This window comes from Polaromonas sp. P1_E11 (assembly GCF_056405995.1).
The window spans coordinates 1,130,615-1,187,365 of sequence record NZ_JBFUBA010000002.1; the positions used below are offsets into that span (position 1 = coordinate 1,130,615).

Annotated in this window: 53 protein-coding genes (2 of these 53 only partly in view); 17 read left to right on the forward strand and 36 right to left on the reverse strand. The window is 62.1% G+C overall.

Annotated elements, in window-relative coordinates; genetic code table 11:
• The 5 genes from AC1D11_RS12850 to cadR form a co-directional block, all read right to left on the reverse strand.
• Positions 1-300: the start of an acyl-CoA dehydrogenase family protein gene (locus AC1D11_RS12850; RefSeq protein WP_477648964.1), read on the reverse strand. 879 nt of this gene lie to the left of the window's left edge; 300 of the gene's 1,179 nt are visible here — the first part of the coding sequence; its start codon is at positions 298-300; the stop codon falls past the left edge of the window.
• Positions 301-332: 32 nt separating this feature from the next.
• Positions 333-1,991, reverse strand: coding sequence for an acyl-CoA carboxylase subunit beta (locus AC1D11_RS12855; RefSeq protein ID WP_477648963.1), 1,659 nt, complete (start codon positions 1,989-1,991; stop codon positions 333-335).
• A complete protein-coding gene (locus tag AC1D11_RS12860) occupies positions 1,988-2,872 on the reverse strand; it encodes an SDR family oxidoreductase (RefSeq protein ID WP_477648962.1) in 885 nt (294 codons plus the stop codon). Before AC1D11_RS12860 ends, AC1D11_RS12855 begins: the two co-directional genes overlap by 4 nt.
• Positions 2,869-3,597 (reverse strand): TetR/AcrR family transcriptional regulator, encoded by a 729-nt coding sequence (locus tag AC1D11_RS12865; RefSeq protein ID WP_457281155.1) that lies wholly within the window; start codon positions 3,595-3,597, stop codon positions 2,869-2,871. Before AC1D11_RS12865 ends, AC1D11_RS12860 begins: the two co-directional genes overlap by 4 nt.
• Positions 3,598-3,669: 72 nt before the next feature.
• Positions 3,670-4,203 carry a Cd(II)/Pb(II)-responsive transcriptional regulator gene (gene cadR, locus AC1D11_RS12870; protein ID WP_477648961.1) on the reverse strand — a complete coding sequence of 178 codons (534 nt, stop codon included), beginning with the start codon at positions 4,201-4,203 and terminating at the stop codon, positions 3,670-3,672.
• A gap of 92 nt (positions 4,204-4,295) precedes the next feature.
• Here cadR and AC1D11_RS12875 point away from each other — a divergent pair, with 92 nt between their 5' ends.
• On the forward strand, positions 4,296-6,554 hold the full coding sequence (locus AC1D11_RS12875; RefSeq protein WP_477648960.1) for a heavy metal translocating P-type ATPase: 2,259 nt from the start codon (positions 4,296-4,298) through the stop codon (positions 6,552-6,554).
• A gap of 135 nt (positions 6,555-6,689) precedes the next feature.
• Here AC1D11_RS12875 and AC1D11_RS12880 read toward each other — a convergent pair whose 3' ends face one another.
• The 7 genes from AC1D11_RS12880 to AC1D11_RS12910 form a co-directional block, all read right to left on the reverse strand.
• Positions 6,690-7,757, reverse strand: a complete 1,068-nt coding sequence (locus tag AC1D11_RS12880; RefSeq protein WP_477648959.1) for an ABC transporter substrate-binding protein — start codon at positions 7,755-7,757, stop codon at positions 6,690-6,692.
• Positions 7,758-7,821: 64 nt separating this feature from the next.
• Positions 7,822-8,976: an NAD(P)/FAD-dependent oxidoreductase gene (locus AC1D11_RS12885; RefSeq protein ID WP_477648958.1), complete on the reverse strand. Its 1,155-nt coding sequence runs from the start codon at positions 8,974-8,976 to the stop codon at positions 7,822-7,824.
• Complete coding sequence (locus AC1D11_RS12890) at positions 8,976-10,358, reverse strand: FAD/NAD(P)-dependent oxidoreductase (protein WP_477648957.1); 1,383 nt, start codon at positions 10,356-10,358, stop codon at positions 8,976-8,978. The genes AC1D11_RS12885 and AC1D11_RS12890 overlap by 1 nt, the downstream gene beginning before the upstream one ends.
• Entirely contained in the window at positions 10,355-10,687 is a 333-nt protein-coding gene (locus AC1D11_RS12895) for a (2Fe-2S)-binding protein (RefSeq protein ID WP_477648956.1), read from the reverse strand. Before AC1D11_RS12895 ends, AC1D11_RS12890 begins: the two co-directional genes overlap by 4 nt.
• On the reverse strand, positions 10,684-11,478 hold the full coding sequence (locus AC1D11_RS12900; RefSeq protein ID WP_477648955.1) for an ABC transporter permease: 795 nt from the start codon (positions 11,476-11,478) through the stop codon (positions 10,684-10,686). Before AC1D11_RS12900 ends, AC1D11_RS12895 begins: the two co-directional genes overlap by 4 nt.
• A gap of 10 nt (positions 11,479-11,488) precedes the next feature.
• A complete protein-coding gene (locus AC1D11_RS12905; protein WP_477648954.1) occupies positions 11,489-12,379 on the reverse strand; it encodes an ABC transporter permease in 891 nt (296 codons plus the stop codon).
• Positions 12,376-13,446: an ABC transporter ATP-binding protein gene (locus AC1D11_RS12910; protein WP_477648953.1), complete on the reverse strand. Its 1,071-nt coding sequence runs from the start codon at positions 13,444-13,446 to the stop codon at positions 12,376-12,378. The genes AC1D11_RS12905 and AC1D11_RS12910 overlap by 4 nt, the downstream gene beginning before the upstream one ends.
• Positions 13,447-13,654: 208 nt before the next feature.
• Between AC1D11_RS12910 and AC1D11_RS12915 the strand changes: the two genes are divergently transcribed.
• Entirely contained in the window at positions 13,655-14,476 is an 822-nt protein-coding gene (locus tag AC1D11_RS12915; RefSeq protein ID WP_477648952.1) for an IclR family transcriptional regulator, read from the forward strand.
• A 4-nt stretch (positions 14,477-14,480) separates the two neighbouring features.
• Here the strand turns inward: AC1D11_RS12915 and AC1D11_RS12920 are convergent, their stop codons facing one another.
• The gene (locus AC1D11_RS12920; RefSeq protein ID WP_477648951.1) at positions 14,481-15,383 is read right to left on the reverse strand and encodes a LysR family transcriptional regulator; all 903 of its coding nucleotides are present in this window, start codon (positions 15,381-15,383) and stop codon (positions 14,481-14,483) included.
• Between the two features lie 100 nt (positions 15,384-15,483).
• Here AC1D11_RS12920 and AC1D11_RS12925 point away from each other — a divergent pair, with 100 nt between their 5' ends.
• From AC1D11_RS12925 to amaB, 3 genes are read left to right on the forward strand one after another with little or no spacing between them, the layout of a single operon-like run.
• Positions 15,484-16,512 (forward strand): 2-oxoadipate dioxygenase/decarboxylase family protein, encoded by a 1,029-nt coding sequence (locus AC1D11_RS12925; RefSeq protein ID WP_477648950.1) that lies wholly within the window; start codon positions 15,484-15,486, stop codon positions 16,510-16,512.
• Positions 16,509-17,753 carry an aminotransferase-like domain-containing protein gene (locus tag AC1D11_RS12930; protein WP_477648949.1) on the forward strand — a complete coding sequence of 415 codons (1,245 nt, stop codon included), beginning with the start codon at positions 16,509-16,511 and terminating at the stop codon, positions 17,751-17,753. Before AC1D11_RS12925 ends, AC1D11_RS12930 begins: the two co-directional genes overlap by 4 nt.
• Positions 17,750-19,261 (forward strand): L-piperidine-6-carboxylate dehydrogenase, encoded by a 1,512-nt coding sequence (amaB, locus tag AC1D11_RS12935; protein ID WP_477648948.1) that lies wholly within the window; start codon positions 17,750-17,752, stop codon positions 19,259-19,261. Before AC1D11_RS12930 ends, amaB begins: the two co-directional genes overlap by 4 nt.
• 52 nt (positions 19,262-19,313) lie before the next feature.
• Here amaB and AC1D11_RS12940 read toward each other — a convergent pair whose 3' ends face one another.
• From AC1D11_RS12940 to AC1D11_RS13005, 14 genes are all read right to left on the reverse strand, one after another.
• Entirely contained in the window at positions 19,314-20,111 is a 798-nt protein-coding gene (locus AC1D11_RS12940) for an enoyl-CoA hydratase (protein WP_477648947.1), read from the reverse strand.
• 57 nt (positions 20,112-20,168) lie between these two features.
• Positions 20,169-20,993 (reverse strand): acyl-CoA thioesterase, encoded by an 825-nt coding sequence (locus AC1D11_RS12945; protein ID WP_477648946.1) that lies wholly within the window; start codon positions 20,991-20,993, stop codon positions 20,169-20,171.
• 28 nt (positions 20,994-21,021) lie between these two features.
• Positions 21,022-21,900 carry an alpha/beta hydrolase family protein gene (locus AC1D11_RS12950; RefSeq protein ID WP_457281172.1) on the reverse strand — a complete coding sequence of 293 codons (879 nt, stop codon included), beginning with the start codon at positions 21,898-21,900 and terminating at the stop codon, positions 21,022-21,024.
• Positions 21,901-21,943: 43 nt separating this feature from the next.
• Positions 21,944-22,801 (reverse strand): alpha/beta hydrolase family protein, encoded by an 858-nt coding sequence (locus tag AC1D11_RS12955; RefSeq protein ID WP_477648945.1) that lies wholly within the window; start codon positions 22,799-22,801, stop codon positions 21,944-21,946.
• A 90-nt stretch (positions 22,802-22,891) separates the two neighbouring features.
• The gene (locus AC1D11_RS12960) at positions 22,892-24,091 is read right to left on the reverse strand and encodes an acetyl-CoA C-acyltransferase (protein WP_477648944.1); all 1,200 of its coding nucleotides are present in this window, start codon (positions 24,089-24,091) and stop codon (positions 22,892-22,894) included.
• 23 nt (positions 24,092-24,114) lie between these two features.
• Complete coding sequence (locus AC1D11_RS12965) at positions 24,115-24,621, reverse strand: DUF4442 domain-containing protein (RefSeq protein WP_477648943.1); 507 nt, start codon at positions 24,619-24,621, stop codon at positions 24,115-24,117.
• 112 nt (positions 24,622-24,733) lie between these two features.
• Positions 24,734-27,148, reverse strand: a complete 2,415-nt coding sequence (locus AC1D11_RS12970) for a 3-hydroxyacyl-CoA dehydrogenase/enoyl-CoA hydratase family protein (RefSeq protein ID WP_477651235.1) — start codon at positions 27,146-27,148, stop codon at positions 24,734-24,736.
• Between the two features lie 2 nt (positions 27,149-27,150).
• Positions 27,151-28,035: an alpha/beta hydrolase family protein gene (locus AC1D11_RS12975; RefSeq protein WP_477648941.1), complete on the reverse strand. Its 885-nt coding sequence runs from the start codon at positions 28,033-28,035 to the stop codon at positions 27,151-27,153.
• A 23-nt stretch (positions 28,036-28,058) separates the two neighbouring features.
• Positions 28,059-28,493 (reverse strand): DUF2147 domain-containing protein, encoded by a 435-nt coding sequence (locus AC1D11_RS12980; protein WP_477648940.1) that lies wholly within the window; start codon positions 28,491-28,493, stop codon positions 28,059-28,061.
• Between the two features lie 29 nt (positions 28,494-28,522).
• The gene (locus AC1D11_RS12985) at positions 28,523-30,319 is read right to left on the reverse strand and encodes an acyl-CoA dehydrogenase C-terminal domain-containing protein (RefSeq protein WP_477648939.1); all 1,797 of its coding nucleotides are present in this window, start codon (positions 30,317-30,319) and stop codon (positions 28,523-28,525) included.
• A 16-nt stretch (positions 30,320-30,335) separates the two neighbouring features.
• Entirely contained in the window at positions 30,336-31,055 is a 720-nt protein-coding gene (locus AC1D11_RS12990) for a TetR/AcrR family transcriptional regulator (RefSeq protein ID WP_477648938.1), read from the reverse strand.
• Positions 31,056-31,368: 313 nt separating this feature from the next.
• Positions 31,369-32,217 (reverse strand): fumarylacetoacetate hydrolase family protein, encoded by an 849-nt coding sequence (locus AC1D11_RS12995; protein WP_477648937.1) that lies wholly within the window; start codon positions 32,215-32,217, stop codon positions 31,369-31,371.
• A gap of 23 nt (positions 32,218-32,240) precedes the next feature.
• A complete protein-coding gene (locus AC1D11_RS13000) occupies positions 32,241-32,987 on the reverse strand; it encodes an SDR family NAD(P)-dependent oxidoreductase (RefSeq protein ID WP_477648936.1) in 747 nt (248 codons plus the stop codon).
• A complete protein-coding gene (locus tag AC1D11_RS13005) occupies positions 32,984-33,718 on the reverse strand; it encodes an SDR family oxidoreductase (protein ID WP_477648935.1) in 735 nt (244 codons plus the stop codon). Before AC1D11_RS13005 ends, AC1D11_RS13000 begins: the two co-directional genes overlap by 4 nt.
• 122 nt (positions 33,719-33,840) lie before the next feature.
• On the opposite strand from AC1D11_RS13005, the gene AC1D11_RS13010 reads away from it, so the two are divergent.
• The 10 genes from AC1D11_RS13010 (at position 33,841) to manD (ending at position 44,935) form a co-directional block, all read left to right on the forward strand.
• The gene (locus tag AC1D11_RS13010) at positions 33,841-34,590 is read left to right on the forward strand and encodes a FadR/GntR family transcriptional regulator (protein WP_477648934.1); all 750 of its coding nucleotides are present in this window, start codon (positions 33,841-33,843) and stop codon (positions 34,588-34,590) included.
• A gap of 73 nt (positions 34,591-34,663) precedes the next feature.
• Complete coding sequence (locus AC1D11_RS13015) at positions 34,664-35,629, forward strand: Bug family tripartite tricarboxylate transporter substrate binding protein (RefSeq protein WP_477648933.1); 966 nt, start codon at positions 34,664-34,666, stop codon at positions 35,627-35,629.
• 86 nt (positions 35,630-35,715) lie between these two features.
• The gene (locus AC1D11_RS13020) at positions 35,716-36,714 is read left to right on the forward strand and encodes a sialic acid TRAP transporter substrate-binding protein SiaP (protein WP_477648932.1); all 999 of its coding nucleotides are present in this window, start codon (positions 35,716-35,718) and stop codon (positions 36,712-36,714) included.
• Positions 36,715-36,791: 77 nt separating this feature from the next.
• Positions 36,792-37,367, forward strand: coding sequence for a TRAP transporter small permease (locus tag AC1D11_RS13025; RefSeq protein ID WP_477648931.1), 576 nt, complete (start codon positions 36,792-36,794; stop codon positions 37,365-37,367).
• A complete protein-coding gene (locus AC1D11_RS13030) occupies positions 37,368-38,762 on the forward strand; it encodes a TRAP transporter large permease (RefSeq protein WP_477648930.1) in 1,395 nt (464 codons plus the stop codon).
• A 114-nt stretch (positions 38,763-38,876) separates the two neighbouring features.
• Positions 38,877-40,403, forward strand: a complete 1,527-nt coding sequence (locus AC1D11_RS13035; RefSeq protein WP_477648929.1) for a UxaA family hydrolase — start codon at positions 38,877-38,879, stop codon at positions 40,401-40,403.
• A gap of 11 nt (positions 40,404-40,414) precedes the next feature.
• The gene (locus AC1D11_RS13040; RefSeq protein WP_477648928.1) at positions 40,415-41,476 is read left to right on the forward strand and encodes a malate/lactate/ureidoglycolate dehydrogenase; all 1,062 of its coding nucleotides are present in this window, start codon (positions 40,415-40,417) and stop codon (positions 41,474-41,476) included.
• Positions 41,477-41,563: 87 nt separating this feature from the next.
• Positions 41,564-42,310 (forward strand): SDR family NAD(P)-dependent oxidoreductase, encoded by a 747-nt coding sequence (locus tag AC1D11_RS13045; protein ID WP_477648927.1) that lies wholly within the window; start codon positions 41,564-41,566, stop codon positions 42,308-42,310.
• Positions 42,311-42,317: 7 nt separating this feature from the next.
• On the forward strand, positions 42,318-43,718 hold the full coding sequence (locus tag AC1D11_RS13050; RefSeq protein ID WP_477648926.1) for a mannitol dehydrogenase family protein: 1,401 nt from the start codon (positions 42,318-42,320) through the stop codon (positions 43,716-43,718).
• A gap of 5 nt (positions 43,719-43,723) precedes the next feature.
• Positions 43,724-44,935, forward strand: a complete 1,212-nt coding sequence (manD, locus tag AC1D11_RS13055) for a D-mannonate dehydratase ManD (RefSeq protein WP_457281192.1) — start codon at positions 43,724-43,726, stop codon at positions 44,933-44,935.
• Positions 44,936-45,069: 134 nt separating this feature from the next.
• Here manD and slmA read toward each other — a convergent pair whose 3' ends face one another.
• The 6 genes from slmA to AC1D11_RS13085 all read right to left on the reverse strand — a co-directional run bounded on the left by slmA (position 45,070) and on the right by AC1D11_RS13085 (position 51,631).
• The gene (gene slmA / locus AC1D11_RS13060) at positions 45,070-45,714 is read right to left on the reverse strand and encodes a nucleoid occlusion factor SlmA (protein ID WP_477648925.1); all 645 of its coding nucleotides are present in this window, start codon (positions 45,712-45,714) and stop codon (positions 45,070-45,072) included.
• Between the two features lie 162 nt (positions 45,715-45,876).
• Entirely contained in the window at positions 45,877-47,334 is a 1,458-nt protein-coding gene (locus AC1D11_RS13065) for an ATP-binding protein (RefSeq protein ID WP_477648967.1), read from the reverse strand.
• Between the two features lie 107 nt (positions 47,335-47,441).
• Positions 47,442-48,146: a response regulator gene (locus AC1D11_RS13070; protein ID WP_457281194.1), complete on the reverse strand. Its 705-nt coding sequence runs from the start codon at positions 48,144-48,146 to the stop codon at positions 47,442-47,444.
• A 119-nt stretch (positions 48,147-48,265) separates the two neighbouring features.
• A complete protein-coding gene (gene argB, locus AC1D11_RS13075) occupies positions 48,266-49,177 on the reverse strand; it encodes an acetylglutamate kinase (RefSeq protein WP_477648924.1) in 912 nt (303 codons plus the stop codon).
• Positions 49,178-49,271: 94 nt separating this feature from the next.
• On the reverse strand, positions 49,272-50,366 hold the full coding sequence (locus tag AC1D11_RS13080) for a glycosyltransferase family 4 protein (RefSeq protein WP_477648923.1): 1,095 nt from the start codon (positions 50,364-50,366) through the stop codon (positions 49,272-49,274).
• Between the two features lie 116 nt (positions 50,367-50,482).
• On the reverse strand, positions 50,483-51,631 hold the full coding sequence (locus AC1D11_RS13085) for a glycosyltransferase family 4 protein (RefSeq protein ID WP_477648922.1): 1,149 nt from the start codon (positions 51,629-51,631) through the stop codon (positions 50,483-50,485).
• Between the two features lie 159 nt (positions 51,632-51,790).
• Between AC1D11_RS13085 and AC1D11_RS13090 the strand changes: the two genes are divergently transcribed.
• Positions 51,791-52,741, forward strand: coding sequence for a glycosyltransferase family 2 protein (locus AC1D11_RS13090; protein WP_477648921.1), 951 nt, complete (start codon positions 51,791-51,793; stop codon positions 52,739-52,741).
• 100 nt (positions 52,742-52,841) lie between these two features.
• Positions 52,842-53,723, forward strand: a complete 882-nt coding sequence (locus AC1D11_RS13095) for a class I SAM-dependent methyltransferase (protein WP_477651233.1) — start codon at positions 52,842-52,844, stop codon at positions 53,721-53,723.
• A 55-nt stretch (positions 53,724-53,778) separates the two neighbouring features.
• Here AC1D11_RS13095 and AC1D11_RS13100 read toward each other — a convergent pair whose 3' ends face one another.
• The 3 genes from AC1D11_RS13100 to AC1D11_RS13110 form a co-directional block, all read right to left on the reverse strand.
• Complete coding sequence (locus AC1D11_RS13100) at positions 53,779-55,512, reverse strand: hypothetical protein (RefSeq protein WP_477651450.1); 1,734 nt, start codon at positions 55,510-55,512, stop codon at positions 53,779-53,781.
• A 104-nt stretch (positions 55,513-55,616) separates the two neighbouring features.
• On the reverse strand, positions 55,617-56,612 hold the full coding sequence (locus AC1D11_RS13105; protein ID WP_477651451.1) for a hypothetical protein: 996 nt from the start codon (positions 56,610-56,612) through the stop codon (positions 55,617-55,619).
• A 102-nt stretch (positions 56,613-56,714) separates the two neighbouring features.
• Positions 56,715-56,751, reverse strand: the final stretch of a protein-coding gene (locus tag AC1D11_RS13110; RefSeq protein WP_477651452.1) for a phytanoyl-CoA dioxygenase family protein. Its footprint extends 980 nt past the window's final position; 37 of the gene's 1,017 nt are visible here — the last part of the coding sequence; its start codon lies beyond the right edge, outside the window; it ends in the stop codon at positions 56,715-56,717.

Consider the following 56,751-nt stretch of genomic DNA (forward strand, 5'->3'; position numbering starts at 1 on the left):
GCGCGCCAGTGCTGGCGTGCACATGTCGGTCTGCACGCCAATGGCCATGGGGACGCCGCCGCAATCAATGTGGCCCAGCGCTTCGGCCATGGCCATGGCGTAGGAGTAGTCCAGGCCCGCGCCGCCGTATTCCTCAGACTTGGTCAGGCCCAGCATGCCCAGGTTGCCGAGCTTCTTGAACACTTCATGCGCAGGAAAGATTTCAGCGGCTTCCCATTCATCGACGTGCGGGTTGATCTCGGCGTCAATGAACCGCTTCAGGGTTTTCTGGATTTCAAGGTGTTCGTGTGTGTATTGCATTTCGTTGTCTCCGGTTCTTTTTTGCAGGCGGTCTACATGCGCGCCACGCCAAACTGCATGGGCCTGAGCTGCCGCGCATCGGCCTCGGCGCACATTGCCAGGCACTGTGCCAGCACCGCGCGTGTGTCGCGCGGGTCAATGACGCCGTCGTCCAGCATCAGGCCCGAGGTGTAGAACACATCGGCCTGCGCCTCGAACATGGCGACAATCTTGTCGTACTGGGCTTGCGACTGGGCCGGGTCCGGCGCAATGCCTTTGCGCGCCAGGGCCGCCTCGCCCACGATCTGCATGGTGCGCGCGGCCTGTTCACCGCCCATCACCGCCGTTTTGGCGCCGGGCCAGGTGAAGAGAAAGCGCGGCGCGTAGCCGCGGCCGCACATGCCGTAGTTGCCCGCGCCAAATGAAGCGCCGCACTGGATGGTGATTTGCGGGACGGCGGCATTGGTCACCGCCTGGATCATCTTGGAGCCGTGCTTGATCATGCCGTCCTGCTCGCTCTCCTTGCCCACCATATAGCCGGTGGTGTTCTGCAGGTAGATGAGGGGGTGGCCCAGCTGGCACATCAGCTGGATGAAGTGCGTGGCCTTGTTGGCGCCAGCCACGTCAATCGGGCCATTGTTGCTGATGATGCCGACGGCATGGCCGTCAATCGATGCCTGCACGCACACCGTGGCCGCGCCATAAAGCGCCTTGAAAGGCAGAAAGTCGGAGCCATCCACCAGCCGAGCGATGACCTCGTGCATGTCCAGCGGCTGGCGCAGGTCGCCAGGAACCAGGCCCAGCAGCTCGTCGGGCGGGTAAATCGGCTCACGGAGGAGATCGGTGTTTGCTATTGAATTAGTAGCTGCTTGCGCCCGCCCTGCTTTTCCTGCTGCCCGATTTGACCAAGAAGTACGGGCCACTACCTGGCGCGCCAGCCCCAGCGCATGGCAATCGTCATCGGCCAGATGCTCACCCAGGCCCGACACGGCGGTATGCATTTCGGCGCCGCCCAGTTCCTCCTCGGTGGCGACTTCGCCGGTAGCGGCCATCAACAGTGGCGGGCCGGCAAGGAAAGCGCGGGAGCGCTTGCGCACCATGATGACCACATCGCTCAGGCCCGGCATATAAGCACCGCCCGCCGTGCCCGAACCGTGCTGCACAGTGATGACGGGAATGCCCGCCGCCGACAGCCGCGCCAGGTTGCGAAAGAGGCTGCCGCCGTGCACAAAGCCTTCGACCCGGTAGCGCATGAGGTTGGCGCCCGCACTTTCCACCAGGTGGATAAAGGGCAGCTTGTTTTGCAGCGCAATCTCCTGCATGCGCAGGATCTTTTCCAGCCCCATGGCCTGGACGGCACCGGCTTCTATGCCCGAGTCACTGGCCACCACCATGCAGCGCACGCCGCTCACAAAGCCGATGCCGGCCACCACGCCGCCGCCCGGCACCGACTGAGCTGCATCCTTGTTGTCCTGCAAATAACCCGCGAGGGAACACAGACCCAGCCAGGGCGCGCCGGCATCCAGCAGCAGCGCCACCCGTTCACGCGGCAAGAGCTGGCCACGCTTGTCGAAGGCGGGCCGTGATTTGGCGGAGGCGGCGGCGCTGCACTCTTCCAGCGCGCGCAATGCGGCGATGCGCGACAGCATCGCCTCACGCCGCTGCATGGCTTGGGGCGATTGCGCATTCCACGCGGAATGGAACAGCGTCATGACTGGAAAACCTTGGGGGTCCCCGCCAGGTGAAAACCGTCGAAAGGTTTGATCGCATCGCGCTGCAAAGCCTCGGCATCGGGCCGCTTCATGGGCCAGCCCATGCGCACCTGGGGCCGGGCGCCGTCGACACGCAAGGTGCTGCCGCTGATGAAGTTGGCGGCCTTGCTGAGCAGGAAGACGACGGCCGCCGAGGTTTCACTTTCGGTGCCGAAGCGGCCCAGTGGCACCGTATGGCGCATCTCGCGCAGCATGGGGCCGGCCTCTGGCGGGTAGTGGTCCATGCCGCTGGAGGCGATGTATCCGGGTGCCACCGCGTTCACCCGCACGCCGCTACGGGCCCATTCGGCCGCCGCGGTTTCGGTGAAGCTGACCATGCCGGCGCGCGCGGCGCCGCTGTGGCCCATGCTGGGCATGGAACCCCACATGTCGGCCACGATGTTCACGATGCTGCCGCCTTTTTCCTGCATGGCTTGCAGGTAGCATTCGCGCGCCATCAAAAATCCGCCTGTCAGGTTGGTGTTGATCACGGCCTCCCAGCCTTTGGCGCTGATGGACTCCAGCGGCGTGATGTACTGACCGCCCGCGTTGTTGACAAGCCCATCGATACGGCCCTGTGCCACCACGATGGCGGTGATGGTGGTTTTGACAGCCTCTTCCTGGCGGATGTCACAGGGGTGGAAACTCACGCGCCCGCCTTGCGCCACGATCTCACCGGCCACGCTGTGCAGTTTCTCGATATTCCTGCCTATCAGCACCACATGCGCGCCCAGCGCGGCGAGTTCATGCGCGATGCAGCGGCCAATACCGGAGCCACCGCCTGTGACAACGATGACCTGACCGGCAAAGAGGCCGGGTTGGAACACGGACTGGTAACTCATGCGCGGACCTTTCTTGCCGGGGATTTCGGAGTCTTTTCTCCAATGAACAGCGCCATGGCCGCATCCGCCAGATCGTCCAGTGACGCGTCTTTCTTTGCATCAAACCACTGCACCGACCAGTTGAGTGCCCCAAAGATCAGAAGGCGCGACAGCTTCACCGGCCCCTTGAGTTGCCCTGCCGCGGCCAGCGCCTTCAGCACGGGCTCCCAGACAGCTTCGTAGTCGCTTTGCAGTCTGGCCAGCAGGTTGCGCTGCCGGGCTGTGATCGAACGCGACTCGTAAAGCATCACAGGGATGAAGTCGCTGCCGGGGCCCAGCAAGACGTCAAAGTGATTGCGGATCAGCACGTGCAGCAGCGCTGGCGCCTCAGCGGTAGAGAGCCCCGCCGCCTGCAAGGCCGCGGCCTGGCGCTGAATCGCCGAGCGCATGCCCTCTTCCATCACGGCATGGAGCAGCGCGCCCTTGCTTTTGAAGTGATAGAAGGGCGAGCCGCTGTGCATGCCGACGGCCGCCGCGATGTCGCGCGTGCTGGTGGCGTCAAAGCCTTTTTTCCGGAACAACCGGGCGGCCGCATTGACGAGTTCGACCCGCCGGTTGCCGTCGTCGCGTTCGTCCAGGGTTTTGCGCGGCCGGCCGCGCGGACGCTTTTCAGCGCTGCCGGTTTCGGTTTTCGAAGGGGTATGAGCGCGTGCGGCAGGTCGCGAACGCGCGGCAGGTTTGTCCATAAGGACGGACCTTAGCAAAACCCGATATTTTTAGCAAGCAAGTGCTTTGTAAAAATACCGGGCCGCGTTTCGTCACTTGCGCTCGGCAGCCGCCTTGCCGGTAGCGGGCTTTTGGCGGCCCTCTTCTTTGGCGGGCACACCGACCTGCGGGTGCGCGCCGTGGATATGCGCATGGCCGCGCCCGGCAGGGGTACGGTTCTGGCTTTGCCGCAGTGCAGCTTTTTCCAGGCCGCTGAGGATGCCGCAGTCGCCCCCGGCCTGGCCGCTGGCACACTGATCACGCAAAACCTTGAGGTCTTTTTCCAGTGCCTTGAGTTCGCGGATGCGGGTGGCGACGTGGCTGATGTGCTCGTCCAGCAGGCTGTTGACGTCGTCGCAGCTGCCGGCCGGCGCATCCTTGAAGTTCAGCAATGCGCGAATTTCCGCCAGCGTCATGTCCAGCGACCGGCAGTGGCGTATGAAGGCCAGGCGCTGCACATGGCTTTCGTCATAAATACGGTAATTGGCGTCGGTGCGCGCGGCTTCGGGTAACAGACCCTCACGTTCGTAGTAACGGATGGTTTCCGTCTGGGTCTGCGCGGTTTTGGCCAGTTCTCCGATTTTCATGGCGACTCCTTGAACATCGTCCCAACATTGCTGTAGGGTCACTTCAGCAGCCAGCTTGACTCTAAGGCCGCTACAGGGTTTCCAATTAGGCCATGAAATCTGAAAAAACCCTTGTTTCCGGCGTGGATGCCCCTACCGGCGACTGCTGTGGCGGCGCCCACGCCGCACACGCACCTGTATCCAATGCCGCCGGTGCCGCGGGGCGGATTTTCCGCATCGCCACCATGGATTGCAGCGCCGAAGAGTCTGACATCCGCCGCGCGCTGGAGCCGATCGCCGGTATCCGGTCCCTGGGTTTCCAGCTGGGTGCACGTACGCTACGAATAGACGCCAGCGAAGAGGCCTGTGCGACTGCCCTGGACGCCATCCGCAAGGCCGGGTTTGACCCGCAGCCTGCCCAGACGGGTGCCAACGCGCATGCAGGCGGCCACGACCATGAGGGGCATGGGCACGACCACGGCCATGATGGCGGTTTCGGCGGTTTTGGCAGCGGTGTCACCCGCCTGGCCGCGGCGCTGGTGCTGGCCGTGGGCGCCGAGGCTGTGTCTTTTTTTGCACCCGAGCTGCTGGCCTGGAAAATCGCCGGCATGGCGGTGGCGGCGCTGGCCATTGGCCTGGCCGGCCTGGACACCTATAAAAAGGGCATGGCCGCCCTGCTGCGCGGCAAGCTCAACATCAATGCCCTGATGTCGGTCGCCGTCACCGGTGCTTTCCTGATCGGCCAGTGGCCGGAAGCCGCGATGGTGATGGCGCTCTATGCCATTGCCGAGCTGATCGAAGCCAAAGCCGTGGATCGCGCGCGCAATGCCATCAAGGGCCTGCTGGACATGGCACCAGAGCAGGCCTTGATGCAGGGCGAAGGTGGCGCGTGGGCCAACACGCCGGTGGCCGCCGTGCCGCTGCAGGCCCTGGTGCGCATACGCCCCGGCGAGCGCGTACCGCTGGACGGCCTGGTGACCCAGGGCAGCAGCGCGGTCAACCAGGCGCCCATCACCGGCGAAAGCATTCCGGTCGACAAGGAGCCGGGCGACACCGTCTTTGCTGGCACCATCAACGAAACCGGTGAGATGGAAATCCGCGTCACGGCGGCGGCCGGCAACACCACGCTGGCACGCATCATCCACGCCGTCGAGCAGGCCCAGGGCAGCCGCGCGCCCACGCAACGTTTTGTCGACCGCTTTGCCGCCGTCTACACGCCGGCAGTGTTCGCCATCGCCGTTGCCGTCGCCGTGCTGATGCCGCTGCTGGCGGGCCTGAGCTGGCAAGAGTCGGCATACAAGGCGCTGGTACTGCTGGTGATCGCCTGCCCCTGCGCGCTGGTAATTTCCACGCCAGTCACGGTGGTGAGCGGACTCTCGGCCGCCGCGCGCCGGGGCATCCTGATCAAGGGCGGCACCTACCTCGAGCAGGCGCGCCTGCTCAAAGCCATCGCGCTCGACAAGACCGGTACCCTCACGGAGGGCAAGCCCCGGTTGGTGGATTGGCGCACCTGGGGCAATGCCGACGCAGCGATGGCCGCACAGCTGGCCGCCGGCATGGCCTCACGATCTGATCATCCGGTGTCCAAAGCGATTGCGGCGGGACTGAACACCGATGCCGCCGAGGTACAAGCCTTCAAGGCCCTGCCGGGCCGTGGCGTTGAGGGAACGGCCCAGGGCCAGCGCCTCGTGTTGGGCAATCACCGCCTCATCCATGAGTTGGGCCTGTGCGGTGTGGAACTGGAAACCGAACTCGCCCGGCATGAACAGCAAGGCCGCACTGTGACGCTGCTGGCCGACGGCACGCGCGTGCTGGCCCTGTTCGCAGTGGCAGACACCATCAAGCCAACGTCCCGGCGGGCGATTGCCGACCTGCAGGCCCTGGGCGTCACGCCCGTGATGCTGACCGGTGACAATGCCGCCACCGCGCAAGCCATCGCTTCGCAGGCCGGCATCAGCGACGCGCGCGGCGACCTGCTACCCGAGGCCAAGCTCGAAGCCATCAGGGAAATGCAGCGGCACTACGGCGCCACCGGCATGACAGGCGACGGCATCAACGACGCGCCCGCGCTGGCGCAGGCCGACATCGGCTTCGCCATGGGCGGCGCCGGCGCCGACACAGCCATGGAAGCGGCCGACGTGGTGATCATGAACGACAACCTGGAGCGTGTGGCCGAAACGGTGCGGCTGTCAAAAAGCACGCATGCCATCCTGTGGCAGAACATCAGCCTGGCGCTGGGCATCAAAGGCATCTTCCTGCTGCTGGCCATCTTCGGCACGGCGACGATGTGGATGGCGGTGTTTGCCGACATGGGCGCCAGCCTGCTGGTGGTGGGCAATGGTTTGCGTTTGCTGCGCGGTCGGCGCGACTAGATTGCTATAAATTTAATAGCTGCTTGCGCTCGTCTTTACTGGGCTTGCGGCCCAAAAATCATAAAACCCGAAGTGGCCCGAAAAGCCCGCTTCGGGTTTTAGCACGCGCCTGCGAAAGGTGCAGGCAATGGATGATCAGCGCTCGACCGTCTTGTTCCAGCGCGCATTCCAGGCCGGGCGGTTCTCGTTGATGGCATCCCAGTCCACCGTGGTCGCCGTTTTCATATAAACATTCATCTGGCTTACCAGCGCCGCGGCTTTGCCGCTGGCCTTGGTTTTGGGGTTGGACGGAATCTGGTCGCCAAACTCCAGCGCCGCAGCCTGCGCCTCAGGCGACAGCAGGTACTGCGCCAGTTTGTGGGCCAGCGCGGGTTCGCTGTTCTTCGCGATCACGCATTCACCGACCGTCAGCACGGCAGAGCCTTCCTTGGGTTGCACGTATTCCACGGGCAGGCCTTTTTCCTTGAGCACGCCGACGGCGGTGGGGGTGAGCGGGAACATCGCGGCCTCGCCGGTTTGCACCATTTCAGCGATCTTGGCCGAGCTCGGGATGTACTCGAGCACGTTGGGGCCTATGGTGGTGGGCCAGGCCTTGAAGCCGGGCTCCACGTTCTTGTCATTGCCGCCCTGGATACGGTTGAACAACAGGAAGCCGTGCAGGCCGAAGGTCGACGACGACAGCGACTGGAACACCACCTTGCCCTTGTACTTCGGGTTGGCCATGTCCATCCACGAGGTGGGCGGCGCCCAGCCTTTTTCGGTGAACATCTTCTTGTTGTAGGCAATGCCGGTCATGCCGATGTTGACGCCGGCGGCCATGTCACCCTTGAAGCGTGCCGTGGGAAACAGGTCATTCAGCACAGGGGTGGCCTGCATCTTCTCGCACAGGCCCATGCCGATAGCGCGGTACATGATGCCGTCGTCCAGGAACATCACGTGCATCTGCGGGTTGTCCTTGTTGGCCTGCGCCTTGGCCAGGATATCTGACGAGGTGCCGGGCACGACCACGACCTTGACGTTGTTGGCCTTCTCGAACGCGCCGAAGACGTTCTCGGTGTAGGTTTTTTCCATGGTGCCGCCGTTCATGCCGATGTACAGCGTCTTGGTCTGGGCCATGGCGTTTCCGCCGGCCAGGCCGGCGGCTGCAACAGCAAGCGACACCGCTGTAGCGCGGGCGGTCAGGAATCGTAGGGAGATGTTCATGGAAAGCTCCTGGTGGCGTTGGTGAAGTGAAGGCAGTGAAATCGAGAAGGACTGTGAAAGAGGACTAGACAACGGAGGAAGAAACGAGCCCGGCGGTTGTCGCACGCGAGTTTGCGGAAAAGCGTTCAATCGAAAAAGCGTCAATTGGCGTGGCGCTGCGGCCCTCACACACCAGGTCGGCCAGCACCGCACCCACGCCCGGCCCCAGCTGGAAGCCGCCCCCGGCGAATCCGAATGCATGAATCAGGCCCGGTGTGGTGGCGCTCGGCCCTATCACCGGCTGGCGGTCGGGCAGGTAGCCTTCGGTGCCGCTCCAGGTGCGGATGATGTGCGCGTGTTTCAGCGCCGGCAGCAGCTCGACGGTTTGCTGCATCAGGCCGGACAGGCCGCTGCGCTGTGCGCGGGCACGCTGGTCATCCAGTGCATAACCCCGGCCGCCGCCGATGACGCAGTTGCCGCGCGCCACCTGGCGGGCATAGACACCGCCGCCCTCCACGCCGAGGCTGAGATTCATGAATGCGGGCAGCGGTTCGGTCACCGACATCTCGGGATGGCCGGCCTCCATGGGCACGGGCTCACCGAACTGCGCCGCGAGGGCGCCTGCCCAGGCGCCTGCGCAATTGAGCAGGTGTCTGGCGCGAACCTCCAGCGCATCGCCCGAGCGCAGTACAAACACCGCTCCGTCGCGTGCCACTTCGTCCACCCGGGTCTGTTCGCGTACGTCGGCGCCGAGCTTGCGCGCGGCCATTGCAAAGGCCGGCGACACGAGGCGCGGGTTGGCCTGCCCGTCACCAGGGCACAGCGAGGCGCCTATGGCAGCTTTTCCCAGCCACGGGCAGCGTTCGCGCAAGGCCCGCATGGAGAGCATCTGCAAATCCATGCCGAAGCCCAACGTGCGCTCGCGGTAGCTTTCGAGCGAGACCATGTCGGCTTCGCTGCGCGCGATCTTGAGGTGCCCCGAAGGGAGGTATTCGCCGTCGATGCCGATCAGTTCGGGCAATTGCGTCCACAAGCCCTGCGCGCGCTGCGAAAGCGGCAGCTGGCTGATCGGCCGGCCCTGGCGGCGCACGCCGCCGTAGTTGACACCGCTGGAGCGCGAACCGCACAGGTCACGCTCGAGCAGCACGACCGACAAACCCATACGGCGCAGGAACAGCGCCGCCGACGAGCCCATGATGCCGCCGCCCACAATCGCAACGTCTGCCGTGACGCATTCCATTACACGCCCTCCTGCTTCATCGCCTGGTCGGCCATGGCCGAAAACGGCAGCGGCTTGATGGGCGCCTGCCCGCGCAGCCGGCCGACGCCATCAGGCTGTACCCCGCAGGCCTGTGCAAGGATTTCCGCCGCCGCCACGCTGCAGGTACGACCCTGGCAGCGCCCCATGCCCACCCGCGTCAGCGCCTTGAGGCGGTTTATCTCGCGCGCGCCGGTGTCGGCCACGCACTGGCGCAGCTCACCTGCGGTGATTTCTTCACAGCGGCAGACCACCAGTTCATCAGGGGCGGCTGCAGCCCAACCAGCGGGAAACGGAAAGGCGCGCTCCAGCCCCCGGCGAAAGACCGCCGTACGCGAAAGCTGGTTTTCGAGCGAGGCCGCGCGTGCCACATCGATCCTGTGCCCGGTGTCCGCCAGCAGCGCCAGCGCGGCACGCTCGCCAGCCCATTCCGCGGCATCAGCGCCCATGATGCCGGCACCATCGCCGGCCAGGTAAACACCTGCCACGCTGGAGCGGCCCATGGCGTCGCGCTCGGGCAATGCGCCACGCTGCAGGCTGTCATAGCGAAAACGGCAGCCCAGCAAATCGGCCAGTTGCGTTTCGGGCCGCAGCGCGTAGCCAAAACCCACGCCGTCGCAGGCGATCTCATGCGTTCGGCCGGCCTTGCGCCAGTGCATCGCCTGCACGCGTTCGTCGCCTGTGGCGCGTACCAGTTCTACGCCCTGGTGCACCGCGATGCCATGCATGCGCAACCAGCCCAGGTAATAAAGGCCCTTGGCCAACAGCGCCGGCTGGCGCAGCATGGCGGGCACGGCGGCGGCCTTGCCTGCAAAACTGGCTGTATCAAGCACCGCCGCAACATTGGCGCCGGCCCTGGCGTACTGGCAAGCAATTAAATACAGCAGCGGCCCGGTGCCGGCAAACACCACGCGCGAACCGATCGCGCAGCCCTGGAATTTCAGGGCCACCTGCGCGGCGCCCAGCGTGTAGACGCCAGGCAAAGTCCAGCCGGGAAAAGGCAGGACACGGTCCGCCGCACCGGTGGCAACGATGAGATGGCTGTAGGGCAGCGTGCTCATCAGCCCGTGATGAAGCAAGTCGAGCTTGCCGCCTTCAGCGCTCCAGACCAGGGTGTCGGGGCGGTAATCAACCTTGTCCAGGATGCCGGCCATGGCCTCATGCACCGTTTCGGCGCGCCCGGCATCAAAACCATACAGCGCCTCTTTGGACCGCGAGAAACCCGCGGGCGGCTGGCGGTAGATCTGCCCGCCCCAGCGCGGCGCTTCGTCCACCACCACGGGACGCAGGCCATGCGCCACCAGCGCCTCGGCAGCGCGCACGCCGGCCGGGCCGGCGCCCACAATCACCGCCTGCGTGCTCATACCGGTCCCTCCGCGCCAGTCACCAGCCGCATGCCTTCTTCAATGAAGGTGCTGCAGGCACGCAGGCGCCGGCCCGATTCGGTCGCGACCCAGCAGTCCTGGCAAGCGCCCATCATGCAAAAGCCGGCGCGCGGCTCGCCGCTGAATTCGCTGAAGCGCAACTGCGCGCTGTGCGTCAGCACCGCCGTCAGCACGGTGTCGCCGGCCAGGGCCTTCAGGGCTTGCCCATTGAGCACAAAGTTCACCGGTTTGCGGTTGCCTTCGGCCAGGCGGTGAAGCAGGGCTGCAGGCTTGTGGCTCACCCCGGCAATTTCAATGGTTGATTTCATTTGTGTCCGACCAGGATCTTGTCGAGGCCGTAGATGCGGTCCAGCACCAGCATGGCCACAGCCGTGAGCGCCACCATGAGGGCCGAGACGGCCGCCATCAAGGGGTCTATCGACTCGGTCGCATACATGTACATCCGCACCGGCAAGGTCACGGTGGAGGGCGCGGTGACAAAGATCGACATGGTCACCTCATCGAAGCTGTTGATGAAAGCGAGCAGCCAGCCGCCGGTAACGCCAGGCAGGATCATCGGCAGCGTGACGCGCACAAACACCGTCGCCTGGCTTGCGCCCAGGGAGAGGGCCGCCTGCTCGGCGCTGCGGTCGCTGCCCTCAACCGAGGCCAGCACCAGCCGCAGCACATAGGGCGTGATGATGACCACATGCGCCAGCGCCAGCCAGAAGAAGCTGCCGGTCGCGCCGATCAGCGAGAAGGTGCGCAGCAAGGCCACGCCCAACACCAGATGTGGAATGATGAGCGGCGAGAGGAACAGGCCATTGAGAAAATCACGGCCTGGAAAACTGTGGCGCGCAATCGCCAGCCCGGCCGGCACGGCCAGCAAGGTCGCCAGCGTGGCGGAGATGGACGCCAGCCAGAGGCTGTTCTTGAAGGACTGCACAAAGTCCGAATGCGCAAACACCGCGCGGAACCAGCGCAATGAAAACTCCGTGGTCGGAATGGCCAGCGTGTTGCCGGGCGTGAAGGCGACCACACACACAATGACCAGCGGCGCCAGCATGAAGGTGATGACGAGCGCGTTGAAGAGCAGCGCGAGGGGACCGTTTTTGGACATGGTGCGCTCCTTATCCCAAAGACTTTTTATAAGAGCGCTCAAGGACGCGGTTGTAGCTCAGCATGATGGCCAGGTTGGCCAGCAGTAGCGTGAGCGCAATGGCCGCGCCCAGCGGCCAGTTGAGTTCGTGCAGGTATTCGTCATACACCACCGTCGCCACCATCTTCAAACGCCGCCCGCCCAGCAGGCCGGGAATCGCGAAGGCGCTGGCGGAAAGGCCGAACACGATCAGGCTGCCCGACAGGATGCCCGGAAGCACCTGCGGAAAGATGATGCGGCGCAAGGTGGTGAAGTGCGAGGCCTGCAGCGACAGCGCTGCGTCTTCAACGCCCGGGTCCAGCTTTTGCAGCGAGGTCCACACCGGGATCACCATGAAGGGCAGCATCACATGCACCAGCGCGATGACCACGGCCGCTTCGGTATAGAGGATGCGCATGGACGGCAGGCCCACGGCGCGCATGGCCTGGTTGACCACGCCTTCGGGGCCGAGCAGCATGCTCCACCCAAACGCCCGCACCACCACCGACACCAGCAGCGGTGCCAGCACCACCAGCAACAAAATCGAGCGCCAGGGGCTGCGCATGCGGCTGAGCACATAGGCTTCGGGCGCGCCGACAACGATGCAGATCAGCGTGGTGAGCGCCGAAATCCACAGCGTGCGCCAGAAGATGCCGTGGTAGTAGTCGTCCGTCAGCACGGCGGCGTAATGCGCCAGGGTGAAACTGTTCTTCACGCCGGTGGCGTGGTCAAACACCTGGAACGACAGCACCGCGGTGAGCGCCAGCGGCACCAGCAACAGGCAGGCAAACAGCGTGAAGGCCGGCGCCGACAGCAGCCACGGCGTGCGCGATGCACTGGCCCGGGCCGATGTCATCGGTGCGGCCACGGCCGTGCTGTTCATGCCGGCACCCCTTGCGCGCCGGGCAGCAGGCGCACCTGCTGGGCGGTCCAGTCCAGACCCACGTTGGCGCCTTCTTCGGCGGGCGCTGTGCCGTCATTGGGGCAAACCACTGCAAGGCGGCCGGCGGCGGTCGACACCTGGTAGAGCCACTGGCTGCCAAGGAAGAAGCGCTCGTGCACCGTGCCGCCTATGCGGCCCTGGGCTTCAGGCACCAGGCGGATTTTTTCGGGGCGCAGGCTTAGCACCACGGCATCACCCTCTGAAACACCAGGAGCCTGGACTTCCAGCGGCACATTGCCGCCCACATGCACGGTGGCCCAGGGGCCGGTGGCCATTACGCGGCCTTCGAGCAAATTGGCCTTGCCGACAAAGCTGGAGATAAAGCGTGTCTGCGGATGTTCATACAAGCGGTGCGGTTCGTCGATCTGCGTCACGCGGCCGGCTTCCATCACCACTACGCGGTCGCTGATGGACATCGCTTCGGTCTGGTCGTGCGTGACCATCACGGTGGTGGTGCCGACCTTGCGCTGGATTTGCCGCAGCTCAAACTGCATTTCCTCGCGCAGTTTGGCGTCCAGGTTGGAGAGTGGCTCATCCAGCAGCAGCACGGGCGGCGAGATGACCAACGCACGCGCCAGGGCTACACGCTGGCGCTGGCCGCCCGACAGTTCACGCGGGTAGCGGGTTGCGTGCGCCTCCAGGTGCACCAGCGCCAGCGCGGCCTTCACGCGCTCAGCGCGCTCTTCCTTGGGCACGTGGCGCATCTCCAGGCCGAAACTGACGTTGTCGTACACGCTCATGTGGGGGAAGAGCGCGTAGCTCTGGAACACGATGCCCAGGCCGCGCGAATTGGGTTTGGCGTGGGTGATGTCGCGGCCGTCCAGCGTGACCTGACCCGACGTCACCTCACAAAAGCCTGCAATCATTTGCAAGGTGGTGGTCTTGCCGCAACCCGAAGGGCCGAGCAGCGAGACGAACTCGCCCTTTTCCACCGACAGGTTCATGTCGGCCACAGCGCGGGTGGCGCCATAAGACTTGTTCACATTCGCCAGGGTCAAAAAAGACATGGGGAGCACCTCTGCAACAAGGGGAATGACCAGCGCCGCACAGCAAAACGATGTGCAAAACGATGACACCCTGATGACTTCATGCTATGGCATCGCATAAAAAATCGTCAATAGGTTATTCCGTATAGAGATATCTTTATTTGATTTATTCCGTTGAACGGAATTTATATACACTTAACGCCATACTGATTCCGCCAAGGGAGACGCCATGAAAGACGATGACAATAGCTCCAGCAGCGTGCAGCGCGCCTTTTCCATCATCCGGGCGCTGGCCGCCACGCAGGCCAGGGGCGGGCGCATCACCCACATCGCCAAGGCCACGGGTCTCACCCAAGCCACCACGCACCGCATCCTGCAAAGCCTGGTGGCAGAACGTGTGGTGGAGCAGGAAACCGGCTCAAAGCTGTATCGCCTGAGCATTGATTTTTTTGCACTGGCCGCGCAGGCAGGCAACACCATGGACCTGCGCAGCCTGTGCCGGCCTTCAATGCTGCGGCTGTGTGCCAGCCTGGGCGACACTATCTTTTTGCTGGTGCGCAGCGGCTTTGACGCCGTCTGCCTGGACCGCAGTGAAGGTCCGTTTCCGATTCGCTCTTTCACCGGCGACATCGGCGGGCGCGTGGCGCTGGGCATGGGCCAGGGCGGTCTGGCCATCCTGGCGTTTTTGCCCGAGACAGAGCGTGAAGAAGTGATCCGCTACAACCTGCCGCGTGTGCGCGAGTTCGGCGTGTACGACGAGGTCTATCTGCGCACCGAGATCGAACGCGTGCGCGAACTTGGCTACGCCGGGCGCAACACCAATCTGCTCGATGGTATGGCCGGCGTCGGCGTGCCCGTGCTGGATCGAGAAGGCCGTGCCGTCGCCGCACTCAGCGTAGGCACCATCTCGTCACGCCTGAGCCCCGACCGCCTGCCCACGGTGGTGGAGTTGCTCAAGCGTGAAGCCACCGCCATCAGCGCGCAGATCAATCCGTTTGACAGCACGCTGCGGCGGCCGGCACAGAGCCTGGCGCCCGCCGATAACCCGTGATGTGTCAGGGTTGGGTAGTCTCTGAAGCCTGCTCGCGCAGCCAGCCGCGCAACTGCACCAGCGGTCGCCAGCTGGTTTTCTGTGAAGGCCAGACCAGGTAGTAAGCAAAGTCAGAGCTCAACGAAAGATCAAAGGGCACAGCCAGCGTACCGTCAGCGATATCGTCGGCCACCAGGAAGCGCGGCAGCACCGCCAGCCCCAGCCCGGCCTTCACGGCCTGCGCGATCATGGAAAAGAGCTCGTATTTGGGGCCGGTGCCTGCGCCCTGCGCATCGTCAATGCCGGCCAGCTGAAACCAGTCGCGCCAGGCGTGCGGGCGCGTGCTCTGGTGAATGAGCGTGAACTTCAGGACATCAGCCGGGCGGCGCAGCTGGCGCTTTTTCATGAGCAGCGGGCTGCACACCACCACGCTGTCTTCACCCATCAGGTATTCGGACTCGGTGCCTGGCCAGTCGGGCCGGCCATAGTGGATGGCGGCGTCCAGCCCCGTCAATGAAAAATCAAAAGGCTGCAGGCGCGTGGCCAGGTTCAGCGTCACATGCGGGTGCGCTTTCAAAAAAGACGGCATGCGCGGGATCAGCCACTTGGTGGCAAAGGTGGGCACCACGCCCAGCTCCAGCGTGCCGCCCTCGCCTTTGGACGACACCAGATCCAGCATGGCGGCCTCCAGCGAATCCAGCGCCGGGCTGACCCGCGCCAGCAGCGAACGGCCGGCGTCGGTCAGTTCGAGCTGCCGTGGAAGGCGCAAGAAGAGACTCACATCCAGGTCCTGCTCCAGCCCCAGGATCTGGTGGCTGACCGCGCTCTGGCTCACCGAGAGGTCTTGCGCCGCGAGCGTAAAGCTGCCGCGGTGGGCCGCCGCCTCAAAGGCCAGAAGGGCCTGGGTAGAAGGGATTTTTCGGCGCATTGCATGAATATATCTCATGACTCCATCGAAATACATCATTTGTGCGTGACACCGAAACTACCGAAAATCCGGCTTTCACCCGCCAACACCACGCCTGAAAATGACCCATCTCCAGAAGCTCCTCGCCTGTTGCCTGTCTACAGAAGCCGTCAAAGATATCCATGAGCAGATGTACGTTCACCCGTCGCTGCAGCAAGCCGCCTCGGGCAGCGTCACCCGCGCAGAGCTGGCGCAGGCGCTGAACATGGCGTTGTTCCACGGCCTGGTGCAGCGCGTGCCGGCCGGGCAGGACTACATCGCCAGCGACGTGGTGGCGCAAAAACGCCAGGTGGTGTTTGACCACGGTGCGCTGCGCACTGTGCGCTGGCCCAGTGGTGCCTTGCCTGCAGGTGAGGCTGCTTTCACCCGCATACTGCGCCCGCTGGGTTTTGAGCTGCAGGGCACCTACCCGCTGCCGCGCCTGAAGATGACGGGCCGCGCCTACAGCCACCACGATTTTCCAGAAGACATCGCGCAGTTCTTTGTCTCCGAGCTCCACCCCGAGCAGTTCTCCGCGCCCTTCCAGTCTGCCGTCACGCGTGTGCTGGCCAGCTCGTGCGACCCGCTGGGCCCGCAGGATATGGCGGACCTCGAACAACTCACGCGCGACGGTGCATTGCCGCTGGCGCAGGCGCTGCGCTTGTTGCCGCAACTCTTGCAGTGCTTTGACCGCCAGCACGGCGTGTTTGGCATGGATGACTATGAATTGCTGCTGGCCGAATCCGCCGAGATGGCATGGATTGCCACCGAAGGCAATGCTTTCAACCATGCGACTGACCGCGTGAGTGATGTGGACGCAGTGGCCGAACGCCAGCGCGCGCTGGGCCGGCCCATCAAGGACAAGGTCGAGGTGTCGGCCAGCGGCCGTGTGCGCCAGACCGCCTTCCGTGCCGCGACGGTTCAGCGCGAGTTCATCACCCCGCAAGGCCCCATCACGCGCGACGTGCCCGGCTCATTCTACGAATTCATCACGCGCGATGCACTGACACCCATTGCGGCGAATGAGCCCGTGCAGGTGCCTCGGCTGGACCTGGCCTTTGACGCTGGCAACGCCACCGGCATTTTCGGCATGACGGCCGCACGCGCATGAGTGCTGTGCGCGCACTTTACGCGCAAGCCAGCGGTTCACCCATACGCGCCATGCTGGCGCTGGCCGACCAGGAGGGCATGATTTCTCTGGCAGGCGGGCATCCCGACCCGGCGCTGTTGCCGGCCGACTGGCTGCGTGAATCGCTGCAGGACGTGACCAGCAAACTACAGGGCCGCAGCCTGCAATACGGCGCGACGGAAGGCTTGCCCGAACTGCGCGAAGCCAGCGCCGCCCTTCTCAACCAGCGCGGCCTGACGGCCAAGGCGGCCGAGCTGCTCATCACCACCGGCTCGCAGCAAGCCATTGATTTGCTGGCGCGCGTGCTGATCGATCCGGGCGAAGGCATCGCGGTGGAATCGTTCAACTACCCAGCCGCGTTGCAGGCTTTCCGTTTTGCAGGTGCGCGGCTGATTGAAGTTCCAACAGACGCACACGGCATGGATATCGACCGGCTCGAATCCATCCTGCAGGCCGAACGCCCGCGCGTGTTGTATGTCGTACCAAACTTTGCCAACCCGACCGGCGCCGTGATGCCGTTGGCGCGGCGGCTTCGTCTGCTGGAATTGGCCGCGCAGTACGGCGTGACCCTGATCGAAGACGACCCGTATGGTGAGCTGTGGTTTGGCGAGGCGCCGCCACCTCCGCTCGCACAACTCAACCAGCAGGCCGGCTCGCCCGCCCGGGTCGCCTACATGACCAGCTATTCCAAAGTGGTGGCCCCTGCCCTTCGCCTGGGTGTGTTGCTCGCGCCGGCGGACATCCTGCGCGCGGTGGTGCTGGCCAAGCAGGCGGCCGACGTGCACAGCGGTTCGCTGGAGCAATTGACGCTCGCAGCCATGCTGGGCTCCCATCGCATCACATCGCACCTGGACATGCTGCGCAAAGCCTACGCAGCAAAAGGAACCACGCTGACCGATGCCTTGCGCGCGCACGCCGGCGGGCTGCTCGAATTCGATGCGCCGCAAGGCGGCATGTTTGTCTGGGCACGGTTGCGCAGCGACTTGCCCCTGTTGCCGACACAAGATTGGGTGGACTTCGGGCTTCGGCATCGAGTGCTGGTAGTACCAGGCGCCGCCTTCAGCATCGGCAACGCCGCACAACCCTGGTTGCGTTTGAGTTTTGCCAACCCATCACCGGCCGCGTTGCAACAAGGCGCCGAACGGCTGGGCCGCGGGCTGCAAAGCCTCGCCACCTGCACCGCTTCCGATTTCAGGACAACCCACGAAAGGACTTCCGCATGAGTCACTCCAGCGACGTTTCATCCCTCTTTAAAACCCTGGGCGTCAACGCCGACCTCGGCAGCAAGGCGTCCGCGGCCATCGAAGTGGTCACCCCCATCGACGGCAGCTTCCTGGCGCGCGTAGCCATCCACAGCGCCAACGAAGTCGACAGCGCACTGAACAACGCCCACCAGCGCTTCATCGACTGGCGCAATGTGCCCGCACCCAAACGCGGCGAGCTGGTGCGCGCTTTTGGTGAAACCGTGCGCCGCCACAAGGCCGAGTTGGGCCAGCTGATCTCTCTGGAGACCGGCAAGATCTTGCAGGAAGGCCTGGGCGAGGTGCAGGAAGTCATCGACATCTGCGAGTTCGCCGTGGGCCTTTCGCGCCAGCTCTACGGCCTCACGATTGCCAGCGAGCGTCCCGACCACAAGCTGCTGGAAACCTGGCACCCCGTGGGCGTGGTCGGCATCATTTCGGCCTTTAACTTTCCGATGGCGGTGTTCGCCTGGAACGCGGCGCTGGCACTGGTGTGCGGCAACACGCTGGCCTGGAAGCCCTCGGAGAAAACGCCGCTGTCGGCCATCGGACTCAACGGCCTGCTGCTGCAAACGGCGAAAAACCTGGGCCTGGCGACAGAAGGCCTGAGCGAATTACTGATCGGCGAGCGCGCTACCGGCGAGGCGCTGGTCAAGCACCCGCATGTGAAACTGGTGAGCGCTACCGGCTCCACCGCCATGGGCAAGAACGTGGCCATCGCCTGCGCGGGCCTCTTCAAGCGTTCACTGCTGGAGCTGGGCGGCAACAACGCAGCCATCGTCTGCCCTTCGGCCAACCTGGAACTGGTGGTGCGCGGCGCGGCTTTCGCGGCGGCAGGCACTGCGGGCCAGCGCTGCACCAGCCTGCGCCGCCTGATCGTGCACCGCTCGATCTACCCGGAGCTGGTCAAGCGCCTGGTGGCCGTGTTTGAACGCCTGCCCATCGGCAACCCGCTCAAGGACGGCACGCTGGTTGGCCCGTTGATCGACATCCGCGCGTTTGAGGCCATGCAGTCTGCCCTGGGCGAAGCGAAGAAGCTGGGCGCCACCGTGCATTTCGGCGAACGCCAGCCGGGTGACGGCACGGCCCACTATGTGCGCCCCGCCATCGTGGAGCTGAAAGAGCAGGCCGGCCCCATGCTGCACGAGACCTTCGCGCCGATTCTGTACGTAGTGCCTTATGACAACTTTGACGAAGCCATCGCGCTGAACAATGCCGTGGTGCACGGCCTGTCGTCGGCCGTCTTCACGCAGGATCTGCGCGAAGCCGAACAGTTCACCTCGGCGCGTGGCTCCGACTGCGGCATTGCCAATGTCAACATCGGCACCAGCGGTGCGGAGATCGGTGGCGCCTTTGGTGGCGAGAAAGAAACCGGCGGTGGACGCGAGTCGGGCTCCGATTCGTGGAAGGCCTATATGCGCCGCGCGACCAATACCGTCAACTACGGCAGCAGCTTGCCGCTGGCGCAGGGCATCCGGTTCGATATCTAAAAGCCTATGCGGATCGGTGCTGCTCCTTCCCCTCTGGGGGAAGGAGCAAGATTCAAACCGCCGAAAAATCCGGCTTGCGCTTCTCCATAAAGGCGGAAAAGGCTTCGCGCGCAGCGGGCTCGCCCAGCATGCGGCCAAAGCTCACACCCTCTTCGGCCATCCGCTCGGCCACCACGGTGGCGTTGCCTTTTTTCATGAGGCGCTTGGTTTCCATCAGCGCGCTGAGCGGTTTGGCGACCAGCTTTTGCGCCTGCCGCTGGGCCAGCGCATTGGCTTCGGCGGGCGGCACGATGCGGTTGATGAGGCCGATCTCGAGTGCGGTCTCGGCCGTGAAAGGTTCGCCCAGCAGCAGCGCCTCGGCGGCGCGCGGGTAACCCATGAGCTGCGGCACCAGAAAGCTCGACGCGGCTTCAGGGCACAGGCCCAGGTTGACGAAAGGCATGGAAAACGCAGCGTTGTCTCCGGCGTAGACCAGGTCGCAGTGCAGCAGCAGCGTGGTGCCTATGCCGACCGCGGGGCCGCACACAGCGGCTATCAGCGGTTTGGGAAAGCTGCTGATGCCGCGCAGGAAACGGAAAACCGGCGAATCGGGCGTTGAAGGCGGCTTGTTCAGGAAGTCGCCGATGTCGTTGCCGGCGGAAAAAATGGTTTCATGTCCCTGGATCACCACCACACGAACAGCCGCATCATGGTGGGCCGACTCCAGCGCATCGGCCATGGCGCCGTACATCGCAGAAGTGATGGAATTTTTTTTGTCCACACGGTTGAGCGTGATGGTCATCACGCCTGCATCGACGTGGCTCAGGATTTCGGGAATGCTGCCGGTGGAAATGGGGGTGGGAGTGTTCATGGTGTTTTCCGTTAAGACGCAAGTGTAGGCGGCCGGCCATGCACGCTGCCTGCGGGCCTATTCTTTGTAATAAACAACCTGCGTGCTGGTAGCCAGCAGCACGCCGGCTTCGCTCCACAGCTGCGCAGTCTGATCAAAAAAGCCGTTGCGAAAGGCCTGGGCCCGGGCCTGGCCCAGCAAGAAGCCGTCGCCGCATTGCGCTAGCTGTCGGCTGTCCGCATGGAAGTAAGTGGTGATGGAAACCGTACCTGCGGGCACGCGCGTGGCGCGGCGCAGCCAAACACGCGGGTAGAACACGTCAGACATGGCCGCCAGCGCCGGGAAATCGAGCGGGCGCGGCGGGTCGTCGCGCACCCATAGCTGCGTGAGGCTGTCTACGCCGCTGCCGTCCCAAACGTGCGGAATCGCGCCGCGCACCGGCCGCATGTCGTAGCGACTCGTCCATGCGGATGTTGAAAACCGCAGCCTGCCCGAAGCGTCGGCCAGCGTGACCGCGGGCATGGGCGTGTCGTTGAGGCTCCAGGTCTCGCGCCGCACGGCCGTGACGGCTGTGGCTGTCATCACGGCACCGGCGACGTCGCCGTCCTGCGACAACTCCACCACCCAATGCTGGGTGGAACGGTTGGTGCGGGCCGGCCTGGCCGTGACGGTGAACGGCCCTTCTGCCATGGCCGCCGCATAGTTCACAGTCAGCGCCACCGGCTCGCCCAGCAGTGCCGGGTGCAGCAGGATGGCACGCAGGGCCGTGGCCGCGGTAGTGCCGCCGAAGGGGCCCACCATGTTCCAGTACTCAGGGCTGCTGTGACCCAGCCAGGTGTCGGGCCTGTCGCTGCCGGCAGCTTCCAGCCTGAGCGCGTCGTCAAAAGTATGCGTGCTTGTCATGTCGGCAGGTGTGATGGGGCTTTCCGCTTCAAACCGGGGCTTTGGCGGCACCGGTCATGCCGTCGATGATCTGCTGGGCGCGCGGCCACAAGGTCTGGTTGAACTGTTCGCGGAAGAAGCCAAAATGCCCGATGCGCCTGACCTTGAGGTCTGCCGGTGCGATGCGTTCAAAGCTGCGCGGTGCATTGCTGTACAGGTTGATGAGGTTTTGCGTGCCGCGCCAGGTCATCAGCTCGTCGTCTGTCATGGACAGCGCGGTCACCGGAAAACTGACCCGCCCATAACTCAGCCGTGCGCTTTCTCCCTCGGCCCCCACGCTGTAGTGCGGATCCAGGCACCACTTGCGCCACTGCAGCATCACGCCGGCTGGCAGGTCGCCGACTTTTTTGAGCCTGCGCCCGGGGAAATAACCGCAAAGGCGCGTGGCCAAAGGCACCAGCACATACCAGAAGTACAGAATCAGGCGCCTGAGCTGCGGTGCATTGTCGCGCCAGTAACCGCTTCCTGCCGCAATGCTGACGAGGCCATCGATCTTGTCCTGATTCTTCAGGAAACCCGGCAGCTGCGCACCCAGGCTGTGACCCAGCAGGTAAAGCGGTGTATCCGGCAAGGCTGCCTTGGCGGCATCCACCACAGCCTCATAGTCGGCGGCCCAGTCGAGCAGGTCGGCCTTGAAACCACGCAGGCTGCCGCTGGCGGTGTTGGGCAAGGACTCGCCCGAACCCCGGTAGTCAAAAGTGGTGACGCAAAAGCCCTGGGCAGAAAGCCACTGCGCAAACGGTGCGTAATAGTCTTGCCGCACACCCATGGCGCCACCGATGACCACGCTGGCACGCGCAGGCGAAGAAGGCGCATAAACGCGAGTGGACAGTTGCGCCGTGCCTGAACTGAGGATCTGCATCTGCATCACGTGCTCCTGGAAATGGATGAACTGAAACCGGGCACACGCATCAGGCGTGAAGGTGTTGCACAAGCTGCGGCCAGAAGCTGGCACGCAGCTTGTCGCGAAAGTAGCCGAAGTGGCCTATATGCCTGACACCCAGATTTCCCGGGTCAAGGGTCATGCATTGCACCGGTTCACGTCGCACACCGAACAAGGCCACAAACCGGTCTGACGACCACTGTGAAAAGACCTCGTCATCGCTTGAGTTGAAGTAGGTGATGGGCGTCTGCACGCGTTCAAAACGTTCACGCTGATGGGCATCACGCGCCAGGTAGTCCGGATGGCGACACCAGCGCGTCCATTGCCGCATCACACCTGCGGGAATGTTGCCAACCTTGCGCAGTTTCCGGCCCGGGAAGTAACCGAACAACGGTACCAGCAAGGGCGCCCAGATCTGGGTGGCGGCAAACAGGCCCCAACGCGGCACCGCTTTGCGCAGGCGCGGCCAGTAACCGCTGCCACTGGCAACCAGCACGGCACGCTGAAAGAGGTGCGTAGTTTCGGAGCTGGCAAACAATTGCCCGCCCAGGCTGTGCCCCAGGTAGTAAAGCGGAAGGTCCGGCACACGTTGCCGCAGGAACCGGGCAGCGGCGCTCACGTCCTGCTGTCCCCAGGTGTCGAAGGTGGCATCGGTGGACGCCACACGCTCACCGCCGGAGGCAAAAGTGCCGCGGTAATCGAGTGTCAGCACGGTAAAACCCTGCGCGGCCAGCCAGCGGGCAAAAGGCTCGTAGTGCTGCTGCGGGGTGGCCATGGCACCGGCCAGCAAAACACCGCCGCGGGCCAGACCTTCCGGGGGGTCTGCTGCAAACACCGTCGCCGCCAGCGCCCAGGAGTCCTGGGTCAGAACCGTAGTTCGCTCCATCTTCTGTCTCCAGTCAGGAAAAGCCCAGTCTGCCCCGCAGCTGCCATAACCGCTGCCGCAAGCGCGACAGCGGGGTCGCCGCCCACGGCCTTACACGCGTTCGAAAATACCCGCAGCGCCCTGACCCATACCTACGCACATGGTCACCATGCCGTACTTGAGCTGGTGGCGATGCAATGCGTGGATCACAGTCGCAGCGCGGATCGCACCCGTCGCACCCAGCGGATGGCCCAGGGCGATTGCGCCGCCCATGCGGTTGACTTTGGAGGCGTCGAGCTTGAGTGTATTGATCACCGCCAGCGACTGTGCGGCAAAGGCTTCATTCAATTCAAACCAGTCGATGTCTTCCTGCTTGAGGCCGGCATAACGCAAGGCCGCGGGGATGGCTTCGATCGGGCCAATGCCCATGATCTCGGGCGGCACGCCCTTGGCGGCGTAGCTGACAAAGCGGGCGAGCGGCTTCAGGCCGAAGTCCTTGACCGCCTTTTCGCTGGCCAATACCAGCGCACCCGCACCATCGGAGGTCTGCGAGCTGTTGCCGGCGGTGACCGAGCCGCGCGCGGCAAACACCGTCTTGAGTTTGGCCAGGCCTTCCAGCGAGGTATCAGGCCGTGGGCCTTCATCCAGGCTCACGGTGCGCGTCTTGGCGACGACTTCGCCGGTTTCCAGGTTGGCGGTGCGGTCGGTCACCTCAACCGGCGTGATCTCGTTGCTGAACTCGCCGGCCTGCTGCGCCTTGATGGCCTTGAGGTGTGACTCGAGCGCGAACTGGTCTTGCGCTTCGCGCGAAACCTTCCACTGCTGCGCCACCTTCTCGGCCGTCAAGCCCATGCCGTAGGCGATGCCGACGTTCTCGTCGTTCATAAACATACTGGGCGACAGTGAAGGCGAGTTGCCCGACATGGGCACCATGCTCATGCTCTCGGTGCCGGCGGCGATCATCACGTCGGCTTCGCCCACGCGGATGCGGTCGGCCGCCATCTGGATCGCCGAGAGGCCGGAGGCGCAAAAGCGGTTGACGGTGATGCCGCCCACGCTGGTGGGCAGGCCGGCCAGCACCGCGCCTATGCGCGCCACATTCAGGCCTTGCGGGCCTTCGGGGATGGCGCAGCCGCAGATGATGTCTTCAATTGCCTTCGGATCGAGCGAAGGCACTTGCGCCAACGCGGCCTGCAGCGCCTTGACCAGCAGGTCATCGGGCCGCATGTTGCGGAAATAGCCGCGGCCCGAGCGCCCGATTGGCGTGCGTGTAGCGGCGACGATATAAGCTTCCTGGACTTGTTTGGCCATGATGGTTTCCTTCAATTTCTCGGTTAACTTTTCCGTGGGCCGGAGGGGATCCAGGCCCAGACAAATTCGCATTCGACCGGGTTGACGCCGGCTTCATCGGTCACGGTGACCGGCACGGTGACTTCGCCCTTGTCGCTGGCCTGCATGGCCGCGCGCTGCTCGTCGCTCAAGGTGGCCACCGCGCGCAGGGCGCCGGTGGCGCGCTTTCTGAACGCCATCTTGAGTTCCTTGGCCAGCGGGATGCAGTCGTCGCGCACGTTCATGCCGACCACCATGCCGGTGGCGGTTTCCGCCAGCAGGTTCATGGCCGAGGCATGCACGCCGCCGATGTGGTTCTGCACCTTCTTCTCGTTTTTGATGCCGATCTCGACCCGGACCGTGCCCATCTCAATAAAGTCCAGGCCGGCGGTGCCGGTGAATGGCACAGCGCGGCGCAGCACCACGCTGCGGAACCAGCCGCGGGCAAACGCCGGTACTTCCTCAAGCCGCTGCAGCTGCCGCGCCAGACGGTTGGGTTGTTGGTCGCTCATGAACTTCTCCCGGCCAGCAAACGCCGCGGAACCGGCTTTGCCGGGCCGCAGGCGTTGCCCCCTGCAAGGGGGAAAGGCGCTACACGCAGTGAGTGTCCGATGGGGGTGTTCATCAGTTTCTGACTGGTTTGCCGGTGCTCATCATTCCCATGATTCGCTCCTGGGTTTTTGGATGCTCAAGAAGAGAGCAGAAAGCTTTGCGCTCCAGGGTCATCAAATACTCTTCCGTCACCAGCGTGCCGGCATCGACATCACCGCCGCAGACCACACCCGCGATCAGGCCGGCGATGTGGAAGTCGTGCGCGCTGATGAAGCCGCCGTCGCGCATGTTGACCAGCTGGCCCTTGATGGTGGCCAGGCCGCTGCGGCCCACCACCGGGAACTGGCGCCTGTGCGGTGCGCGGTAGCCGGAGTTGAACAGGGCGCGCGCCTCATTCAGCGCCACGAACAGCAGCTCGTCCTTGTTCGGCACGATCACGTCGCTGTCGAGCAAATAGCCAATCTTGCGGCTTTCAATCGCGCTGGTGCCGACTTTGGCCATCGCAGCAGCCGTGAAGCCTTCGGTAAGGAAGGGCAGGATGTCCTTGTTGGTCGAGGTGCCGGCATTTTCTGCGGCGCGGCGGGCAATGTAGGCCAGGCCACCGGCGCCGGGCACCAGGCCCACGCCGACTTCGACCAGGCCGATGTAGCTTTCCATCGCGGCCACACGCTTGGCCGAATACACCGCCATTTCGCAGCCACCGCCCAGCGCCAGGCCGCGAATGGCCGACACTACGGGCACAGCCGCATAACGCAGCTTGAGCATCACGTTCTGCAGTTCGGCCTCTGCCCCTTCAATCGCCTTGGCGCCGCCCATCATGAAGGCGGGCAGCATGGCCTGCAGGTCGGCGCCTGCGGAGAACATCTCGTCGTTGGACCAGATGACCATGCCCTTGTAGCTTTTCTCGGCCAGGTCCACACCCATCGCCAAACCTTCAGCCACGTCGGGGCTGATGGCATGCATCTTGGTCTTGATGCTGGCGATCAGCACGTCGCCATTCACACCGTCCAGCGTCCAGAGGCGGATCGCGTCGTCTTCATGCAGCGTGGTGCCTGCCGTCTCGAACGCGGGCGCCTTGGCGCCGAGCACGTCTTCGGGGAAGACCTGGCGCTCATAGACCGGCAGCTGGCGGCGCGGGATGAATTTCTTGGCAGATGCGCTCCACGAACCTTCGGCCGTATGCACGCCACCGGCGTCGGCCACCGGACCCTTGAACACCCAGTCAGGCAGCGGCGCTTTGGACAGCGCTTTGCCGGCGTCAATGTCTTCCTGGATCCAGGTAGCGACCTGCTTCCAGCCGGCTTGCTGCCACAACTCGAAGGGGCCTTGCTTGGAACCAAAACCCCAGCGCATGGCGAAGTCGATGTCGCGTGCGGTTTCGGCAATGCTTTCCAGATGCACGGCGGCATAGTGGAACTGGTCGCGCAGGATGGCCCAGAGGAAGCGCGCTTCGGCGCCCTCGGCTTCGCGCAAAAGCTTGAGGCGCTCGCCCGCGGGCTTTTTCAGCATGCGGCCGACAACTTCATTGGCCTTGGCGCCGGCGGGCACGTATTCCATGCTCTCGGGGTCCAGGCGCAGGATGTCGCGGCCCTGTTTTTTGTAGAAACCGGCGCCGGTCTTCTGGCCCAGGCTTTTCGATTCAAGCAGCTTGGCCAGCACGGGTGGCGTGCCGTAGACATCGGAAAACGGGTCTTCTACCTTGCCGGGGCCAAGGTTGTCTTGCAGCGTCTTGATGACGTGGGCCATGGTGTCCAGGCCCACCACGTCGGCGGTGCGGAAGGTGCCTGAGCTGGCGCGGCCCAGCTTCTTGCCGGTGAGGTCATCGACCACGTCATAGGTCAGACCGAAAGTTTCGGCCTCCTTGATGGTGGCCAGCATGCTGGCGATACCCACGCGGTTGGCGATGAAGTTGGGGGTGTCGTGGGCACGGATCACGCCCTTGCCCAACGCGCTGGTGACAAAGGCCTCCAGGTCGTCCAGCACCTTGGGTTCGGTGGTCGGCGTGTTGATCAGCTCCACCAGCGTCATGTAGCGCGGCGGGTTGAAGAAATGAATGCCGCAAAAGCGCGGCTTGATGGATTCAGGCAGCGCCTCGCTGAGCTTGGTGATCGACAGGCCCGAGGTGTTGCTGGCCACGATGGCACCTTCAGCAATGAAGGGCGCGATCTTGTGGTACAGGTCGGTCTTCCAGTCCATGCGCTCGGCAATCGCCTCGATGATGAGGTCGCACTCCCTGAGCAGCTCCATGTTCTCTTCGTAGTTGGCCTGCTGGATCAGCGCCGCGTCTTCTGGCACGCCCAACGGGGCGGGCTTGAGCTTCTTGAGGCCTTCGACTGCCTTGATGACGATGCCGTTCTTCGGACCCTCCTTGGCGGCGAGGTCGAACAGCACCACCGGCACCTTGACGTTGACCAGGTGGGCGGCGATCTGCGCACCCATAACGCCGGCGCCGAGTACGGCGACTTTTTTGACTTGGAATCGTGACATGGTTAAGACCTCATGGGAGATGACTGGTTGAAAAATTCGAGCACCGCGCCCCAATAGCGCTGCGGCTCGTCGCGCATGCCGTGGGTGTGGTCGGCGCGTTCGAGGATCAGGCGCTGGATGCGTTCAGGCCGTGAAGCAGCCTTCTGCAAGGCATCGCCGAAATGCACCGGCGTCCAGCGGTCGCCCTGGCTGTGGATCAGCAGCACGTCCACGTCGCGCATGTTGGCAAGGTGGTGTACGGGCCGCAAGCGCAGCTCGCCTTGCGGATTGATGCGCCGGCTTATGTTGAGAACCGCATGGGCAACAGGGTAGGCTTTCCAGAAATCCGGCAAGGTGGGCGAGCAGGCTTCGGCCACCACCTTGTCATAGGGAAAATCCGCTTCATCAATGGCGCTCAGCGTATTGATCGCGCCGAAAGACGCCGTGAGCGCATGCACCGGCAGCCCGGTAAAAGCGCCACGCGCCCAGCAGCCCACCGATATCACGTCACCGGGGTAATCGAAGTTGGTCGACGGGCTTTCACCGAAACCGTTGAAGTCGAAAGCCACCACATGAAAGCCTGCGCCCAGCAACGCCTGGGCATGGCCGTGGCGCAACCAGAAGCCCTTGCAAGCGAAACCCATGGGATGGGCACACACCACCACGCCACGCGCCGGTAACGGCGTGCGCGCGACGATGGCCTCCAGCCGGCTCGTGCTGCGGCTCGCTATCTGTACCCGCTCCCAGCCTTCTTGCGGCACGTCCGCGGGCCAGCGCCAGGGTTTCATGAAGCGGCCGAAAAACGGCTTTTTCAGCAGGTGGTGCCCCCACCAGCGGCGCGCGGCCGGCGGAGTGCTTCCACCGGCACCGAAAGGCAGTGACCGCAAACGGGAAATTGCTTCACCCATGGCGAGTCCTCACTTGCAGCTGCTCATTGCACGCGCACCCAGGTTTGGGTGCGGCCAAAAGGCCCGATGGAGCCGCGCACTTCCATTTTCTTGCCACCCTCAACAGGTGTCATCTTGAGGGAATAGCTTTTGCCATTCTCGGGGTCAAGAATCTTGCCGCCTTCCCAGACATCACCGTCGGGCGATTTTTTGGCACCGCGGATGATTTCGAGGCCCAATCGGGGCTTGTCCTTGCGGTCGTCCGTGCATTCGGTGCAGATGTCGTCGGGTTTGACGCCCGGGGACAGGCGCTTTTCGACTTTTCCGCTCAACACGCCACCTGTGTCGACAATACGCACCTCGACCTTGGGATCGCCGGTTTTTTCGTCAAAGCCGCGCCAGAGGCCGACCGGCGTGTTCTGGGCCAGCGCCGGGATAGCCATCAAGCCCAAAACAATCATCAGCAGTTTGCGTTTCATGGTGTCTCCCGTTGATTTGTTCAAAAGACTCAGGCCAGCGCTTCGTCGGTTTCCATCAGCGCCTTGCTGCCCGAGCGCGCGGTGCGCATCAGCGTTGCGGTTTCGGGGAACAGTTTGGCAAAGTAAAAGCGCGCGGTCTGCAGCTTGGCGACATAGAACTTGTCGGTGTTACCGGCAGCAATTTCACGCAACGCGGTTTGCGCCATCAATGCCCAGAAGTAGCCAAACACCAGGTGGCCGGCCACGCGCAGGTAGTCCACTGCGGCGGCGCCCACTTCGTCGGGGTTCTGGAAGCCCTTGAAGCCCAGCTCGGTGGTGAACTTGGTCATCTGGTCGGCCAGATAAGCCAGCGGGTTGATGAACTCGGCCATCTTTTCGTTGACGCCTTCCTCGGCGATCAGCGCGCCGATGACCTTGCCGAATTTCTTCAGCGTGGCGCCGTTGTTGCCCAGTACCTTGCGGCCCAGCAGGTCCAGCGACTGGATGGTGTTGGTGCCTTCGTAAATCATGTTGATGCGGTTGTCGCGCACAAACTGTTCCATGCCCCACTCTTTAATGAAACCGTGGCCGCCGAAGACCTGCATACAGGCGTTGGTCGAGATGTGGCCGTTGTCGGTCAGGAAGGCTTTGACGATGGGCGTGAGCAGGGCGACGATTTCGCCGGAATCCTTGCGCACTTTTTCGTCGGGGTGGTGCAGTTCCTTGTCGAGCAGTAGCGTGCAGTAAATCGCCAGCGCGCGGCCGCCCTCGGCATAGGCCTTGGCTGTCAGCAGCATCTTGCGCACGTCGGGGTGCACGATGATGGGGTCAGCCGGTTTGTCTTTGGCCTTGACGCCGGAGAGCGAACGCATCTGGATGCGGTCTTTGGCGTAGGCCAGCGCATTTTGAAAGGCCACTTCGGTCAGGCCCAGTGACTGGTTGCCCACGCCCAGGCGGGCGGCATTCATCATCACGAACATGGCGGCCAGGCCCTTGTTGGGCGCGCCCACCATGGTGCCGACAGCGTCTTCGAGCACCATCTGCGCGGTGGCGTTGCCGTGGATGCCCATCTTGTGCTCCAGGCCACCACAGTAGATGCCATTGCGCGAACCAAGAGCGCCATCTTTGCCGATGTTGAACTTGGGCACGGCGAAGAGACTGATGCCTTTGCTGCCCTGGGGCGCGTCAGGCAGGCGGGCCAGCACCAGGTGCACGATGTTGGCGGCCATGTCGTGTTCACCGGCACTGATGAAGATCTTGTTGCCGGTCAGGCGGTAGGTGCCGTCAGGTTGCGGCTCGGCCTTGGTGCGCAACAGGCCCAGGTCGGTGCCGCAATGCGGCTCGGTCAGGCACATGGTGCCTGTCCATTCGCCGCTGGTGAGCTTGGGCAGGTAGAGTTTTTTCTGCTCGTCAGTGCCGTGGGCATGCAGGGCTTCATACGCGCCGTGCGACAGGCCGGGGTACATGGTCCAGGCCTGGTTGGCCGAGTTCAGCATTTCGTAGAGGCACTGGTTCAGCACAAACGGCAGGCCCTGCCCGCCGTATTCCGGGTCGCAGCTGAGCGCGGCCCAGCCGCCTTCGACGTACTGCGCGTAGGCTTCCTTGAAGCCCTTGGGCGGTGTGACTTCGTGCGTGGTCTTGTCGAGCTTGCAGCCCTCTTCGTCGCCGCTGATATTCAGCGGAAAGGTCACCTCGGCGGCGAACTTGCCGGCTTCTTCGAGCACCGCGTTGATGGTTTCCACGTCAACGTCTGCATGCTTGGGAATGGCCTTGAATTCATCGGTGACCTTGAGCACTTCGTGCATGACGAATTGCATGTCGCGCAGGGGCGGGCTGTACTGGGGCATGGTGGATTCCTTTTGCTTAAACTGGTTTGGAAGGGGATGCCTTGCCGGAAGCTTTCTTCGGCAAGGTGGAAAGGGAGGCGTCGCTGCCATAGCGCGCCAGGATGTTGGCAAAGCCGGTATTGGCGCGGTCCATGGAACCCGGTGTCTTGAGGAAGCGGGCTTCGTAGTGCAGCGCCAGGATCAGGCCGTGAATTTCAAACGCCATCTGGTGCTCGTCGGCGTCAGCATGCAGGTGACCGGCCTCTTTGGCCTGCACCACGGCGCGGTACATGGCCGCCAGCCAGGTGCGAACCGAGCCCGCCAGCGCATCGCGCACCGGGCCGGGCCTGTCGTCAAATTCAACGGCGCCGCTGATGTACAGGCAGCCCGAGTCGATTTCAAGCGAGGTGCGTTTCATCCAGTTATGAAACAGCGCCGCCAGACGAGGCAGGCCGCGCGGCTGCTGCAGGGCAGGGAAGAAAACCTCTTCTTCAAAGCGCACGTGGTATTCACGGATGACGGAAATCTGCAGCTCTTCGCGCGAACCAAAATGGGCGAACACGCCCGACTTGCTCATGCGCATGACCTCGGCCAGCGCGCCTATGCTCAGGCCTTCCAGCCCGATCTGCGTGGCCAGGCCCAGGGCCGCATCCACAATGGCGGCCTTGGTCTGCTGGCCTTTTTGCTGGCTTTTGGCCACGGCGCTGCCCGTTGCCGGGGCGCGGGAGGCTTTAGCGGGAAGTTCTGTAATGGCCATGAGGTGCTACAAAATAAAACGAACGGTCGTTCTATTTTGCAACACTTTGATGACCATCAGCAAGCAGGGGTTGTTTAGCCTCCGCTTATAGGGACCCTGTTCTAACCAAAACAAGGGTAAACCCCACGTATTGAGTCCACCCCCGTCCAGGCTCACTGCGTGTAGCCTGTTCCCCCTCAAGGGGGCGGCGCCTGCGGTCTGGCGAAGCCAGTCCCGCGGCCCCTGCTGGTGGGATATCCCCGCTGGTTGCGCCCACTGAACTCTTTAACCCAGCATGAGCCCCGGAACCGGCTTCGCCGGGCCGGAGCGCGAGTTACTTCTTGAACGCCACCACCGTCTGGTGCTGCTCGCCCAAGCCTTCGATGCCCAGGGAAATTTTGTCGCCCTTCTTCAGGTACACAGGCGGCTTCATGCCCAGGCCCACGCCGGGCGGTGTGCCTGTGGTGATGACGTCGCCGGGCTCCAGCGTCATGAACTGGCTCACGTAGCTGACGATTTTGGCGACGCTGAAGATCATGGTCTTGGTGTTGCCTTTTTGAACGCGCTTGCCGTTCACTTCCAGCCACAGGCCCAGCTTTTGCGGATTGGGCACTTCATCGCGCGTGACCAGCCAGGGGCCAAGCGGGCCGAAGGTGTCGCAGCCTTTGCCCTTGTCCCAGGTGCCGCCGCGTTCGATCTGGAACTCGCGCTCGCTCACGTCGTTGATGGTGCAGTAGCCGGCCACGTAGTCGAGCGCTTCCTTTTGCGACACGTAACGCGCGGTCTTGCCGATGATCACGCCGAGCTCGACTTCCCAGTCGGTTTTGACCGAGCCCTTCGGCAGCATGATGGGGTCGTTCGGGCCCTGGATGCAGCTGGTGGCCTTCATGAAAACCACCGGTTCGGCGGGAATCGGCAAGCCCGATTCAGCCGCATGGTCGGCATAGTTCAGGCCGATGGCGATGAACTTGGGCACGCCGGTGACGGGGCTGCCGTAACGCGGCGAGCCTTTGACCAGCGGCAGCTTGTCGGTTTTGAGCTTGCGCAGTTTGGCAATCGCAGCGTCGCCTAATTGGTCGGGGCCGATATCCTTGATGACGGCGCTCAGGTCGCGCAGCTTGCCGTTGGCGTCGATGAGACCGGGCTTTTCCTTGCCGGGGTTGCCATAGCGAACGAGTTTCATGGTTTTTCCTTCTGGTTAATGATTCAGTATGTAGAACGCCCGCCCGACAGATCGAAAACGGCGCCGGTTGAGAACGAGCAATCTTCAGTGCACAGCCAGCTGACCATCGCGGCTACCTCATCAGGCGTGCCGAAGCGGCCCATGGGGATTTTAGAAAGCATGAACTGTATGAACTCGGGCGTCATCTGCTCAAAAATCGGCGTTTTCACCGCAGCCGGTGTGATGCAATTGACGCGTACACCGGTATCGGCGAGTTCCTTGCCCAGGGATTTTGTCAGGGCGATCACCGCGGCCTTGCTCGCGCTGTAGGCGCTGGCATTCGGGTTGCCCTCCTTGCCGGCCACCGAGGCAATATTGACGATGCGGCCATAGTTGCGCGCACGCATGTGCGGCACGATTTCACGGCAGCAGAAGAACAGGCCGTTGAGGTTGACCTGCTGCACCTGCATCCATTGCTCGGGCGGGTAGTCCCACAGCTTGACATTGGGGCCGGTGATGCCGGCGGAGTTGACGAGCGCATCGATGGCCGGGTTATGCGCAACGGTTTGCTGGACCGCGTCCACCACGCTGGCGTGGCTGGCCACATCGACGGCCACGGTATGCACCCCGGCGCCCAGCGCGCCCCTGGCCGCTGCCAGTGCCTCCGGGTTGATGTCCCACAGCGTCACCGTGCCGCCCGACGCCAGCATGCGCTGAGCTACCGCAAAACCCAGGCCGACCGCACCACCGGTGATGACCGCATGGCGCCCTTTCAGGTCCAGCTGGTTCATATGGTGATGCCACCGTCCACGTTGTAGGCCTGGCCGGTCACAAAAGCAGCCTCGTCGCTGGCCAGAAAGACCACCAGCGGGGCAATCTCATGCGCCTGCGCCAGGCGCCCTAACGGCTGGCGTGCGATGAAGGCCTTGCGGGCCGCCACGGGATCCTCGTTGGCATTGATACGGTCCTGCAGCGAAGGCGTGTCTACCGTACCAGGGCAAATTGCATTGCAGCGCACGCCATCGGCCACAAAGTCGGCCGCGACGCTTTTGGTGAGGCCAATCACGGCCGCCTTGGTGGTGCCATACACAAACCGGTTGGGCAGGCCTTTGATGCTGCTGCAGACGCTGGCCATGTTGACAATGCTGCCGCCCATTTTGGCCTGCATGCCCGGCAGCACGGCCTGGATCATCCAGAACTGGGCCCGCACATTGAGATTGAAGGCGAACTCAAGGTCGGCATCGGTGGCCTGCAGGGCAGTGCCCCCGTGGACAAAACCGGCGCAGTTAAAAAGAATGTCCATGGGCGGCAGGCCGCCTACCAGTTTCTGGATCGCCGCCTTGTCCAGCACGTCCAGCGGCAGCGCCGTGATGTTGGCCGCCCCTTTGTAGCTTTCCAGCAGCTCGGGCTTCAGGTCGGTGGCCCACACCTGCGCGCCTTCGGCCGCCAGCGCCAGCGCGGTGGCATGGCCGATTCCCTGGCCGGCTGCGGTAACCAGCGCTTTTTTTCCTTCAAGTCTCATCTTCACTCCTACAGGGTTTTGCCGGATGTTGTCCCGGGGGTTTCATGGGATTATCAATTGGTCTTACCACTTGTCCAATTCTGGCTAACCCTTAAAGCCCCACCTTTTCATCCTTTCCCCCCATGCCCCTGCAAACCGTCGAACCGCAACGCCTTTACCGCCAGATTGCCGAGCAGCTGCGCACGCTGATCTCGGCCGGCGAATGGGCCGTGGGCGCACGCCTGCCCGCCGAGCGCGACCTGGCACGGCAGCTGGGCGTGAGCCGGCCTTCGGTGCGCGAAGCGCTGATCGCGATGGAGGTCGAAGGCTGGGTCGAAGTACGCACCGGCTCGGGTGTCTATGTTCTGGACCGAAGCAAGCCCGCCAGCCACGACGGCAATGGAACTGGCCGGGCCGCGCAGATCTCGCCGGACGAATGGGGACCCCTGGAATTGATACGCGCCCGCCGCGTGGTGGAAGGCGAAGTCGCCGCCATGGCCGCCACCCAGGCCAAGCGCAAACACATAGACGCGATGGACAAGGCCATCGCCAGCATGCAATTTGACGCTGACCGCGGCGTGCTGCCGCTCGAAGGCGACCGCGCTTTTCATACCGCCGTCGTCGAGTCTTGCGGCAACGTGGTGCTGATTGAAACCATCCAGCGCTTCTGGGACTCGCGTCGCGGCCCGTTGTTCGAGCGGTTGGGCGGGCATTTTGAAACCGTTGAATCGTGGCGCTCGGCGATTGCGGAGCACCAGGCCATTTTTGATGCGGTGCGCAACCGTGAACCGGATGCCGCGCGTGCGGCCATGCATGCGCACATGGACCAGTCGCACAAGCGTTTCAGCGTGAGCTGGAGCCGGACAAAAAACCAGGAGGGGCAGAAGAAATGACTCGCCACGATTTCTTTCAGCACCCACCTCACCCCGGATTTCCCTTCCAACTAAAAACGAAAGCGAGACAAGCATGAAGTTTCTGACACCGCGCAAATTGCTGGCGACAGCCCTTATGGCGCTCACCAGCCTCTGCGGCAACACCTGGGCGCAGGCCTACCCAAACAAGCCGATTGAAGTGATGGTGGCCTTCCAGCCTGGCGGCGGCACCGACTCGCTGGCGCGCGCCTATGCCGAAGCCGCCAAGAAATACACCACGCAATCGCTGGTGGTCTACAACAAACCCGGCGCCAGCGGCGCTATCGGCCTGGCCGACGTGGTCAACGCCAGGCCCGACGGCTACAAGATTGCCATGCTGTTTGTGGAGGTGACCATCCTGCCGCACATGGGCATCACCAAGATCACACAGGACGACTTCATCCCCATCGCCCGCCTGAACGCCGACCCGGCTGCCATCACCGTGAAAGCGGACTCGCCCTACAACACGATTGAAGAGTTCCTCGCCGCCGCCAAAAAGACCGGCAGCGACGTGAAGGTCGGCAACGCCGGCAATGGCTCGATCTGGCACCTGGCGGCCGCCTCGCTGGAAGAAAAAACCGGCGCCAGGTTCAACCACATCCCCTACCAGGGCGCAGGCCCCGCCGTGCTGGCCCTGCTGGGTGGTCATGTGGACGCAGTAGGCGTGAGCCCGGCTGAGGTTGCCGTGCATGTGGCGGCCGGCAAGCTGAAGATTTTGGGCGTGATGGCCGACCAGCGCGTCAAGGGTTTTGAGAGCGTGCCCACCCTCAAGGAACGCAACATCGACCTGTCCATCGGCACCTGGCGCGGCCTGGGCGTGGCCAAAGGCACACCGCCTGAAGTCGTGGAAACCATCCGGACCTTCAGCAAAAAGGCGGCTGAAGAGCCCATCATGCGCGAAGTGATGGACAAGCTGAACCTGGGCTACGCCTATGCCGACGGCCCTGCCTTCAAGGCGCAAATGATGCGCGACAACGACAACTTCAAGCAACTCGTGACCAAGCTCAACCTGAAGAACTGAGGCAAAGACCGCGGCTTCACGGCATGCGCGCTGGCGCGCACCGCCGATTTCTTTCCTGCCAGCAACCACCCTCTCGAGGAGACAACATGAACGCATTCGACAAAAAGAGATTCGCTATCAAAACCATAGCCGCTTGCGCCCTACTGGCAGGCACTGTGGGCTTTTCCGGCATCGCATCGGCGCAGACCAAGCTGAAATGGGCGCACGTCTACGAGACCTCCGAGGCCTACCACAAGTGGTCGGTATGGGCAGCTGACGAAATCAAGAAGCGCACCAGCGGCCGCTACGAGATCCAGGTGTTCCCGGCTTCCACGCTGGGCAAGGAAAGCGACATCAACCAGGGCCTGCAGCTGGGCACCGTCGACATCATCATCTCGGGCGCATCGTTTGCGGCCCGAAGCTTTCCACGCATCGGCGTGGCCTACTACCCCTACACCTTCCGCGACCCGGAGCACCTGCTGAAATACGCGAAGAGCGATGTCTTCAAGGAACTGACCGAAGGCTACAAACAGAAGACCGGCGTGCAAACCGTCGCCGTCACCTACTACGGCGCGCGCCACTCCACCAGCAACAAGCCCTTCAAGACCTGCGAAGAAATGAAGGGCCTGAAAATGCGGGTGCCCGACGTACCGGCCTACATGGCCCTGCCGCGCGCCTGCGGCGCCAACCCGACGCCGATCGCTTTTGCCGAGGTCTACCTGGCGCTGCAAAACGGCACGGTCGATGCACAGGAGAACCCGCTGCCCACCATCGAAGCCAAGAAGTTCTATGAAGTCCAGAAGAACATCATCCTGACCGGCCACATCCTCGATTCGCTGGTCACGCAGATCGGCCCCCACGTCTGGACCAAGCTCAGTGATGCCGACAAGAAAATCTTTACCGACGTGATGCAGGAAGCGGCCGCCAAAGCTACGGCCGACATCCAGAAACGTGAAGCCGAACTGGTGGACGAGTTCAAGAAAAAAGGCATCAACATGATCACGGTCAACAAGGACGAGTTCCGCGATCACATCGTCAAGGCTGTGGACATGGCCTCGATGGGCTACGACCGGAAGGACTGGGACCGCATCCAGGCCATCAAGTAAGTCTTGCCATCCGGCCAAGGCTTCCCGCCCTTTCCTCCATCGGAGGGAAGGGCCTCTTACCCACTACTCCCACCATCATGACTTCCATTCCCGACATTGACGCCTTGCCCAAGGTCATGGGCGACGACGGCGAGTTCCACGCCACAGATGAAGCAGTTGACCTGTCCGACACGCCCGTTGAAGCCTGGGCGGCGCTGTTTTTCTTCTGGGCACTGGGCCTGACGGTTTTCTACCAGTTCTTCACGCGTTATGTGATGAACGATTCCGCCGCCTGGACGGAAGAAATCGCACGCTACCTGTTGATCGCCACCGTCTTCGTCGGCGCCGCCATCGGCGTGGCCAAGAACAACCATATCCAGGTCGACTTCTTCTACCGCTTCATGCCCGCGTGGCTGGCCCGGGCCATGGCCCTGCTGACCGACGTGCTGCGCATCGCCTTTCTGGGCGCCATGGTCGTGCTGACGTGGCAAATGATGGACAAGATGGGCAACTACAAGATGACCATCATCGACCTGCCGATGAACCTGGTGTACGGCGTCTGCCTGGTAGGGTTTGCGGCCATGGCCGTGCGCTCGATCTGGGTCATGCGCATCCACCTGCAGCGCGGCTACAGCGTGCTGGAACGCCCTGAATCCACGATGGAGGACCGCTGAATGTTGAAGGTTATTTTTCTCTTCCTGATGAGCGGCGGCTTGCCGGTGGCCATGGCCATGGCCGGGGCGTCGCTGGTCTACATCCTGTTCACCAACAGCTCGCCGCCCTTTGTGGTGGTTCACCGCATGGTCAGCGGCATCGACAGCTTTCCGCTGCTGGCCGTGCCGTTCTTCATCCTGGCCGGCAACCTGATGAACAACGCCGGCATCACCAACCGCATCTACAACTACGCGCTGGCGCTGGTCGGCTGGATGAAGGGCGGGCTGGGCCACGTCAACGTCGTCGGCTCAGTGGTGTTTGCCGGCATGAGCGGCACCGCCATTGCGGATGCCGCCGGCCTCGGCACCATCGAGATCAAGGCCATGAAGGACCACGGCTACAGCACCGAGTTTGCCGTGGGCGTGACGGCCGCCTCGGCCACGCTGGGCCCCATCATTCCACCCAGCCTGCCCTTTGTGATCTACGGCATGATGGCCAATGTCAGCGTTGGCGCGCTGTTCCTGGCGGGCATTTTGCCGGGGGTCATGATGGCCATCCTGATGATGCTGACGGTGGCCTATTTCGCGCACAAGAACGGCTGGGGCGCCGATGTACCTTTCGCGTGGAGCCGCCTGAACAAGGCGCTGGTGGAAACCGCCGTGGTCGTAGGATGGCCGCTGCTGTTGTGGCTGCTGATCGGCAAACTGAATTTTCCGCCGCAGATCACCGTGGCCGTCGCGCTGGCGGCACTGTTTGCGGCCGACAAGGCCTTCAATTTCCAGGCCGTGCTGCCCATCATGACGCCCGTGCTGCTGATAGGCGGCATGACCACCGGCATCTTCACCCCCACCGAAGGTGCCATTGCCGCCTGCGTCTGGGCGCTGATCCTCGGGTTTGCCTGGTACCGCACGCTGACCTTCAAGAGTTTCGTGAAGGTCTGCCTTGATACGGTCGAGACCACCTCCACCGTGCTGTTCATTGTGGCCGCGGCATCGATCTTCGGCTGGATGCTCACCGCCACCGGCGTGACCACCGACATTGCCAAATGGGTGCTGGACTTCACCAAGGAGGCCTGGGTCTTCCTGCTGCTGGCCAATTTGCTGATGCTGTTTGTGGGCTGCTTCCTGGAGCCGACCGCAGCCATCACGATTCTGGTGCCGATCCTGGTGCCGATTGCCACGCAGCTGGGCGTGGACCCGATCCACTTCGGGCTGGTGATGGTGCTGAATTTGATGATTGGCCTGCTGCACCCGCCCATGGGCATGGTGCTGTTTGTGCTCGCCCGCGTGGCCAAGCTGTCGGTGGAACGGACCACCATCGCCATCCTGCCCTGGCTGTTCCCGCTGCTGGGCAGCCTGGTCATCATCACCTATTTCCCCAAATTGGTACTCTGGTTGCCGAAGATGTTTTACTGAAAGTGAAACAATCACCCTGAGACGCCTTCGGCGCCTCCTCCTCAGGGGGCGCCACCTGCGGCCCGGCAAAGCCGGTTCCGCGATGGCGCTTGATTGAAAATGCAGAGATCCACCATGACGCCCTTTATTCGCCTCCACCCCGCCGATGATGTCCTGATTGCCCGAGCCCAGCTGGTGGGCGGCACCGAGGTCGAAAACATCACCGTACGCGGCCTGATCCCTGCCGGCCACAAGATCGCCACGCGCGCGCTGGCCCTGGGTGAGCCCGTGCGGCGCTACAACCAGATCATCGGTTTTGCCAGCAAACCCATCGCGCCCGGCGAGCACGTGCATACGCACAACCTCAACATGGGCCCCGACAAGGGCGACTTTACGCGCGACTACGCATTCGGCGCCGACGTGAAGCCGGCACCGGCCAGGCGCGAGGCGACTTTCATGGGCATAAAACGGCCTGACGGACGCGTGGCCACCCGCAACTACATCGGGATCCTCTCCAGCGTCAACTGCTCGGCCACCGCCGCGCGGGCGATTGCCGACCATTTCTCACGGCAGAACAACCCTGCAGCGCTGAAAGACTTTCCCAACGTCGACGGAGTGGTCGCGCTCACGCACGGCACCGGCTGCGGCATGGACAGCGACGGCCTGGGCCTGCAGATCCTGCAACGCACGCTGACAGGTTACGCCACGCACCCCAACTTCGCGGGCGTGCTGGTGGTGGGCCTGGGCTGCGAGTCCAACCAGATCAATGCCTGGCTGGCCCACGGCAGCCTGCGCGAAGGTGAAACCCTGCGCGTCTTCAGCATCCAGGACACGGGCGGCACGGCCAAGACGGTGGCCAAGGGCATCGCCATGATCAAGGAAATGCTGCCGCAGGCCAATGCCGTCAAGCGCGAGCCCTGCAGCGCCGCGCACATCACCATCGGCCTGCAGTGCGGCGGCTCCGACGGTTACTCGGGCATCAGCGCCAACCCGGCGCTGGGCGCGGCGGTGGACTTGCTGGTGGCCCACGGCGGCACAGCCATCCTCAGCGAAACGCCCGAAATTTACGGCGCTGAGCATTTGCTCACGCGGCGCGCCGTGCGGCCCGACATTGCCGAAAAGCTGATCTCGCGCATCAAGTGGTGGGAGCACTACACCCAGATCAACGAAGGCGAGATGAACAACAACCCGTCGCCGGGCAACAAGGCCGGCGGCCTGACCACCATCCTGGAAAAGTCGCTGGGTGCGGTGGCCAAGGGCGGCACCTCCAACCTGGAGGCTGTCTATGAATACGCCGAACCCGTGAAGGATCACGGCTTTGTCTACATGGACACGCCGGGCTACGACCCGGTCAGCGCCACGGGCCAGGTGGCCGGCGGCGCCAACATCATCTGCTTTACCACCGGCCGCGGCTCGGCTTACGGCTGCGCGCCCTCGCCTTCGCTCAAGCTCGCCACCAATTCGGCGCTGTGGCATCGGCAGGAAGAGGACATGGACATCAACTGCGGCGAGATCATCGACAGCGGCGTGACGGTGCAGGAGATGGGACAGCGCATTTTCGAGATGGTGCTGGCCACCGCATCGGGCGAACCGAGCAAGAGCGAAAAGCACGGCTACGGGCAAAACGAATTTGTGCCCTGGCAAGTCGGCGCGGTGATGTAAGGGCTTTTCACATGCAAAAAGTGCTTCAAGCCCAATATCTACGGGCGCAAGCAGCTACTATATTTATAGCAGCTGGCAGCACGGCGGCCGAAGCGGAAAAAATCGCCGCCAACCTTGTCATGGCCAACCTGAGCGGTCATGACTCGCACGGCATAGGCATGCTTCCGCGCTACGTCGATGCGGTGCTCGAAGGTGGCCTGACGCCCAACGCCCAGGTCAAAACCCTGCTCGATACCGGCTCACTGCTCAGCCTGAACGGCCAGCGCGGTTACGGCCAGTCGATCGGCGAGCAGGCGATGGCGCTCGGCATGGCACGTGCCAAAACCCATGGCAGCTGCATCATGGCGCTGGCCGAGTCGCACCATCTGGGGCGCATAGGCCATTTCGCCGAGATGGCCGTGGCCCAGGGGCTGGTGTCGCTGCACTTCGTCAACGTCATGACGCGGCCCGTGGTGGCGCCCTGGGGCGGCGCAGACGGCCGCTACGGCACCAATCCCTGCTGTATTGGCATACCGCTGAAGGACCAGCCGCCCTTCATTCTCGATTTCGCGACCAGCCGTGTAGCCCAAGGCAAGATGCGCGTGGCGCACAACCAGGGAAAATCCGTCCAGCCGGGCCTGCTGATCGACGAACACGGCCAGCCCACCACCAACCCCGGCGTGGTGGTGGTGCCGCAACCGAACGGTTTTTTTGGCGCGCTCATGCCGTTCGGCGAACACAAGGGCTACGGCCTGGCGGTGGCATGCGAGCTGCTGGGCGGCGCGCTTACTGGCGGCGGCACCTGGCACCACCCCACAAGCAGCGCACGTGCGGTCTACAACAGCATGCTCACCATCCTGATCGACCCCGGCAAGCTGGGCACCCAGTCGGTCCTGGAAATGGAAGCGCTGGCATTCGTCGAATGGCTGCGCAAAAGCCCGCCGGCCGATGGTGTCGACGCTGTGCAGATTGCCGGTGAGCCGGAACGCCGCGCGCGGCTTGGACGCGAACAGGGTGGCATTGAAATGGACGGCGAAACCTGGCGCGAAATCGTCGCAGCCGGCGATAAGGTCGGCGTAAGTGTGCCGGACTGAGCGCCGGACGCTATCAAATCAGTAGCTGCTCGCGCCCGTCGAATAAGGGCTACTGGCCAAAATGACCATCAACTTTGCCGGAAAACCATGACCCCAACGATTCAAGACCAGGTTGCGCTTGTCACCGGTGCCAATGCCGGCATGGGCCTGGCCACGGCGCGCGCGCTGCTGGCCGCCGGCTACCGTGTGGCGGCCACCGACCTCAGCACCGAACGTGTGGCCGCCGAGCTTGCCGCGCATGGTGACCGTCTGGCCTGCTTCACCATGGACGTGAGCGAGCAGGCCCAGGTGCATGCCGCCTGCGACGCCATCGAAGCACGTTTTGGCCGCATCGACGTCTGTGTCAACAACGCCGGCTTCCTGCAATACGCCAACTGCGAACAGACCACACCGGAGCTCTGGCACAAGACCCTGCGCATCAACCTCGACGGTGTCTTCTACGTCAGCCAGCGTGTGGCGCCCGGCATGAAGGCGCGTGGTTTTGGCCGCATCGTGAACGTATCGTCCTACGGTGCCAAAACCGGGGGGCTGTCGCCGCTGCCCGCCTATGCTGCCAGCAAGGGCGGCGTGATCTCGCTGACCTTCAGCTTTGCCCGCGAATACGCCGCGTTTGGTGTGACCTGCAACGCGCTGGCCCCGACCTTTGTGAAGACCCAGATGCTGACCGAACAGGTCAGTGCTGAGCGGCAAGCCGAGCTGCGCCAGAAGATACCGGTGGGCCGTTTCTGCGAGCTCGAAGAGTTCGCTCACTGCGTGCTGTTCCTGGCCCACCCGATGAGCGGCTTCATCACCGGCGAAGTGCTGGACCTCAACGGCGGCCTGCAGTTTGACTGAGCGTGCGATGCTGAACACCCGCGCTTTGCCGGAAATCGCCACGCGAGGCATCGGCGTCCCCACTTACTCACGCCGCGGCACTGTGGGCGTGGTGCACCTGGGTCTGGGCGCTTTTCACCGTGCGCACCAGGCACTGGTGTTCGATGCCCTGCTGCAGCGCGGTGATGCGCGCTGGGCTGTGCTGGGCGTCGCCATGCGCAGCACCGAGCTGGCCGACGCCATGGCCGCGCAAGATGGCCTGTATGCCGTGCAGGTTGCCAGCAGCACCGGCGTGCAGTGGCAGGTCGGTGGTGCCATCTGGCAAACCTGCGTGGCCGCCCGCGAGCCTGCGCGGGTGGTGCAGACACTGGCCGCGCCATCCACGCGCTGGGTCACGCTGACGGTCACTGAAAAGGGCTACGCCCCGGAACTCGCCCAACTGCTGGTGCAGGGCCTGGCGGCGCGCCATGCGGCGGGGCTGCCCGGGTTGACGCTGGCTTCCTGCGACAACCTGGCGCACAACGGCCGCAAGTTGCAGGCTTTGTGCATCGATGCCGCACAAAAGGAAAATCCGGCACTGGCGCAATGGATCAGCACCGCCTGCGCCTTCCCGAACAGCATGGTGGACCGCATCGTGCCGGCCGCAACCGACGAGCGCCTGGCCGCTGCCGGGCAGGCGCTCGGCGTGGCTGACCAGGCCGCACTGGGCACCGAAGCTTTCTGGGAATGGGTGATTGAACGCCGCTTTGCCGATCCTGCGGACGGCGAAGTGCTGGCCGCTGCGGGCGTCACGGTGGTGGACGACGTAGCGCCGTTTGAAGAAGCCAAATTGCGCATGCTCAACGGCAGCCACACGGCCATGGCCTGCATGGGCGCGGTAGCGGGCTGGCCTGTCGTCAGCGACTGCATCGCGCGGCCTGCAGTGCATCGCTTCATTCACGGCCTGATGACGCAGGAAATCGGCCCGCAGCTCAGCCGCCCGGACTGGCCCGCCTACCGCGACGCGCTGCTGACGCGTTTTGCCAACCCCGAGTTGCAGCACAAGGTGCACCAGATCGCCACCGACAGCTCGCAGAAAATTCCATATCGCTGGGTACCTTCGGTGATTGATGCCCTGGGCGCGAACCAGCCCGTGGAACGGCTGGCTTTTGCGGGGGCAGCCTGGATGCGCTACCTGCGCGGCAGCAACGAGCAAGGGCAGCCCTACGCCATGAGCGACCCGATGGCCGAAACGCTGAAAGCCCTCGCGCTCGCCCATAGCGGTGACGCAGCAGCGACAGTGCAAGCCCTGGGTACGCTGCCGGCCATCTGGGGCGCGGCCCTGCCGCAGCAAGTGCACTGGTTGGCCCGCATGACCCACTGGCTGACCCAGATCAACCAGCGCGGCATGCTGGCCGCCCTGGACCAACTTCACTCCCACCCCATCTGAACACCATGAAAATCACCAACGCCCGCGTCATCGTCTGCAGCCCCGGCCGCAATTTCGTCACCCTGAAAATAGAAACCGACGAAGGCCTGACCGGCATTGGCGACGCCACGCTCAACGGGCGCGAGCTGTCTGTCGTGAGCTACCTGACCGAGCATGTCATCCCCTGCCTGATCGGCCGCGATGCGCACCAGATAGAGGACATCTGGCAGTACCTGTACAAGGGCGCTTACTGGCGGCGCGGCCCGGTCACCATGAGCGCGATCGCCGCAGTCGACACCGCCCTCTGGGACATCAAGGCCAAGGCCGCCAACATGCCGCTGTACCAGCTGCTGGGCGGAAAGAGCCGCACCGGCGTGATGGTCTATGGGCATGCCAATGGGAAAGACATTGCGCAGACCGTGGAAGAGGTGTTGCGCTACAAGGAGATGGGCTATCAGGCCATACGCGCGCAGAGCGGCGTGCCAGGCCTGGACAAGGTTTATGGCGTCGGCAAGGGCACGCTGTTCTACGAACCGGCTGATGCTGACCTGCCCAGCGAACACGACTGGAGCAGCGAAAAATACCTGCTGCACACCCCGAAGCTGTTCGATGCAGTGCGTACTGCTGTCGGGCCGGACATTCATTTGCTGCACGATGTGCACCACCGCCTGACGCCGATCGAGGCCGGCCGGCTGGGCAAGTCGCTGGAGCCCTATCACCTGTTCTGGATCGAGGACGCGACGCCGGCCGAAAACCAGGAGGCTTTTCGCCTGATCCGCCAGCACACGACCACACCGCTGGCGGTGGGCGAGATTTTCAACACCATCTGGGACTGCAAGGACTTGATCCAGAACCAGCTGATCGACTACATCCGCGCGACGGTGGTGCATGCCGGCGGCATCACCCACCTGCGGCGCATTGCCGACTTTGCGGCCATGTACCAGGTACGCACCGGCTGCCACGGCGCGACCGATTTGTCACCGGTCTGCATGGGCGCAGCGCTGCACTTCGACACATGGGTGCCCAATTTCGGCGTGCAGGAATACATGCGCCACACCGAACAGACCGATGAGGTGTTTCCGCACAGCTATCGTTTTGACAAGGGCTTTATGCACTGCGGCGAAACGCCGGGCCATGGCGTGGAAATCGACGAGAAGCTCGCCGCGAAATACCCGTATCAGCGCGCCTACCTGCCGGTGAACCGCCTGCAACACGACGGGACTCTCTGGAATTGGTGACTAGACTCACCCCTGCTGACGCTCACTTCGTGTAGCGTCCCCTCCCCTTGCAGGGGACGGGCGCCTGCGGCCGGGCAAAGCCCGTTCCGCGGCCCCCGCTGGAAGAAGAATCGCGCTCCCGATTGGAGACGAGGTTAGGCGAGGATGGTTGCCAGGCTTGCTTCCAGGTGCTCTGAGGGCAGGCGTTTAAAGCCTGAGCGGGCAAAGCGCTGCAGGCGGCCGACCATGAAGGCAACGATGACCGAGGCGCGCACCTGGGCGTCCACCGTGGGGGCGGCGGCGCCGCTGGCGGCCGCGGCGTCGCGCAGGCTTTGCTTGAGGCTGGACTCGAGTTTGTCGAAGAACTGGTTCATGCGCTCTTGCAGGCGGTCGTTTTCAAACACCAGCGCATCGCCCACCATCACGCGCGTCATCCCGGGGTTCTTTTCGGCAAACTGCAGGATCATGACCACCAGCTTGCGGGTGCGGGCTGAATGGTCGGGTTCACGTTCACCAATCTGGTTGATCAGTGTGAAGACACTTTGCTCGATGAATTCGATCAGGCCTTCGAACATCTGCGCCTTGCTGGCGAAATGGCGGTAAAGGGCGGCTTCGCTCACATCCAGCTTGGCTGCCAGGGCGGACGTCGTGATGCGCTCGGCGCCCGGCTGCTCCAGCATGGTGGCCAGCGCCTGCAGAATCTGGACCCGGCGCTCACCCGGTTTGGGGCGCTTGCGCACCGCTGGCTCGGCTGGCGTGACGTGCGGGCTCAGTTCAGATTCAGACGCTAAGTCGGACATAGGCGATGAAGTAGGAAATGTTTCAAAAAACCGGGAATCGTTGCAATTGATTCTCGCACAGCCAGGTGACAGTTCGACTCTCACCATGCCCGGGTTTTCGCCCATGAGGCGAAGGCGCAACGTTCTGTTCCGTAACAGCAAGCGCTTACTGTGGTGGGCGAGCTACAAACTCAACCGAACCCGTAATCCGTAGGGTCCCGCTGGGCCAGTCCCGGTGTGGCCCAGCTCCAGTTGCGAATGGTGAACCCGCGCGATTTCGCTGGCAATGGCCAGGCCCAGGCCATTGCCCTCGCCCGCCGTCCCTTGCACGCGATAAAAGCGCTGGAGCGCCATGCTGCGCTCGTCCGGGGCTATGCCGGGGCCGTCGTCTTCGACTTCCAGGAAAACGCCCCAGCGCCGGTGTTCGGCGGCAGCGCCACCAGGACCCGGCTGTTTTGGCGCGTCTGGCGCTTCGAAGCCAGCCGTCGGGCCACAGCGGATCGTGACCGTGCCGCCGGGCGGTGTGTATTTGACGGCGTTGTCCACCAGGTTACCCAGCAGCTCGCGCAGCAGCCACTCGTAACCACTGACCTGCGCAGGCTGGGTTTCCAGCCCCAGGTCAATGCCCTTGTGCATGGCGGCATCCAGATGCAGCGGCAGAATTGACTCGCAGAGGTCCTTCAGGTCTACCCGCTGCATCGGCTGGGCACCGGCGGCCGACGCATCGGCACGCGAGAGCGCCAGCAGCTGGTTGGCCAGCTGCGACGTCCGGCGTGTGGCATTGCGCAGCTTGATGATTTTTTCGGCCGACAAGGTCACCGCCCCGTCCGAGCCTGCGGCCTCAGCCACTTTGGCCGCTTGTGCCCAGGCCTCGACCTGGGCCTGCAGCCCGGCCAGAGGCGTGCGCAGCTGGTGCGCGGCATCGGCTACAAACCGCCGCTGCCCCTCCGCCTGGTCGTTCACCAGGCCGAAAAGGCGGTTCAAGGCACTGACCAGAGGCTGAACCTCGGCCGGCGTGGCGAGCGGGTCGATGGCGCTCAAGTCGCGCGGGTTGCGGCGCTCCACCGCGTCCTTGAGCTCAATCAATGGCTTGAGTGCGCGCGTAACGGCCCAGTTGACGGCAAAACCTGCCGCCACGACCAGGATCAGGTTCGGCAGCAGCACCTTGAACAACACGGAGCGCACCCATTGCTGGCGCGGGTCGGATCCGTCCGCCAGCTGGACGATCAGCTCACCCACCGCAGTCTTCATGCGCTGCGCGGCAATCCGGTAGGTCACGCCGTTGTATTCGATGCTGTGGAATTCGGGTTCGTGCGTGGCCGGCAACAGTTCGGGAATCCAGGGCTCACCAGCCAGAAAGTCGCCTTCGGCATCGGCGAGGCGAAAGCCGGCGAAACCAGGCCGGCCCTTGAGGAAATCATCCACGGCAGGGGCCATCAGCAGCACCGGCGCACTTTCCCGGGTGGCGCCCGGCGCCACAACCGAATCGGCCAGCAGGGGAATCAGCCGAAGCAGCTGCTGATCTTTTTGCAAGGCGACATCGCCGGCCGTCTGGTAGTCGAAATAAATACTCACCAGCGCAAAAGTCCCCAGCGGGAAAAGCAGCAGCAGGAGCAGCCGGCGCTGCAAGCCGGACTTCATGGCGGCGGGCACAAACGCGTTACCGCCCGTGCGTACGCCCAGCGTACGCAGGCGGTTTTTCAGGCGAACGGCCCAGGACTGGCCGAAAGGGTTCATGCCTGCACTGCCTATTCAGCGCCAGCGCTGGACGGCATCCCCGGGGAAACTTCCACCAGCTCCAGCCGATAGCCGAAGCCGCGAATCGAGCGTACGGCTATGCCGTGCGGCTCCAGCTTGCCGCGCAGACGCGAGATGTACACCTCAATGGCATTGGGCGTGATCTCCTTGTCCCAGCCTGTCATGGCCTGCAGCAGCTTGTCTTTGCTGGCCGGCTTGGGCGCGTGGATCAGCAAATACTCCATCACCGTCCATTCGCGCGGTCCGAGCTCAATCAGCTGGCCGTTGGCGCGGGCCTCGCGGTTGGCCGTGTCCAGCTCCAGCGCCCCAAAACTCAGTGTGGCGCTGGTGGCGGCCTGGGAGCGGCGCAGCAGCGCGCGCAGGCGCGCCAGCAACTCAGGCAGCTCAAACGGCTTGACCATGTAGTCGTCCGCTCCCAGGTCCAGCCCCTGCACACGGTCCTGCAGGGCATCGCGTGCCGTCAGGATGAGCACCGGCATGGCCATTCCGCCGCGGCGCAGGCGGCGCGTCAGTTCCAGCCCGTCAATGCGCGGCAACCCGATGTCGATGATCGCCGCATCGAAGGTCTCGCCCTGCAGTACTTCCTCCGCGCGCTCGGCACTGCCGACCCAGTCGACGGCGTAGCCGGCGTCACTGAGCCCCAGCTTGATGCCGCTGGCCACCATCACGTCGTCTTCAACCAGTAAGAGTCGCATCTAGACTCCCCCCCGAGGCGCCTTCGGCACCTCCCCCTCAAGGGGGCGCCACCTGTGGCCCGGCAAAGCCGGTTCCACGGTGGCCGCTTGCAAGGGGGGTGGGCGCGCGATCACGGTATCTAGTGCGAGCGGATCATGGTGCCGTAAGCCTGGTCCGTCAGGATTTCCAGCAGCATGGCATGTGGCACCCGCCCATCGATGATGTGGACAGAATTCACGCCGCTTTTGGCCGCATCCAGCGCGCCTTCGATTTTGGGCAGCATGCCGCCGGAAATCGTTCCGTCGGCAAACAGCTCGTCGATTTCGCGGGCACTCAGGTTAGTCAGCAGCTCCCCGGCCTTGTTCAGCACGCCGGGGGTGTTGGTGAGCAGCACCAGTTTCTCGGCCTTCAGCACGGTGGCCAGCTTGCCCGCCACCACGTCGGCATTGATGTTGTAGCTCTCGTTTTCCTCGCCAAACCCGATCGGGCTGATCACCGGAATGAAGGCATCATCCTGCAGCGCCTTGACCACGCTCGGGTCAATGCTGACGATGTCGCCCACAAAGCCGATATCGTGCTCCTTCGTCGGGTCATCCTTGTCGACCATCTTGAGCTTTTGCGCACGGATCAATCCGCCATCGCGGCCCGTCAGGCCTACGGCCTTGCCGCCGGCCTGGTTGATCAGGCCGACGATGTCCTGCTGCACCTGTCCGGCCAGCACCCATTCCACGACTTCCATGGTCTCTTCATCGGTGACGCGCATGCCCTGGATGAAATGCCCCTTTTTGCCCAGGCGGTTCAGCGCCGCCTCGATTTGCGGACCGCCGCCGTGAACAACCACCGGGTTCATGCCCACCAGCTTGAGCAGCACTACGTCTTCCGCAAAATCAGCCTGCAGGGCCGGGTCCGTCATGGCGTTGCCACCATATTTGATGACCATGGTCTTGCCGTGAAACTTGCGGATGTAGGGCAGCGCCTGGGCCAGGATTTCGGCCTTGTCACGCGGGCCTACATGGGAGAGGTCTGGGTCGTTGGCGGTATGGGTGGTCATGACAATCAACAATCAGGATGAGGGACGGGGGTCGGACTCAGAAGAGAAAGAATAGCAAATTGTGCCGCATACGGGCGCCAGCCACGGCCAGATGTCAACGGCGCAGCCATCGCGGCACCTTGAAGCGGATGATGGCCACATAAGCGGCGACGTAAGTCACCACAAAAAGGCCACAAAAAGCCATCAGGATCGGGGTGTTACGCCAGAAAAGCACGGCGGGCAATACCGTCATTAGCGTAAAGCTCCAGAGATACGGCGACGTCCGGTTGTTGCGCATCAACATGCGCCGTGACGCATCGTCATGAAAAACGCCTCGGACAATGCGGCGGTAGATCAGCTGGTGAAAGTGCAGCGCGTCTGCTACACCCGGCGAGCCACCGCGGGCAAGCTTGCGGTAAATGGAAAAAAGCGTTTCCCACACTGGATAGATCAGCAGCAGCATGGGGAACCACGGGGATACAGAATTGTGCCGTTGCACCAGCAGGATGCTGCCCACAGCAATGACCACGCCCCACAAATAGGCACCGCCATCCCCCGCGAAAATCAATCCTCTCGGGAAGTTCCACATCAGGAAGCCGGCTGTAGCGCCGGCCAGGCAAAGCATCATTCCTGCCAGCTGCCTATCACCCAACTGCAAAGCCACATAAGCAATGGCGAGGCTGATCAACACCGAAACTGTTCCGGCCAACCCGTTGTAGCCGTCAATGATGTTGAACGCATGCGGTAAACCGCTAATGGCCAGGAAAGCCAGCGCGACGCCAACCACTGGCGCCATGGTGATCAAATTGTCGACGCCTGGAATCCCCAGGCGCGGTACAGACAGGGCCAGCAACGTGCAAGCAAGAGAAGCTGACAATGCTGTTAGCAAAAGGCGATACCGCACCGGCAGTCGTTGGGTGATGTCTTCGTAGATTCCACCGATCACCGCCGGCAGCAGCACCACGACCAAGGTCAGGGCCACCTGCAAAGTAATGGGCACATTGAAAAGGCTGAACGTCAGGCTGGCGGCAAACCAACCTGCAGTCAGGCCAACGACGATGCCAATCCCTCCGAGACGAGGGACATTTCCAGCATGAAAGCGTTGTGGCTTGGCTTCGTCATAACGACCTGCATGCTTATGGGCCTTGCGAAGAACCAGCATGGCCGCCGCCAGCGATATCGCGAAACTCAGACAGACCAGAAAAACCATGGGAACCCCGGATATGTTTGGCGCAATTATCGGTCCAGACTGGGCCACGGCCGCCAGCGGACTTCGCCGGGGCATTTACCGCGTTCCGGCCACCGCCAATGCAGGCCGCGGGCCGGTCACGACTTCGCCTGGATCTGATGCAATTGCTGCCTGTAAAAGTCCAGCCAGGCATCAACCACGACCGCCTGCGAAAACTGTTGTTGCGCCCGGGTTCTCGCTGCCGCACCGAGTTTTTGGCGCAAACCCGGGTTTGCCATTAATTGGGCCAACGCATCAACGAGAGCGCCCACATGTCGGACAGGCACGAGCAACCCCGTCACACCATCGACCACCGCATCGGTCACACCATAAATTCTGGATGCCACGCAAGGCAGTCCGGCGGAGGCGGCTTCAATCAGCGACAAACCAAAGCCTTCCCGATAGCTGGCCAGACAAAAGATATCGGCTGCCGCCATGTACTTCTGCGGCTCGGGAGTTAACCCGATCACGTGAATCCGCTCCAGGTCTCCGTCCAGCAAATCCAATGCCGGCTGCAGAGCGCCCTCATCGGGTCCGACCAGAAACAGATGGGCATTTCCAAAACGAGATGCTAGCTGCGAAAAGGCCTGCACCAGCTCACTGACGCCTTTCTCGGCCTGCATTCGACCGATGTATATGAGGACCGTGGCGTCAGAAGGCACACCAAGTTCTTTGCGAATATCTTCCCGCCACTGCGACTGCGGTGTAAATCGCGCCGTGTCGACGCCTGCAATGGAACCGTCACCCAGTACATGAAGGCGATCCAGCGCGGCGACTCCCTCTTCTACGAGAAAATGACGTTGCGAAGTACTGTCAACCAATAAGGTACTGGCGCATGCGGCGAGCAATTGATCAAGCGAGCGCAGTAGCCAACGCATTACGCCGCGTCGCGTAGCCCAAACCTGACCGGTGAAGGTGTGGATGCGTACCGGAATTCCGGTCACGCGCGCTGCCATCATGGCAAGCAACCCGGCTTTCGGCGTCACGCTGTGAACGATATCGAAGTCACCGCTTCGAAACAGCCGAATTAGAAAGAAGAGAGTCCGAAAATCTCGCAACGGTGCGATCGATCGCACAATGTCGAGGTCAATGATCTCGACTTCTCCCCTGATATCTTCAGCAACACTGCCTGCACGCGTATTCACTACTACAGTGACTTTCCAGCCTAGCGCGAGTAGTGCCCGAATTGCCGGCGCTACAAATGCGTTGAGCGCAAAAGGCGTTGTGAGCACAAAACAAATATGCATGCTGGGTCGTGTCCCGATCAGGAAGTGTAGAAACGCGCAAATCGAGGAGCCCCCGATGGACGGTCGTAAAATCGTGCGCTGGGCGCGGCTCCGCAGCCTATTATTGCCTGCTGGCGCCCGCGCCGGATAAATTCGTCCGAATAAACCACCGACCATAAAATGCCTAGCGATAGCGAAATAAAAATTACAACCGGTGAGGTGGCGATACTGTTATGCGCCATGAATGGTGAGGCCTATTTGGCGGAACAGCTCGACTCGTTCGAACACCAGACGCACAACAGGTGGCAACTCTGGGTCTCGGATGATGGCTCCAGCGACGGTACGCACGGCATTCTGGAAACATACCGTTCACGTTGGACCAGGAATCGCTGCGAGGTCAGGAAGGGCCCACGTAAAGGATTCGCCGCAAACTTTCTTTCCCTCGTTTGCAATGCGGAGATATCGGCGGATTACTATGCCTATTCCGATCAAGACGACATATGGAAAAACGATAAGCTCGCTCTAGCTTTGCGATGGCTTTCAACGGTGCCGTCAGATACGCCAGCGCTATATTGCTCTCGTACCGAGCTTGTCGATGCGACGGGAAAGCACATCGGCTACTCCAGGAGTTTTGTACGCACCCCAAGCTTTCGCAATGCACTCACCCAAAACCTCGGCGGTGGAAACACCATGGTCTTTAACCATGCCGCGCGCAAACTGCTTGTACATGCCGGCGCAGATGTAGGCGTCATCGCTCACGACTGGTGGACATACCTGGTTGTCACAGGCTGCGGGGGACAGGTTTTCTTTGATCAGACTCCTACATTGCGATATCGCCAGCATGATCGCAATCTCATAGGAGCCAACCATACATTCACTGCACCGTTCATGAGTGTTCGCCGCCTGTTTGAAGGCCGCTTCCAAACCTGGAACAGCCAAAATATAAGTGCCCTGCAGAAATTGAAAGACTTCTTGTCTCCAGAGAGCAGCACCGCTCTTGGCATTTTTTCCGCGGCGCGCAATCAGCGCTTCTGGCAAAGGCTTTCCGGCGTGCGGAGAGCCGGCGTTTACCGGCAAACCATACTGGGGAACATCGGGCTTTTTGTTGCCGCAGCCCTAAGGCGCATTTAGTATTGACAAGCGCCCCACCCTTCCGCTCGCACATTGAAACCTGTCTCCTTGCAATTGGCCGTTGTTGCCTGCAAAGTGATCCCACCAGGAACATTGAAGAATGTCTACCGCCGCAAACCATGACTCCAGCGAACAAACCTCGCAGCTGGATTTATTCTCAATTTATGAGAGCACTCCCTACCTTTCGATCAAACATGACTCCTACTTTCAGGTGTACGAAGAGCTGTTCAGAAAGTATGTGGGGAAAAGAATCACTTTCGTAGAGATTGGCGTTCTAAACGGCGGCTCGCTTTTCATGTGGCGGAGTTTTTTTGGTCCCCAAGCCACCATCATAGGTATTGATCTCAATCCGGCCGCAAAAAAATGGGAGAAGGAAGGATTTCCTATTTTCATAGGCAGCCAGTCAGATCCTGCGTTCTGGGCGAATTTTTTTGCATCGGTCGGAAAGGTTGACGTAGTCCTTGACGATGGCGGGCACACCAATCATCAGCAGATTCTTACCGCCGATAGGTGCATCCCCCAAATAAATTCCGGAGGAATGCTTGTGGTTGAAGACGTTCATACAAGCTATATGAGCGAGTTCGGAAACCCTTCGCGGTATTCGTTTATCAACTTTTCGAAAAGAATCATCGACTCTCTGAATTCACGGTTTCCCGCCGTGAATGCAGTTAAAAACACCTATGGTCAACGTGTTTACTCAGTAGCTTTTTATGAGTCTATTGTCTGCTTTCACATTGACGAATCCAAATGCTTCGTCAGCCGCCCGACCACGAATAACGGCATCAGCGCAAACGCAGTCGACTTCCGAAATGAAGATTCCGGACAAAAACAACTTTTCGCGGCGCAGCGCCTGCTAGGCCGGAAATTTTCAGCACTCAAGCGGGTGCCAGTCATCAAATTCATCGGAAACCGGGTGTTTCTTTTGCCGAAATACCTTCTCTCGCTCCGAAAATCTGCATCTCTTAAAAAGCTTTTCGAGTAGCTTCCCTCACGATCGCTAGGCTTGGGTGAGAAACCATGCCCGGATCGGGACGCAACTACGACGAGAGTTCGTCAAACAAGGCCAGCATGCGAGATGCTGCCTGCCCATCAAGCACACAAAGGTCTGCTGCAGTACTGATCTGAGCCGCCTTTACTCTTGCGAATTCAGCCTCATCGTTAGACAACGCATTCACTGCGGCAGAAAAGGAGGCCTTCGTTTTAACTTCAACAACACCACTCAAATTCTTGTAATCGTCATAGTCATACGCATACGCATCGTAATTTATCACGGGTATTCCACACGACACAGCGAGACGAATGGTTGCGGAGGCTACCGCGATATAGATATCCGCCAGAGGTACCAGACTTTCGATCGGGTCAGCCACCACCACAACTCCCATATCGGCAAGATAGGGGACCGATTCCGGAGCGATGCGCGGATGCAAATTGACCAATACTGAGGCCTCACCTCCAGCTGCCGTCACGGTCGCACTCACGACAAACCTGATGAGGGATTCGTAGTCGCTGAATTCACAGCCATCCCGAGTCTTTCCTACAAATTGATCAGGTGGCAATGCGAGGAGAATTTTTCGGCGCTTGAAAGCAACGCGGTGGCTAGCCTCCAGTGCGTGCGCAAGCCGATCCTTGTCTCTCACCGCTAAATAGAGTTGATCGTCAGCCAACGCTCCGGTCAACCGAAGCTTGTCCTCCGCTATGCCCGCTCGAAGGTAGTAGTTGAGCATAAAGCGACTTTCAACAGCGATCGCATCGATTCGACCGCTGTTAATGAGCCATGGATTATCCGGGACAATATTCAAGCTTTCACATGCAAGAATATGCGACGGGGGAAGAATCAGGTTCTTCCCCCGGTGAGGCAATATCCAATTCGGAAACGTTTTTGCAAAGATGACGTTGCTGCGATGGCTCGCGTCAAATGAAGGTACGTTGTAAAACGCTTCAGCCCACTCAAGCGTATTCACAATGGTGAACGGCACGACACAACACGCAACATTGCGGGTATGCGCAGCGCGAACCAGAAGATGATGATTGTAGAAAAGATTTTCTTCGGGTAGCACCACGAGCACCGGATTCAACCGGTCGATCAGGCTCACGACGGCCTCGTAGTAATCCCTCTGCTGAACACCTCGCAATAAACTAGATCCGTAAAAATAGCTCCATTGCTCGGCGAGTTTTGTTCCGATCCAATTTTTCGGCATCTCCTCCCTCGATTTCCAGTGCTTCATGAAGATATTCAGCAGCAGACGCCGTCGCAGGCCGGTTTGAGCTTGGTCCTCCCTCCGGGTTATTGCACTTATCAGAAGCAGTCCCGGCAGGAAAAGCCTGGTAAACAGGTAATTAAAGCCTGCGCGTACGCAACGACCGGGGAAGTCCAGTGCGATCAGATACCACCGCATGATCTGATGGGACGTTGGAAAACCAGGAATGCCTTTTGCAATCAACCTATATGCGGTTTTGAGAAATGCTCTTCGCACCTTATTTAATGATGCGAACGAGCTCGAAGGCTCGGAAGTTGCCACAACCGGTACCGGCATATCAGGCGGGGTATCACCATTATCCCGTGGTGTTCCCACCAGCTCAAATCGGTTTTCAACCCAGACGTGTGCCTGGTCATCCCGTGCGCCGCCAATCGACATGGCGTGCTGATAGATCTCCGAGCTGTTGTATATAAATACGGGCAGATAGCGATCAGAGCTATTCAAGAGCTTTGATACTTCTCTCAACCCTCGAATATGGGTCGGAATATTCACTACTATGAAAACTTTTTTCATACGATGTTTCTGCGAATCATTCGCCATATTTTGGAAATTTTCTGGCCGCCGGGCACTCGCAGTCAAGCTCGGTACATAGCTTGAGTCAAGGAAAGCGAAATGGATCAGTACGCGGGCTTTATTTGACCGCGGAGATACTCGCCGAGCACAGTTGTGCCCGCATCGGTTAAATGGCAAAAATCAGAGAACAACGTTACGTCTGTTTTACTCAATGCATCGAAGCACACGTTGGTGTCAATGAAATTCAACCCGTGCAATGTACATGACTCTCGATAAAACCGCTTCGCAATTTCATAAACGCGATCATTCGCATACAGCCGGGTAGTAGGAATCCGTTCGTTATCGGCTGAAATGCACATTTGTTCTGCATCTGTCAACGGTTTTTTTGTCCACCCTGCGATCGGTTGCAATGCGACATTTACTTCAATGCCTTGAGCCTGCTGTATCCAGCCCCACGTTTCCATGACGTTGCCCAGCAAAGGAAGAATATTTTTCAAATGTTCGAGAGTCTGAAACTCCGAAATTTTTTCTCTTTCTTTCAGGGCTTTTTTTATCAGCAACCTGGGCTGAATTAATTTCTGGAACCATAGATTTTTCAGATAAAAATCTTCAACAGATTCCAGGAAAAGTTTTTTTAGTTGCGTCGGCGCATCCGGGAATTTTTCAATCTGGTCCACATACTGCCTTGCGTATGTGGACATGCTGTGCATTCCGCCGGCTTCCGGCACTGAAAAGTCCTCAGGCTGAACCGCCAAAGAAATATCGCAAACGCCGGTCAATAGCACAATCCGCTTTGGCCGAGGCAACAAATGCTTGAATGTCAGAAATGTGGCCAACTCTTGCTGCATGGTTGCACCGCGCACACTTAAGTTGATGCACGGACTGTCTACCTCGCCAAGCATATGCCCCAGAGTTTTTCTGTCGTGTGTCAACGAAACACCAAACGACGTGCTATTTCCAAGTAATACGGAGCAGTTCGCGTATTTTTCTTTCACCCCCCCCAGATCGATCAAATCGCCGGCGTGGTCATACTGCAGGCGAAAGCCAAATCGGTCGATGGAAACGGAATCGGACGTATAGCCAGGCTTCGCGATGGCCATGACATTGGGACAGAATACATTCGGCTGAGCCGAGTAATCACTGTGAAATGGATATAGAACGTACTTTGGGTTTGTCAACGCAGCCTCCCAAATTCCTGCGAGCTATAAAGCACGCAGCTTGCTGAAGAAGGTCGAAACT

Coding starts and splice junctions, on each gene's coding strand:
- AC1D11_RS12855 (WP_477648963.1), bottom strand. CDS start 1,991: ATGACGCTGTTCCATTCCGCGTGGAATGCGCAATCGCCCCAAGCCATG.
- AC1D11_RS12860 (WP_477648962.1), bottom strand. CDS start 2,872: ATGAGTTACCAGTCCGTGTTCCAACCCGGCCTCTTTGCCGGTCAGGTC.
- AC1D11_RS12865 (WP_457281155.1), bottom strand. CDS start 3,597: ATGGACAAACCTGCCGCGCGTTCGCGACCTGCCGCACGCGCTCATACC.
- cadR (WP_477648961.1), bottom strand. CDS start 4,203: ATGAAAATCGGAGAACTGGCCAAAACCGCGCAGACCCAGACGGAAACC.
- AC1D11_RS12875 (WP_477648960.1), top strand. CDS start 4,296: ATGAAATCTGAAAAAACCCTTGTTTCCGGCGTGGATGCCCCTACCGGC.
- AC1D11_RS12880 (WP_477648959.1), bottom strand. CDS start 7,757: ATGAACATCTCCCTACGATTCCTGACCGCCCGCGCTACAGCGGTGTCG.
- AC1D11_RS12885 (WP_477648958.1), bottom strand. CDS start 8,976: ATGGAATGCGTCACGGCAGACGTTGCGATTGTGGGCGGCGGCATCATG.
- AC1D11_RS12890 (WP_477648957.1), bottom strand. CDS start 10,358: ATGAGCACGCAGGCGGTGATTGTGGGCGCCGGCCCGGCCGGCGTGCGC.
- AC1D11_RS12895 (WP_477648956.1), bottom strand. CDS start 10,687: ATGAAATCAACCATTGAAATTGCCGGGGTGAGCCACAAGCCTGCAGCC.
- AC1D11_RS12900 (WP_477648955.1), bottom strand. CDS start 11,478: ATGTCCAAAAACGGTCCCCTCGCGCTGCTCTTCAACGCGCTCGTCATC.
- AC1D11_RS12905 (WP_477648954.1), bottom strand. CDS start 12,379: ATGAACAGCACGGCCGTGGCCGCACCGATGACATCGGCCCGGGCCAGT.
- AC1D11_RS12910 (WP_477648953.1), bottom strand. CDS start 13,446: ATGTCTTTTTTGACCCTGGCGAATGTGAACAAGTCTTATGGCGCCACC.
- AC1D11_RS12915 (WP_477648952.1), top strand. CDS start 13,655: ATGAAAGACGATGACAATAGCTCCAGCAGCGTGCAGCGCGCCTTTTCC.
- AC1D11_RS12920 (WP_477648951.1), bottom strand. CDS start 15,383: ATGCGCCGAAAAATCCCTTCTACCCAGGCCCTTCTGGCCTTTGAGGCG.
- AC1D11_RS12925 (WP_477648950.1), top strand. CDS start 15,484: ATGACCCATCTCCAGAAGCTCCTCGCCTGTTGCCTGTCTACAGAAGCC.
- AC1D11_RS12930 (WP_477648949.1), top strand. CDS start 16,509: ATGAGTGCTGTGCGCGCACTTTACGCGCAAGCCAGCGGTTCACCCATA.
- amaB (WP_477648948.1), top strand. CDS start 17,750: ATGAGTCACTCCAGCGACGTTTCATCCCTCTTTAAAACCCTGGGCGTC.
- AC1D11_RS12940 (WP_477648947.1), bottom strand. CDS start 20,111: ATGAACACTCCCACCCCCATTTCCACCGGCAGCATTCCCGAAATCCTG.
- AC1D11_RS12945 (WP_477648946.1), bottom strand. CDS start 20,993: ATGACAAGCACGCATACTTTTGACGACGCGCTCAGGCTGGAAGCTGCC.
- AC1D11_RS12950 (WP_457281172.1), bottom strand. CDS start 21,900: ATGCAGATGCAGATCCTCAGTTCAGGCACGGCGCAACTGTCCACTCGC.
- AC1D11_RS12955 (WP_477648945.1), bottom strand. CDS start 22,801: ATGGAGCGAACTACGGTTCTGACCCAGGACTCCTGGGCGCTGGCGGCG.
- AC1D11_RS12960 (WP_477648944.1), bottom strand. CDS start 24,091: ATGGCCAAACAAGTCCAGGAAGCTTATATCGTCGCCGCTACACGCACG.
- AC1D11_RS12965 (WP_477648943.1), bottom strand. CDS start 24,621: ATGAGCGACCAACAACCCAACCGTCTGGCGCGGCAGCTGCAGCGGCTT.
- AC1D11_RS12970 (WP_477651235.1), bottom strand. CDS start 27,148: ATGTCACGATTCCAAGTCAAAAAAGTCGCCGTACTCGGCGCCGGCGTT.
- AC1D11_RS12975 (WP_477648941.1), bottom strand. CDS start 28,035: ATGGGTGAAGCAATTTCCCGTTTGCGGTCACTGCCTTTCGGTGCCGGT.
- AC1D11_RS12980 (WP_477648940.1), bottom strand. CDS start 28,493: ATGAAACGCAAACTGCTGATGATTGTTTTGGGCTTGATGGCTATCCCG.
- AC1D11_RS12985 (WP_477648939.1), bottom strand. CDS start 30,319: ATGCCCCAGTACAGCCCGCCCCTGCGCGACATGCAATTCGTCATGCAC.
- AC1D11_RS12990 (WP_477648938.1), bottom strand. CDS start 31,055: ATGGCCATTACAGAACTTCCCGCTAAAGCCTCCCGCGCCCCGGCAACG.
- AC1D11_RS12995 (WP_477648937.1), bottom strand. CDS start 32,217: ATGAAACTCGTTCGCTATGGCAACCCCGGCAAGGAAAAGCCCGGTCTC.
- AC1D11_RS13000 (WP_477648936.1), bottom strand. CDS start 32,987: ATGAACCAGCTGGACCTGAAAGGGCGCCATGCGGTCATCACCGGTGGT.
- AC1D11_RS13005 (WP_477648935.1), bottom strand. CDS start 33,718: ATGAGACTTGAAGGAAAAAAAGCGCTGGTTACCGCAGCCGGCCAGGGA.
- AC1D11_RS13010 (WP_477648934.1), top strand. CDS start 33,841: ATGCCCCTGCAAACCGTCGAACCGCAACGCCTTTACCGCCAGATTGCC.
- AC1D11_RS13015 (WP_477648933.1), top strand. CDS start 34,664: ATGAAGTTTCTGACACCGCGCAAATTGCTGGCGACAGCCCTTATGGCG.
- AC1D11_RS13020 (WP_477648932.1), top strand. CDS start 35,716: ATGAACGCATTCGACAAAAAGAGATTCGCTATCAAAACCATAGCCGCT.
- AC1D11_RS13025 (WP_477648931.1), top strand. CDS start 36,792: ATGACTTCCATTCCCGACATTGACGCCTTGCCCAAGGTCATGGGCGAC.
- AC1D11_RS13030 (WP_477648930.1), top strand. CDS start 37,368: ATGTTGAAGGTTATTTTTCTCTTCCTGATGAGCGGCGGCTTGCCGGTG.
- AC1D11_RS13035 (WP_477648929.1), top strand. CDS start 38,877: ATGACGCCCTTTATTCGCCTCCACCCCGCCGATGATGTCCTGATTGCC.
- AC1D11_RS13040 (WP_477648928.1), top strand. CDS start 40,415: ATGCAAAAAGTGCTTCAAGCCCAATATCTACGGGCGCAAGCAGCTACT.
- AC1D11_RS13045 (WP_477648927.1), top strand. CDS start 41,564: ATGACCCCAACGATTCAAGACCAGGTTGCGCTTGTCACCGGTGCCAAT.
- AC1D11_RS13050 (WP_477648926.1), top strand. CDS start 42,318: ATGCTGAACACCCGCGCTTTGCCGGAAATCGCCACGCGAGGCATCGGC.
- manD (WP_457281192.1), top strand. CDS start 43,724: ATGAAAATCACCAACGCCCGCGTCATCGTCTGCAGCCCCGGCCGCAAT.
- slmA (WP_477648925.1), bottom strand. CDS start 45,714: ATGTCCGACTTAGCGTCTGAATCTGAACTGAGCCCGCACGTCACGCCA.
- AC1D11_RS13065 (WP_477648967.1), bottom strand. CDS start 47,334: ATGAAGTCCGGCTTGCAGCGCCGGCTGCTCCTGCTGCTGCTTTTCCCG.
- AC1D11_RS13070 (WP_457281194.1), bottom strand. CDS start 48,146: ATGCGACTCTTACTGGTTGAAGACGACGTGATGGTGGCCAGCGGCATC.
- argB (WP_477648924.1), bottom strand. CDS start 49,177: ATGACCACCCATACCGCCAACGACCCAGACCTCTCCCATGTAGGCCCG.
- AC1D11_RS13080 (WP_477648923.1), bottom strand. CDS start 50,366: ATGGTTTTTCTGGTCTGTCTGAGTTTCGCGATATCGCTGGCGGCGGCC.
- AC1D11_RS13085 (WP_477648922.1), bottom strand. CDS start 51,631: ATGCATATTTGTTTTGTGCTCACAACGCCTTTTGCGCTCAACGCATTT.
- AC1D11_RS13090 (WP_477648921.1), top strand. CDS start 51,791: ATGCCTAGCGATAGCGAAATAAAAATTACAACCGGTGAGGTGGCGATA.
- AC1D11_RS13095 (WP_477651233.1), top strand. CDS start 52,842: ATGTCTACCGCCGCAAACCATGACTCCAGCGAACAAACCTCGCAGCTG.
- AC1D11_RS13100 (WP_477651450.1), bottom strand. CDS start 55,512: ATGAAAAAAGTTTTCATAGTAGTGAATATTCCGACCCATATTCGAGGG.
- AC1D11_RS13105 (WP_477651451.1), bottom strand. CDS start 56,612: ATGGCCATCGCGAAGCCTGGCTATACGTCCGATTCCGTTTCCATCGAC.